Raw genomic sequence first — 55,749 nt, 5'->3', positions numbered from 1 at the left:
GTCGCCCAGCCCCAGTACGCCGAAACGCAGGTTCTCGAGTCGCGGCGCGCGCGGACCAAGCACATGCTCGACGAATGCCCGCGAGTCGTCCGGCGGATCGCCATCACCCTGCGTGCTGATGACGACAAGCAGCAGCGTCTCCGACTTCAAGTCGCGTAGCGGGTAGTCGGCCGCATTGACCAGCCGAACGTCCAGCCCCGTATCGCCGAGCCGCGCCACCACACGCTCGGCCGCGCGGCGCGCATTCCCGGTCTGGCTGCCGTAGACGATGGTCAGCCGTTGAGCTTTCGCCGCGAGGGCCTGCGCTGCCGGCAACGCACCGCCGTCCTGCGATCGAGCCAGCGCCGCCGCATAGCCCGACAGCCACCACAGCGCGTCGCGCCCGAGCCCGTCCGTCAGGCGGTCGAGCAGGTCGGCGCGGCCGTCGGGCAGCGGATGCGGAAGCAGAACGGCGGACATGGCGCGGCGCATAAGGTCGGGACGCACAGCCTCGCGCCGGCGCCTTTCGCGCGGAAAGGACGCGCCGGCATGTGCTCATGCCGAGACGCACCTTCCGATGCCGCGGCCGCGCGCGGACACTGGTGCTCCGCTCCTTCGCACGCCGCCGTGACGCTCCTCACCCCCGCATTCGGCCTCGACGCCGCCGCGCACCGCCATAATCGCCGGGTCCGTTCCGTCGCCGTGCCGCCGATGCCGCTGCCCACCCTGAGCCACCTGGACCGCCTGGAGGCCGAGAGCCTCCACATCCTGCGCGAGGTGGCGGCCGGCTTCCGCAATCCGGTAATGCTGTATTCGGTCGGCAAGGACAGCTCGGTGCTGCTGCACCTGCTGGTCAAGGCCTTCCATCCGGCACGCCCGCCGATCCCGCTGCTGCACGTCGATACGACGTGGAAGTTCCGCGAGATGATCGAGTTCCGCGATCGTCGCGCCGCCGAAACCGGCGTCGAGTTGCGCGTGCACACCAACCCCGACGGTATCGCGCAGGGCATCGGGCCCGTGTCGCATGGCGCGACAGTGCATACCGACGTCATGAAGACGCTGGCGCTCAAGCAGGCGCTGGACAAATACCGTTTCGACGCCGCGATTGGCGGTGCACGCCGCGACGAGGAAAAGTCGCGCGCGAAAGAGCGTGTGTTCTCGTTCCGCAGCCGCCAGCACGCGTGGGATCCGAAGAGCCAGCGCCCCGAGCTGTGGGATCTGTACAACACGCGCATCCGGTCCGGCGAATCGGTGCGCGTGTTTCCGCTGTCGAACTGGACCGAGCTCGACATCTGGCTCTACATCTACCGCGAGAAGATCCCGGTGCCGTCGCTGTATTTCGCGGCCGAGCGGCCCGTGGTCGAACGCGATGGCGCACTGATCATGGTCGACGACGAACGCTTCCCGTTGCTCGACGGTGAACTACCGGCAATGCGACGTGTGCGCTTCCGCACACTCGGCTGCTATCCACTCACCGGCGCGATCGATTCGGATGCCGACACGCTGGAAAAAATCATCGCCGAGATGCTGGTCGCGACGACATCGGAACGGCAGGGCCGTGTGATCGACCAGGATCCGTCGGCGTCGATGGAAAAGAAGAAGCGCGAGGGTTACTTCTGATGACGCGCCTCGACGATGCGGCCGCGACGGTCGCCGCCTATCTCGCCGATCACGAATCGCGCGGCCTGCTGCGTTTCATCACCTGCGGCAGCGTTGACGACGGCAAGAGCACGCTGATCGGCCGCCTGCTGAACGACACGCGCGGGCTGTTCGAAGACCAGCTCGCATCGCTCGCGTCCGACAGCCGTCGCCACGGCACGCAGGGCGAGCGCGTCGACTACGCGCTGCTGCTCGACGGCCTCGAAGCCGAGCGCGAGCAGGGCATCACCATCGACGTGGCCTACCGTTTCTTCAGCACGACCAAACGCAAGTTCATCGTCGCCGACTGCCCGGGCCACGAGCAGTACACGCGCAACATGGCGACCGGTGCATCGACGGCCGATGCAGCCGTCGTGCTGGTCGACGCACGCAAAGGCCTGCTCACGCAGACGCGTCGCCACAGCTACATCGTTTCGCTACTCGGCATCCGCCACGTGCTGCTGGCGGTGAACAAGATGGACTTGGTCGGCTACGACCGCGACACGTTCGAGCGCATCGCGGATGAATACCGCGAACTCGCCGCGTCGCTCGGCATCGCGAACGTCACCGCCGTGCCGCTGTCCGCGCTGGAAGGCGACAACCTGATCGCGCGTTCGCCGAATACCGTTTGGTACCAAGGTCCGTCGCTGCTCGAATTCCTTGAATCGGTTCCGGTCGATGTGCCGGCGAGCGATCTCGGCTTCCGCCTGCCCGTGCAGTGGGTGAATCGCCCCAATCAGGATTTCCGCGGCTTCGCCGGCACCGTCGCCGCGGGCGCCGTGAAGCCCGGCGACGACGTCGTCGCGCTGCCGTCGGGACGTCGATCGAAGGTTGCGCGCATCGTCACGGCCGACGGCGATCTCGATGGCGCCACGCATGGCCAAGCGATCACGCTCACGCTCGCCGACGAGCTCGACATCAGCCGCGGCGACGTCATCGCCGCCGCGCACGACCCGAGCGAAGTTAGCGACCAGTTCGCCGCGCACGTGCTGTGGTTCGACGAACAACCGCTGCTGCCGGGTCGTCCGTACTGGCTGAAGATCGGCACGCGCGAGGTCGGCGCGAGCGTCACCGAGATCAAGCACAAGGTCGACGTCAATACGCAGGAATCGCTGGCCGCCAAGCACCTCGAGATGAACGAGGTCGGTTACTGCAATCTCTATCTCGACACACCCGTGCCGTTCGAGTCGTACGCGGACAGTCGCGAGCTCGGCGCGTTCATCCTGATCGATCGCCAGACGAATGCGACCGTCGCCGCCGGCACGATAGACTTCGCGCTGCGTCGCGCCGCGAACATCCACTGGCAGCACGTGGACGTCGACAAGGCGACGCGTGCGCGACTCAAAGGTCAGGTGCCGCGCTGCGTGTGGTTCACCGGCCTTTCGGGTTCGGGCAAGTCGACGATTGCCAACCTCGTCGAGAAGCGCCTGCTCGCGATGGGCCTGCACACGTACATTCTCGACGGCGACAACGTGCGCCACGGGCTCAACAAGGATCTCGGCTTCACTGCGGAAGATCGCGTCGAGAACATTCGCCGCGTCGCCGAAGTCGCGAAGCTGATGACCGACGCGGGCCTCATCGTGCTGGTGAGTTTCATCTCGCCGTTCCGCTCCGAGCGTCGACTCGCACGCGAGCTGTTCGACGACGGTGAGTTCGTCGAGGTGTTCGTCGACACGCCGCTGGACGTCGCGGAATCGCGCGACGTGAAGGGTCTCTACGCGAAGGCGCGCGCCGGCAAGATCCCCAACTTTACGGGCATCAATTCGCCGTACGAAGCGCCGGAAAACGCCGAGCTGGTGCTGGACACCGTCAACGAGTCGTCGGAAACGCTCGCGGCACGCGTGGTCGACGCGTTGCTGCCCTGAGCCTCAGCGCGCGATGCGATCGCGGGGACCGCGGCCGCGTCCGGTGATGCGCTGGTAGATCGCGATCAGCACGATCGCGCTGACGATGGCGACGACCCAGGCGATCGCGCCGCTGCCGGCCACCATGCCGCCGATCGCGGCGCCGGCGGCACCGATCAGGATGGTCATGATGAAACCCATCGGGTCGGGGCCGGGCTTCAGGAAACGCGCGAGTACACCGATGATCGCGCCGCCGATCAGGTAACCGAAGAAGCCGTGGAACATGGCGTCGCCTCCGTCAGGAGCGTCGATCGTCCATGCGGCCGTGTTGCCGCCGCGTGCAGGAACGCCGGTCGCCGCGGTATCGCGACGACCGGCGTTCAGGCGTCAGCAACAGCCGTGGTTACCGCGGTCTTCGCCGCCGGCGACTGCTGCCACGCCGACGGTCTCGCCGCGCTGCGACGCGAGGTGATGCTGGTGGATCACATGCGACACGCAGGCGGTGACGCGCTTGCCCATCGGGATGTGCAGGAACTCGTTCGGGCCGTGCGCATTGCTGTGCGGGCCGAGCACGCCGGTGATCATGAACTGCGCACCGGGGAATTTCTCGCCGAGCATGCCCATGAAGGGAATGCTGCCGCCTTCGCCCATGTACATCGCTGGCTGGCCGAAGTACGCGCGGCTCGATTCGTCGATCGCGCGCCCCAGCCATTCCGACATCGCCGGCGCGTTCCAGCCCGTGCTCGCCTTCTCGAGTTCGAGCGTCACCTGCGCGCCGTAGGGGGGATTCTCGGTGAGCGCGTTTTCCAGCAGTTCGCCGGCGCGCTTGCCGTCGAGCGTTGGCGGAAGACGCAGCGACAGCTTCACCGCGGTGAACGGACGCAGCACGTTGCCGGCCGACGACAGCGACGGCATGCCATCGACGCCGGTCACCGACAGCGCAGGGCGCCAGGTGCGATTGAGCACGAGTTCGGTCAGGTCGTCCGCCATCGGCGTCATGCCGTCGAGGAACGGGAACTTGTCGAACACCGCGGTATCGAGAACGCGCGCGGCTTCCTTCGCCTGCGCCATGCGCTCGGCCGGAACCTCGACATGCATGCCTTCGATGAGGATGCGGCCGGTGTCTTCGTCCTCGATGCGCGACAGCAGGTCGCGCAGGATGCGGAAGCTCGACGGCACGATGCCCGACGCGTCGCCGGAATGGACGCCTTCGTGCAGCACGCGCACGGTGAGGTTGCCGCCGGCGAGGCCGCGTAGCGACGTCGTGCACCAGAGCTGGTCGTAGTTGCCGCAGCCCGAGTCCAGGCAGACGACCAGCGACGGCATGCCGATGCGCGGAGCGAGGTGGTCGACATAGGCGGGCAGGTCGTAGCTGCCGGATTCCTCGCAGGCCTCGATCAGGACGACGCAGCGCGAATGCGCCAGACCCTGCTCGCGCAACGCCATGATCGCGGTGAGCGAACCGAAGATCGCGTAGCCGTCGTCGGCACCGCCGCGGCCGTACAGGCGGTCGCCCTTGATGACCGGCGTCCACGGGCCGAGGTCGTCGTCCCAGCCCGTCATCTCGGGCTGCTTGTCCATGTGGCCGTAGAGCAGGATCGGATCGTCGTTGCTGCCGCCGTTCGCGGCCGGTACGTCGACATAGATCAGCGGCGTGCGGCCTTCCAAGCGCACCACTTCGAGATGCACGCCTTCGATGGCCTGCGCGCGGGCCCATTGCTCCATCTGGGCGATGGCCTGGTCGATGTAGCCGTTGGCGACCCATTCGGCGTCGAACATGGGCGACTTGCAGGGAATGCGGATGTAGTCGACCAGCTGCGGGACGATCTCGTCGTCCCACTTCTTCGACACGAATTCTTCGACGCGACGGGCGTCCATGGAGGCCTCTGGGGGAGGGAAAAGCGGGTCGGCCATTCTAGCGCCCGGGGTGTCTCGGACTTTTCCTACCCCACGGCACGGAGAATCCTGCACCCCGCGGGGAAGACGGCCGATCGGACGGGACGGGCGCGACCGGGAGACTGTCCTCACCGGCCGACACGGCCACTTACCGACAGGGATCACGTCATGAACCTCGCCCGCCTCCTCAAGACCCTCGCGCTCTCGCTCGCCCTCGCCAGCACCGCTGCCGCCGCGACCCCGGCTCCGGCCGCCCGCGTCCCGGCCGCCGCCCCGGCGCCCGCCGTCGAACGCGTCAACATCAATACCGCCGACGTCGCGACGCTCGACCGCGTGCTGGTCAACGTCGGCCCGGCCAAGGCGCAGGAAATCGTCGCCTACCGCACCACGAATGGCCCGTTCCGCACCATCGACCAGCTCGCGTTGGTGAAGGGCATCGGCCTCAAGACCATCGAGAAGAACCGCGACCGCATCGTGCTCGGCAACGTTCCGGCGCGTCCGGCCACCGCCGCGCGCACGCCGGCGCGCGCCGCCAGCCTGCAGCGCTGACCTGCCACACCGGTCGCAGGGAAGACGGCCGGCAGGCTCGGACGCCTGACACACGGGGATGGACCCCGACAGGGATGTATACCGTCGGCGGGCACGGAGCCCGCCGGCGGTTCCGTGCGTGTGGGCCGCGTCGGCATACTGGCGGAGCCGCACGCACGGACGTCCCATGCCCGCCCGATCCCGCGTCATTCCTTCGTACGAGTACCGCCGCACGCGCTGGCGCAACGGCACCGGCTGGACGCGCGAGATCCATGCCGAGCCGGGCATCGACGGCGCGGACTGGGACTGGCGTCTGTCGATCGCGGAGATCACCGCCGATGGCCCGTTCTCCACGTTTCCGGGTGTCGACCGCGAACTCGTTCTGCTTGCGGGCGCGGGCGTGCGGTTGCGGTTCGACGACGGCGTCGCCGCCGCCGACGTGTTGCCGCCTTACGGCCGCCACCGTTTCGCAGGCGAGGCTGAGGTACGCGGCGAACTGGTCGACGGCCCGACACACGACTTCAACCTGATGTGGCGACGCGAGCGCTTTGCGGCCGAGTTGTGGCGGCGTCCGCTGGTGGGCGCGATGGTGATGTTCGCCGAACCACAGTCGACATGGATCGTGCACCAGCTCGCCGGACACACGCGTTTCGCCGACGGCAGCGGGTTGCCCGATCTCGCAATGGCCGACACCGCGATCCTGCAGGCCGGCGACGCGCGACTGCGCCACGTGCTCGACGGGGCAGGCGAAGCGCTGCTCATCCGCCTCACACCTGCCGACGCGCCGCGCGGCGCGGGTCTGTCCCTCGAAAGCGAGGACTGAGCGCGACGATTACGCCAGCGCGAGTGCGAGCGCCGCGACGAATACCAGCGTCGCAAGCCCCATCACGCTGAAGGCCATCTGCCGTGCGGTGCGCCCACGCGCCCACATCCATATGCCCGACACGCCCAGCAGGATCATGCCGATCGCGAAGCTGGTCTGCAGCACGCGCCAGAACAGCCCGCCACCCACACCCTTGTGCAGACGAAGCAATGCAGCCAGCGGCGACTGCTCGCTGCGCTTGAGCTCGGCCGTCGCGTTGCCGGGCACGTAGTCGAACGTCCACGAATGTCGCGCGTTGCCACCCGTCAGCGACCACTTAGCGGGTTGCTGCACATCACGACCCTGCACGCGACCGCCCTCCGGCTTGCCGCCGCGTGTACCGGTGGCGTCGAGGTGATACGCCGTGCGCAGCCACGCGGCGAGCGCCTTCGGATTCGCACGCACGTCGGCCGGAACTTCCAGGGTCAGCGTGCCGACCTCGTTGGACTTGCCCTGCGGCAACGCGCTGTCGCCCATGCGATTGGCGAGGAACAGCCCCGTGAATCCGAACAGCAGGGCGGCGAGCGCGCCCCATGCACCGACCCACAGATGGATCTGGCGAACCCAGCGATACGTGGTGTTGCGGGATGCGGTGCGCGGCTTGTTGGTCGTCGGAGTCATGAAGTTTGGTCGTGATGAGGAGGCGTCATCCATGCGCCGCGAATGATGAGGAAGCGTGGTGCCGTCAGGTCTCGGCCCAGCGGCGAAGGAGGTTGTGATACACGCCGGTCAATCGCAATAGCGGTTCGCGCTCGGCGCCGCTATCAGTGAGCGCCTGGATCGATGCATCGAGTTCGAACAGCGTGCGGCGCTGGCTGTCGTCGCGCACCAGGCTCTGCACCCAGAAGAACGATGCAAGACGTTCCCCGCGTGTCACCGGCGCAACGCGATGCAGGCTGCTCGACGGATACAGGATCAGGTCGCCCGCCGGAAGCTTCACCTCGTGCTCGCCGTAGGTGTCGCTGACGATCAGCTCGCCGCCGTCGTAATCGTCCGGCTCGTTGAGGAACAGCGTGCACGAGATGTCGCTGCGGATCTGTTGCGCACCGGTCGCAGCGTCGGCCGCCATGATCGCGCCGTCGACATGGAAGCCGTACTCGCCACCACCGCGATAGCGATTGAAGCGCGGCGGAAAGATGCGCGCCGGTAACGCGGCCGCATGGAACAGCGGATTGCGCGACACCGCTTCGACGACGAGCCCGGAAAGGCGCTGCCGTAGCGGCGACGCATCTGGCAGCTGCTCGTTGTGCTTGACCTGCGCGCCCTGCGGACCCACGGTCGCGCGTCCGTCCGTCCATTCGGCATCCGCAAGCTGCCGGCGGATGTCCGCAAGCGTGTCGCCATCGAGAATGCCGGGGACGTGCAGCAGCATCGTCAGAACCTCACATTGAACGTCAGCAGCGCCGAACGCGGCTGGCCCGGCGTGTAGCGATACCCGCTCTTGTTGATCGCCGCAACGTAGTCGCGATCGGTGAGGTTGTAGAGGTTGAGGCGGACGTCGAACGCGTCGTTGAACGCGTAGGTCGCGACGGCGTCGAAGACCCAGTAGTCGCCGACGAACGCCGGCGTGCCGACCGCAGCATCGGTGCCGCGCTTCATTTCGCCGTTGTAGCGCGCGCCGCCGCCGAGCGTCAGGCCGTTGTCGAAGCGGTATGTCGTCCACGCGGTGAACGCGTGGTCGGGCGTGTAGGCGAGCTGCTGCGAACCGTCGGCCGTGACATTGGGGCCGGCGGTGACCTGCGTGTCCATCGTCGTGAAACCAGTCGACACCCACCAGTTCTTGGTGAGCTGTCCGACCGCGCTCAATTCGATGCCGCGGACGCGCTTCTTGCCGTTCTGGTAGTACGCGTTGACTGACGGATCGAGCACGACTTCGTTCTCGATGCGCGTGTCGTAAAGCGCCGCCGTCAGCAGCAGCGCATCGCCCATCAGGTTCCACTTCGTGCCGAGTTCGGCCGTGCGCGCCTTTTGCGGGTCGTAGTTCGGATTGTTCGCGCTGTTGGAGGCACCGCTGAGCTCGAGCGTCGAGCCGCCCGGCGGCTGGTACGACAGCGCGTAGTTCGCGTAGACGCTGGAGTCCGGCGTCGGCTTGTAGAGCGCGCCGATTTTCCAGTTGAGCAGCGTGTCCGACGTCGTGGAGTCGAGATACGGCAGCACGGTGCCGACTGCAGCGCCATTGCAGGGCGGCGCATTCGATGTCGCCGTCACCGTAGCGATGCAGGCGCGAGCGTTGCGGTACTTCGCGTCGTAGCGTAGCGATCTACGCGCAGCCCGCCATTGATCTGCCACTGCGTGCCGAAGCTGACCGTGTCGAACGCGTAAGCGGCGACGGTGTTGACGCGGCCCGAGCTGTCCGCACCGTTGTGCTCGACGATGAGCCCGCTGACGTTGGCGTCCGGGTTGTACAGATTCGCCGCCGGCCACCCAGTGTTCGCACGCGGCGCGATGCCGCGCTGATCCAGCGTTTCGTGGACGAATTCCAGGCCCGTGCTCAGATCGTGGCGCACGAAACCTTCGCCGAAGTGCGTCACCAGGCTGGTCTGGTTGGTGACGATCGAATTGACCTGGTCCTTGAACGTGGGATTGCTGCGCGCCAGCGTCCACGTGGACGGATCGGCGGGGTTCGGCGTCTTGAGATTCGCCGCGGTCGCGGTGAACGACGTCAGCATGTAGTCCTGGGACGTACGGCCCCAGCGCGTGATGTTGCGCAACTGCGCGCCGCTTTCGGTCATGTGCTCGAACCGCAGCGTCGCCATGTCGGCCATTACATGGTCGAAGTCGGACGTGGTGCCGTAGAAGTTCGACGAATCGACCGGCGCGGCGTTCGACAGGAAGGGCCGCGTCGCGTCCGGCGTCGAATAACCCGGCAAGCCGACCGTCGGCACCCAGCCGTCGGGAATGTTGTCCTGCTTCACGTGCAGCACGTCGAGATGCGTGCGCGTCGGGCCATCCAGCCCGAAGCCCAGCGACGCCGCGACGCCCCGTCGGCTGTTGTTGACGCGATCGCGGCCCGGCACGTCGCTGTCCTGCGCCATCAGGTTCACGCGCAGCGCGGAGCCTTCGCCGACGCGGTGATTGATGTCGGCGACTCCGCGCAGCTGGCTGTCCGTGCCGATCGACAACGATGCGCTGTTGGCGTCACGCAGGTTCGCGCCCTTGGTGACGAGATTGATCGAGCCCGTCGGCGAGCTGCGGCCCGTATCGGTCCCGGCTGGCCCCTTCGTCACTTCGATCTGGTCGATGTTGAAGACGTCGCGGCTCACCGCACCGAGGTCGCGCACGCCATCGACGAAGATGTTGCCGGACGTGTCGAAGCCGCGCAGGTAGATCGCGTCGCCCGTGCTCGTATTGCCGTTTTCCCCGGCGTAGAACGTGCCGACGCCCGGGCTATTGCGCAGTGCGTCGGTGAGCGATGTCGCGCCCTGCTCGTTGAACAGGTCGCTGCCGATGACGTTGACCGTCTGCGTGGTGTCGACCAGCGTCTGTGTGAACTTCGCCGAGCTCGACTCGCCGGCGTAGCTCTTGGTGCGCGCGCCGTAGACCTTGACCCGGTCGAGCGTCTGCTTGTCGTCGTCTGCCGGGCTGGCGGCGACTGCCCCGAACGATGCGCCGAGCGCGAGGCCGGCGAGCAGGGTGGCGCCGATGGACCGGCTGCGGTACGCGTCCGCGCGCGGGGCGTGCTTGCGACTCCTGATGTACGTCATGGGATCCGGCTGTCGAAAAGGGGCAGCCGTGGCGCCAAGGCGACCGGCCGTGGCGCTATTGAAACGCAATTAAGAATGATTCGCAATTACAAAATCGACGAATCAGCTCCGCCGGAAGCGGCCGTCCTCAGGAACACGTGCTGTTTTCAGCGGTCGTCGCGAGTCCAGACCACGCCGTCGACAACTTCGACGGGGAACTTGGTCACCGGCAGATACGCCGGGCCGCACAGCGCGCGGCCGCTGCGCAGGTCGAACCGCGCGCCGTGCAGCACGCACTCGACGAGGCCTTCGTCCGCATCGACCGGGCCCGCCGACAGCTCGTAGTCCTCGTGCGTGCACTGGTCGAGCAGGGCGTAGAAGTCGCCCTCGAGGTTCACGACCAGGATCGGAGTGTCACCGTCCCAGACGACGCGGTGTTCCCCCGGAAGGATCTCGCCGGTCGTGCCGACGCGCGCCCAGCCGTCCATGCTCAGGCGCGGGACAAGGCGCGAGCGGGTGCGCGCTTTTCGAGGACCTCGAAACGCAGGTCGTCGCGGCGCGGTTGGCCGAAGCGCTCGTCGCCGTACGGGAACGGCTTCTTGACGCCAGTGCGCCGGTAACCGCGGCGCTCGTAGAACGCGATGAGCTCGGCGCGCACGTCGATCACCGTCATGCACATGGCCGGCAGGTGCCAATGGTTGAAGACGAGGCGTTCCGCGCGCGCGAGCAACTGTTTGCCGACGCCGCCGCCCTGAAGCGTGGGACGCACGGAAAACATGCCGAAATAACCGTTGCCGTCCTCCTGCGCGACGTGCGCACAGGCGACGAGTTCGCGCGTGGCGGCATCGATCGCCAGCAGGATCACGCTGTCAGGCCGCGCGATGCTCGCGCGTACGTCGTCGGCGTCCGTTCGCTGGCCCTCGAGAAGGTCGGCTTCGGTGGTCCAGCCAACGCGGCTGTCGTCGCCGCGATAGGCCGATTCGACGAGCGCGACGATGGCATCGACGTCGCGGGGTGTGGCATTGCGAAAGCGGAGGTCGGTCATCGGATCACGCAAGAAGGCGGCGGACTTTGCGGAGCGCGGCGACGAAGGCATCGACCTCGTCGTGCGTGTTGTAGAACGCGAACGACGCGCGGCACGTCGCCGGGACGCCGAAGTGGTGCATGAGCGGATGCGCGCAGTGATGGCCGGAGCGCACCGCGACACCTTCGAGATCGAGCAGCGTGGCGAGGTCGTGCGCATGCGCGCCTTCCACCAGGAAGCTGATGACCGCGGCTTTCTCGCGTGCCTGGCCGAAAATGCGTAGGCCTTCGACGCTCGACAACGCTTCGGTCGCATGCGCGAGCAATTCCTTTTCGCGCGCTTCAATCGCTGCCATTCCGATGGTCGACAGATAGTCGACCGCAGCGCCCAGCCCGACGAAGCCCGCAATGTTTGGCGTGCCGGCTTCGAAGCGATGCGGCGGATCGTTGTAGACGGTGCCTTCGAACCGCACTTCGCGGATCATCTCGCCGCCGCCGAGGAACGGCGGCATCGATTGCAGGTGCTCGCGCTTGGCCCACAGCGCGCCGGTGCCGGTGGGGCCGACCATTTTGTGGCCGGTGATCGCGTAGAAGTCGCAGCCGATGGATGCGATGTCCAGCGCGCGATGTGGTGCGGCCTGCGAACCGTCGACCACGGTGACGATGCCGCGGCGATGCGCTTCGCGGCAGATCTCACGCACCGGGTTCACCGTGCCGAGCACGTTGGAGACGTGCGTCAGGCCGAGCAGCTTCACGTCCGGAGTAAGCAACGCGTACAGCGCGTCCAGGTCGAGTTCGCCGCGCTCGTCGATCTCCGCGACCTTGATCACCGCACCCGTACGTTGCGCGACGATCTGCCAAGGCACGATATTGGCGTGGTGCTCCATGCGCGTGAGCACGATTGCGTCGCCCGGCTTCAGCCGCGGCAGCGCCCAGCTGTAGGCCACGAGGTTGATCGCGAACGTCGTGCCACTGCACAGCACGAGGTCGTCGGGCCGCACGTTGAGGAATCCGGCGAGGCGGCGGCGCGCGCCCTCGTAGGCATCAGTCGCTTCCGAGCCGAGCGCATGCACGGCGCGGCTGACGTTTGCGTTGTGGCGGCGGTAGAACGTGTCGACCGCGTCGATGACCTGCGCCGGCTTCTGCGAGGTGTTCGCGGAGTCGAGATAGATGAGCGGCTTGCCGTGGACTTCGCGCTGCAGCAGCGGGAAGTCGGCTCGAACGCGGTCCCAATCGGTCACGATCGGAGCGACGGTCGCGTTCATGGCAATTCGATCCGCACCAACGCCGCATCGAGTCGCGCAGCCAGGAGGTCGCGCGTCGGGCCGTCGTCCAGCACCGCGAGCGTCTCGCGGCAGAACGCGGCGGTCAGCAGTGCGCGAGCTTCCGCGACGGGAATGCCGCGCGAGCGCAGGTAGAACAGCGACGTCGGGTCGAGCTGGCCGACGGTCGCACCATGCGCGGCCTGCACTTCGTCGGCATGGATGACGAGCACGGGCTGAGAATCGATCTCGGCGGCGTCCGACAGCAGCAGGTTCTTGTTCGACAGCGACGCCTGCGTGCCATCCGCGCCTTCGCGGATGAGAATGCCGCCATGGAATGCGGCGCGCGAGCGACCGGCCGCGAGACCGCGCCAGATCAGCTCGCAACGGCTGTCGCGACCCACATGGTCAAGGCCCAGGCGCGTGTCCAGATGGCGACGACCGCCGCCGAGCAGCACGCCGTTCGCGTTCGCGCAGGCGCGTTCGCCCTGCAGCGCGATGTTGAGTTCGTGACGCGACAGGCCCGCCCCGAGTTCGAGATCGAGACGGCGATAGCTCGCATCGCGCGCGAGCACGGCGTCGGTACGCGCGAACAGCTGCGCGCTTTCGCTCTCGTCCTGCAGGCGCGCGTGCACGAGTTGCGCATTGGGCTTCAGGTGCGCGTGTGCGACGGATGTCGCGAGGTTTGAATGGGGTGCGGCGGCGATTGCCTGCTCGACGACTTGGAGCCTCGCGCCTTCGCGCAGGTCGAACAGATGACGCAGATGCGATGCGACATCGGCACCGATCGGTGCGCCGATCGACACGACATGCAACGGCCGCGCGGCGTGCACACCGGGTTCGACGCGCACGATCGCACCATCGATCGCAAGCGCCGCATTGAGACGCGCGAACGGTTCATCCGCGCGGTCGAAACGTCGACCGAGGATGTTGCATTCGCGCGCATCACCGCGCCCGAGGACCGCTGACAGCGGCTCGACGGTGACGCCGTCGCCCAGCGGCGCAATGTCGCTCAGCTCGGCAGCGAATCGACCGTTGACGAAGACGATGCGTGGCGACGGTATGCCCGCGACCCACGCAGCATCGAACGCGAGGGACTCGTTCGCCGCGGCGAACGTCCGGCGTTCCAGCGGACGCAGGCTGGTGTACTTCCACGCTTCGGTGCGCGGGCCGGGAAGGCCATCGCGACGTAGCGAATCGAGTGCGTCACGGCGCGCATCGCCGAGGCCGCCGGCTTCGCGCAGCGGCAGCGTGTCGAATGCAGCGGTGAGGGAATCGAGCAGGGCGCTCATGTCAGGCAGCGGCCTCGGGCGTGATGCGGTCCTTGACCCACGAGTAGCCGTGCTGCTCGAGTTCGAGCGCGAGTTCCGGCCCGCCGGTCTCGACGATGCGGCCGTCGGCGAGCACATGCACGACGTCGGGGCGGATGTAGTCGAGCAGGCGCTGGTAATGAGTGATCACGAGGAACGCGCGATCGGGCGAACGCTGCGCGTTGACGCCATCGGCAACGGCCTTCAGCGCATCGATATCGAGGCCCGAGTCGGTCTCGTCGAGGATGGCGAGCTTGGGCTCGAGCAGCGCGAGCTGGAAGATCTCGTTGCGCTTCTTCTCGCCGCCGGAAAAGCCTTCGTTGACGCCGCGATGCAGCAGTTCGTCCTTCAGGTGCAGCACGGCGAGCTTCTCGCGCACGCGCTTGAGGAACTGCATGGAATCGAGTTCGTCTTCGCCACGCGCCTTGCGCTGCGCATTGAGTGCTGCGCGCAGGAAGTAGGTGTTGTTCACGCCCGGGATTTCGACGGGGTACTGGAACGCGAGGAACACGCCCGCAGCGGCACGCTCTTCGGGTTCGAGCGCGAGCAGATCACGGCCATCGAACTCGATCGTGCCGTCGACCACCTCGTAGCCTTCGCGACCGGCGAGCACGTTGCCGAGCGTGGACTTGCCCGCGCCGTTCGGGCCCATGATCGCGTGGACCTGGCCGGCCGCGACGTCGAGCGTGAGGCCCTTGAGGATGTCCTTGCCGGCGACGCGGACGTGGAGGTTTTCGATCTTCAGCATCGTTTCGTTTCGCTTCTCAATGATCTGCGTGGCCATCCATGGCGCGACGTTCGTCGCTTCGGGTTGCCCCGGCCCGGGCGTCCTGCCCGAGCGCGCGTGACGCAGCGAATGCCTTCCGGCCGTCGCTAAACGCGGGCTATCACCCGACCGAACCTTCAAGGCTCACTTCGAGCAGCTTCTTCGCCTCGACGGCGAACTCCATCGGCAGCTCCTTGAACACCGACTTGCAGAAGCCGTCGACGATCATCGACACCGCGTCTTCTTCGGAAATGCCGCGCGACCGGCAATAGAACATCTGGTCGTCGCTGATCTTCGAGGTCGTCGCTTCGTGCTCGACCTTCGCACCCGGGTGCCGAACCTCGATGTACGGGAACGTGTGCGCGCCGCACTTCTTGCCGATCAGCAGCGAGTCGCACTGTGTGTAGTTGCGCGCGTCGTCCGCGGTGCGCTCGACGCGCACCAGCCCGCGATACGTGTTCTGCCCGCGGCCCGCACTGATGCCCTTGCTGATGATCTTGCTCTTGGTGCGCTTGCCGACGTGGATCATCTTGGTGCCGGTGTCGGCCTGCTGCCGGTGGTGCGTGAGCGCGACCGAATAGAACTCGCCGACCGAGTCGTCGCCGAGCAGCACGCAGCTCGGATATTTCCAGGTGATCGCCGAGCCGGTTTCGACCTGCGTCCAACTGATCTTCGACTTCGCGCCGCGGCATTCGCCGCGCTTGGTCACGAAGTTGTAGATGCCGCCGACGCCGTTCTCGTCGCCCGGATACCAGTTCTGCACCGTGCTGTACTTGATCTCGGCACCTTCGAGCGCAACGAGTTCGACGACGGCCGCATGCAGCTGGTTCTCGTCGCGCATCGGCGCGGTGCAGCCTTCGAGATAGCTCACGTAAGCGCCGTCTTCGCAGACGATCAGCGTGCGTTCGAACTGGCCGGTCTCGCTGGCGTTGATGCGGAAGTAGGTCGACAGCTCCATCGGGCAACGCACGCCCTTCGGAATGAACACGAAGCTGCCGTCGGAGAACACGGCGGAGTTGAGGGCGGCGAAATAGTTGTCGCCGACCGGCACGACGCTTCCGAGGTACTGGCGTACCAGCTCCGGGTATTCGCGGATGGCTTCGGACATCGAGCAGAAGATCACGCCCTTCTCCGCGAGTTCCTTGCGGAACGTGGTGCCGACGGACACCGAGTCGAACACGGCATCGACGGCGACGCCCGCCAGCTTCGCGCGCTCGTGCAGCGGCACGCCGAGCTTGTCGTACGTATCGAGCAGCTCCTGCGGCACTTCATCGAGCGACTTGTACTTCGGGCCCTTCGGCGCGGAGTAATAGCTCAGCGCCTGGAAATCGATGGGCGCGATGTCGAGCTTCGCCCAGTGCGGCTCGGTCATCGTCAGCCAGTGGCGGTACGCAGACAGGCGCCACTCGGTCATCCACTCCGGCTCGTCCTTCTTGGCCGAAATGGCGCGAACGATGTCCTCGCTCAGGCCGGCCGGGAACGTATCCGACTCGATGTCGGTGACGAAGCCGGCTTCGTAGCGTCGGCCGAGCTGCTGGTGGATCTCGGCGTTGGCGATGTGTTCGTTCATACGTTGCCTCAGGCGCTCGCCAGCCGCACGGCGATGCGGCGAGTGGCGCGTGGATCGGGTTCCGGATCGAGCAGGTCCTGCAGCGTCACCGCGCGCAGCGACTGCGTGATCACATCGTTGATTCGGCGCCAGCCTCGGCGCGTGCCGCAGGACGATTCGATGCCGCAATGCCCTTCGTGCACGCTGCATTCGGTGACCGAGAGCGGGCCTTCCATCGCCTCGATCACCTCGATGAGCGCGACGTCGCGGGCCGGGCGGCCCAGGCGATAGCCGCCATGCGCGCCGCGGAAGCCTTCGACCAGCGCAGCCTGCGCGAGCGGCTTGAGCACCTTGCTGACCGTGGTCGCTTCCAGGCCCGCGCGGTCGGCGATCTCGGTCGCGCTCAGCACCTCGCCACGGGCAGCGGCGAGGACCGTGAGCACGACGGTCGCGTAGTCGGTGAGCTTGGTGACCCGGAGCATGCGCGGGAGCCTCGTCCAGGCGGTTTCGAATCGGGACCGGAATTGTACGATTTGACGCCGGCCCGCGCCAATGCAGGCGTCTGGCCGGTTCATTCGCAAGATGACGTGGTGACCGCGACGCCCGGGCACGGCAGAATGCGGCATCCCTTCATCCGGTCCACCGCATGCCCAGCAAGGTCGTCGCCCGCCGCTCCGCCATCCACGGAACCGGCGTGTTCGCCATCGCGCCGATCGCCAAGGGCGAACGGATCATCGAATACCGCGGCCAGCGCCGCACGCACGACGACGTCGACAACAGCGACGATGGTTCGGCCGACTCGGGCCACACCTTCCTGTTCACGCTCAACGACGAGTACGTGATCGACGGCGCCCGCCGCGGCAACGTGGCGCGCTGGATCAACCACAGCTGCTCGCCGAACTGCGATTCGATCATCGAGGAAGCTGACGGCGACGATCGCACCAAGGATCGTGTCTTCATCGAAGCCAAGAAGGCGATCAAGGCGGGCGAGGAGCTGACGTACAACTACGGCATCACCCTCGGCGAGGCGCACACGCCGCGCATGAAGAAGATCTGGGCCTGCCTCTGCGGCTCGAAGAACTGCACCGGCACGATGCTGCAGCCCAAGCGCAAGCCGAAGGTGGAAGCGAAGCCGAAGGCCAAGCCGGCGCCGAAGGGCCGCTCGAAGGCCGCGTCGAAGCAGGGCACGCGTGGCACGACCGCCCGAAGCGGCCGAGGCACCGGCACCCGCAAGCGCGCCTAACGCACCGGCCTGTCGTATCAGGCCAGCCGCGCTCCATGACCTATGACATTCGGCCGCCTCCGGGCGGCCGACTAGTCTGCGGGCACCTCGGGCCCGCCGCGCCGCCACGGGATCTCCGCATGTCCGCCTTGCCTCGCGCCACGCTCGCGCTCGCTGTCCTTGCTTCGCTGCCGTCCATCGCGTTCGCCGCGGATGCAGTGAAGGTCGACGGCCACATCGATCCGTCCGAGTGGGCCGACGCGCGCCACATCACCGACTTCCGCCAGACGCAGCCGTTGTCGCGCGAGCCCGCGTCGCTGCCAACGGAAGCCTGGTTCAAGGCGACGCCCGAAGGCCTCGCGATCGCGTTCCACAACACGCAGCCCGCCAACGTGCCGCGTCGCCGCGACCGTGCGCAGCGCGACAAGGGCGGGCCGTTCGATCGCATCAACCTCTACGTCGATTTCGATGGCGACGGCCGCGCGGGCTACAACTTCACCATCCTGCTGTCGGACAGCATCATCGACGCGGTCATCACCAGCGAAAACCAGTTCAGCACCGACTGGGACGGCAACTGGAAGCACGCCGTCAGCGAGGGCGCGGAAGGCTGGTCGGCGGAGATGCTGATCCCCTGGTACACCGCACCGATGCGCGATGCGCAGGGCGACACGCGCAAGCTCGGCATCGTGCTCGACCGTGTGATCGGCTCCACCGGCGAACGCGTGACGTGGCCCGCGGTGAGCTTCACCGAGCCGCGCTTCCTGTCGGTGTTCGAGAAGGTCGACGTGCCGAAGTACAGCGAATCGCTGCTCGCGATTACGCCGTACGTGGTGGGCGTGTACGACAACGTCGCGCACAAGGCGGACTTCGACACCGGTGCGGACATCTTCTGGAAACCCAGCGGCAAGTTCCAGCTGTCGGCCACGCTCAACCCGGATTTCGTGGCAGGTCGAAAGCGATCAGCTGGTCGTCAATTTCAGCGCGATCGAAACGTTCTTCAGCGACAAGCGACCGTTCTTCACCGAGAACCAGAGCTTCTTCGACGTCCCGTTCGGTTCGCTCAATACCTCGAACCGGCTGCTGTACACGCGGCGCGTCGGCGGCACGCGCGATGACGGGCTCGGCGCTGGCGATGTAACCGCCGCGGTCAAGGTCAACGGCAGTGCGGCGGGCTTCAACTACGGCGTGTTCGCGGCGACGGAAGCGGATGAGGTCGGTCGTGACTTCTACGCGGTGCGCGCAACGAAAGATCTGCAGACGCAGGGCTTCGGCGCGATGGTCACGCGCGTCGACCGCCCTTACCTCGATCGCACCGCCAACGTCGGCGAGTTCGACCATCGCTGGACGCCGTCGGATTCGCTGTCGGTGCGCACGACCGTCGTGGGCTCGGACATCGACCAGGCCGGGCAGTCGATCCGCGACACCGGCGCGCAGATGAAGTTCGACCAGGACCTCGGCGCGGGCTGGCGCCAGCAGCTCTACCTGCTGCATCTCGGCGATCACCTGCAGCTCAACGACTTTGGTTACCTCGAGCGCAACAATTTCAACTACGGGCGCTACGAGATCTCGCGGCGCTTCACGGATATCCCGAAGGAATCGAACTACGCCAGCCATCTGTGGCGCGGTGCGGTGTCGCATCGGGCCAACGATCACGGCGTCAAGATCGCCGACGCCTGGTCGTTCGCGCGCAGCAGCGACATGCGCGACGGCGGCAACGAGTACTTCGAAGTCGCCGGTTACACGCCGGGCTACGACGATCTGGTGACACGCGGCCACGGCGTCGTGCGCATGCCGTCGAAGCTTTACGGGTTTTACGAGCGCGGCATTCCGCGTCGCGGGCCGTGGGGTTTCTACTGGAACGCGAACTACTACGGCCAGAGCATCGGCGGTTGGGACCACGGGTCGATGTCGGTCGATGTCGAGCCGACGTACTACCTGAGCGACAACGCGAACATCGGGCTCGCGATGCAGCTCAGCCATGATCCCGGCATGTTGCTTTGGCGGCCCGATGCGACGGGTGTGCCTTCGCTGTCGACGTATCGCGTCGACCAGATATTCCTGTCGGCCGGCGTCACGTGGCTGGTCGACAACCGCCAGGAATTGCGCGTTCGACTCGAGGCGATCGGCCTGGATGCACGCGCGCCGCAGACCTACAAACTCGCCAGCGACGGCACGCCGTTGCGAGTTACGACCCGGCACCAGCCGTTCGGCCTCAGCAACCTCGGTTTCCAGGTGCGCTATCGCTACGAGCTCGCGCCGCTGTCGAACCTCTACATCGCCTACGTACGCGGCGGCAGCCTGTTCGACGAGCCGACCATGGGCGACGTCGACGCCGCCGGACGCCTGCAGGATGCGTTCGACCTGCGCGACAGCGAGCAGTTGCTGGTGAAGCTCGCCTACCGCTTCGACATCTGATCGACGATTTCGCGCCACGCGGCGGGCGTGACAATCAACAGGCCGTGATCGCGCGACATTCGCTTCGCCATGCGCAAGAGTTCGGTATCGCGCGTCAGCAGTGCATCGGCATGCGCGGCGACTGCGATTTCAAGAAACGTCTGATCGTCTGGGTCGCGGCACTTCGGTAGTGCGATCGATGGCGTTTCGATGCGCGTGGCGAGGCGGCGTGCCATCGACATGTGCGACTGCGCATCGCCTTCGTCGAGACGAACCGCTTCGTAGCGAAGCACGCGTTCGAGTTCGGCGAATGAGCGGTCGTCGGCGACGACACGCAATCGATCCGCACTGACGTCGTCCGCGAAGCCGGACAGCGCGGGGTCGGCGAAAACCAGCAGGTCAAGCCATGCGTTCGTGTCGAGCACGAACGTCGGCATCTTCGGCATCGTATCGATCAGGGTGCCGCGTCGTGCACGTTCGCGGCGAGGATCCGCCACGGGCCGCCCTGCGTGCGCTGCAGCGTGTAGGTGACCTGCACGTGGCGATCGCCGCCGTCGTCGGCCTTGCCGCGCACGTCGACCGGGACCGTGACATGTCCGCCGGCATCCACCGCCGGCGCGCCGACACCGACGTTGAACGTCGTGCCGCGCGCGAGTTGCAGCACCGCGGAATCGTTCGGCGTGGTCGACCACAGGCCCTGCGCGCGCGCCGGTGCGTTGGCGCCGAGCGCGGCCATGTACTGGTTGATGACGGCTGCCGCGGCGTTGGCGTCGGCGCTGCCGGCGGGCGCTGGCGCGGGCGATGGCGCGTTCGGGTCGGGAGCGGGCGTCGCTACCGGTGGCGTGCTGGCGTCGGTGGCTGCGGTGGCGTCGACCGGTGCAGGAAGCGCGTCGGTGTCAGTCGTCGGATCCGCGGGCGCTGCGGGCGGTGTCGCCACCGCGGCAGCAGCTGCGGCGACGGCCTCCGCGCTCGGCGGCGGAGGTGGTTGCGTTGGCATCCCCGTGACCGCGCTGCCAGGTGACGCTTCCGGCGTCGGAAGCGTGCCCGATGGAGTGTCGTCGTCCGTGGCCGCCGGGACCGTCGTGCCATTGCTCGACGCGGCATCGTGCCCGCACGCCGCCAGCGTCACGGAAAGAAGCAATGCGCACGCGATGCGCATCGTCGGGCGATCACTCGCCGAGTTGGACCACCACCTGCCCATCTTGGATCTTCGTCCCTTCGACGCGGCGCGCACCGAGGCGGCCGATCAGCGAATCGTCGAACTGGTAGACGGGTTCCTTCTGCGCCCAGTCCGACAGCCAGTCGTTGAGCGCGCCGCGCAGCGTGTCGCCCATGCGACCACCGAGCGAGGCGACATCGACGCTCTCGATGCGCGGCTCGAACAGATGCAGGCCGCGCGTCGCCGGATCGTAGCGCAGCGAACTCGTCAGCGTGAACGAACCGTTCGGTGTGCGGCTCGCGTGACCGAGCGCGCCCGCCGCGACGTCGAAATCGACGCGCAGGCGACGATCGCCCGGCGGGATCGACAGCCGCGGATTCATCAGTGTCAGCGTGACCAGCCCGCCGAGCTTGTCGTAGTCGCGCGGGAATTTGCGGACGAGCTTCTGCTGGATCTCCTGCTGCGAGAACTTCAGCGTCTCCGACCCGATCAGCGCGCCCACCGTCGAGCACGCCGTGGTCAGGAACAGCGCGGCGGACGCTGCGAAGGCGAGGGCGGGCAGGGCACGGCGCATCGGCGGACTCCACGGAGGACCGATGAACCTTCCGACGTGCTGGGTGAACGCCGGGTCGGTGAACCGTTGCGTTTGTCGGACGCGCCAGAACGTGGGCTGTCGGCGGCTCGCTTTTTCACGCCGCCATGGCGCGCGACGCCCTATCCGGAAGCGTCCGAACCGGAACCGCCGCCATGCGCCCGTCCATTGCTGTCCTCGCTCTCTCCACTCTTTTCTCGATCGTCCCGCTGGCCGCATTCGCGCAGCCTGCGCATCTGCAGGGGCGTTTCGCGCCCGTGCGTGCGCCCGAAGCCGACGTACGGCCGCCCAGCGGCGAAGCGCGTGCAACGATCGACGACAACAACAACGTGCGCGTCGACATGGTCGTCTCCGGGCTGACCGAGCGCGCGACGTCGGTGACGTTGCACACCGGCACGTCAGGCGAAAGCACCGGGCAGGTCGCGCGGCTGGATGTCACCGCGGACGGTGACGAGGCACGCATCATCGGTGGAACGGCGTCGGTTACACCGTCTATCGCACAGCAGATCCGCGACGGCGCCGGCTACCTCGTGCTGCGTACCAACGAGCATCCCGATGGCTTCATGCGCGCCGAGTTGTCTGTGCAGCCACGGACGCTGGGCTCCGCCACCAGCGGGCCCTGATGTCGACGCCGCGTAAACGCGCGCTGAGCGGTTAACGCTCGGCCCGCCCAGTTCAGGATGCATTGAGAGCCCCGACCCGAGGATGCGACTGCGCCATCCCGGCGTGGGAGCTCCTTGATGAAGCACGTCACCGCCACCGTCCTCGCGCTTGCCTTGACCGCCACCGCGGGCGCGGCGTCGGCGCAGCAGTACTCCTCTTATCCGTCGTCGTACCCGTCGAACGTTCCCGCGTCGCAGGGCGGCTACTACGACTACGCGCGGGTCATCCGCACGAACCCGATCTACGACTCGCGCGGTAGCTACGCGGCGAGCACCGGCGGCCAGCGCTGCACGGAGAGCCGCACCTATTCCGACGGTTACGGCAACGATCCGTACGACGGCGGCTACGACCGCAACGGCGATGGCTATGCGGACGGCGGCTACAACGATCCGTACAACGGCCAGTACACCGACCGCTACGGTCGACCGGTTCGCCAGCCCACGCAGGGCGGCAGCACCGCTGCGACCGTGATCGGCGGCATCGTTGGTGCGGTGGTCGGCAGCCAGGTCGGCGGAGGCAGCGCGCGTTACGCGACGTCCGCGATCGGCTCGATGGTCGGCGGCATGGCCGGCAAGCAGATCTACGACAACTCGCATCGCGTGCAGCAACCGCCGCGCGTCGGTCGCGTGGTGACCTGTGACCCGATGCAGGCTGGCGCGTACGAAAGCGGTCGCAACGTGCAGGGTTACGACGTCACGTACGAATACGGCGGACGTCAGTACACGACGCGCACCGCGTACGACCCGGGCAGCCGCATCCGCGTCCGCGTCGACGTGCGCCCCGAGTAATCGTTCGGGCATTGCGATGTATCGAAGGGCCGGCGAAATGCCGGCCCTTTTTTGCACCCCCGTCAGTCTTCCTCGACCTTCGGCCGGTAGCTCTCCGCGAGCTTCTGCTGCACGTTCGACGGCACCGGCTCGTAGTGGCTGAAGTCCATCGAGTAACGCCCGCGCCCCGCGGTGATCGACTTCAACTCCGCCGCGAAACCTTCGAGTTCCGACAGCGGCACCTGCGCCTTGACGATGACTTCGCCGCGCGTGCTGTCGGTGCCGAGGATGCGCGCACGCTTGCCGGCGAGATTGCCGCTGACGTCACCCATATTCGCTTCCGGTGCCACGACTTCCAGGTCGACGATCGGTTCCAGCACCTGCGGCCGCGCCTTGAGCACGGCATCGACGAACGCACGCTTGCCGGCGGTGACGAATGCGACCTCCTTGCTGTCGACCGCGTGGTGCTTGCCGTCGTACACGACGACGCGCACATCCTGCAGCGGATAGCCGGCGAGCGCACCCGCAGCGAGCGCCTGTCGCACGCCTTTCTCGACCGCCGGGATGAATTGCCCCGGGATCGTGCCGCCTTTCACTTCGTCGGCGAACTCGAATCCGCCGCCGCGATCGAGCGGCTCGATGCGCAGGAAGACTTCGCCGAACTGGCCTGCGCCGCCGGTCTGCTTCTTGTGCCGGTGATGACCCTCGGCTTTGGCCGAAACGGTTTCGCGATACGCGATGCGCGGCGGCCGCGATGCCACTTCGACGCCGTAGCGTTCCTTCAGCCGATCGATGTTCACCCGCAGGTGCAGATCGGAAAGACCGCGCACGATGGTTTCGTTCGTCTCCGCCGTGTGCTCGACCTGGAAGCAGGGATCTTCCTCGGCGAGCTTGTGCAGCGCGGTCGCGAGCTTCTGTTCGTGGCCTTTGCTCGATGCTTCGACGGCGAGGCCGAACATCGGCTTCGGAAACGCGAGCGGCGCGAGATGGATCTGGTCCTCGTCATGGCTGTCGTGCAGCACGGCGTCGAAATGCAGTTCTTCGACTTTCGCCACGGCCGCGATGTCGCCGGGAATCGCCTGGTCGACTTCGATGTGTTCCTTGCCGCGCAGCTTGAGCAGGTGGCCGACGCGGAATGGTTTCTTGCCGTCGTCGACGAACAGCTGCGTGTCCTTCTTCACCGTGCCCTGGTAGACGCGGAACACGCCGAGCTTGCCGACGAAGGGATCGTTGACGATCTTGAAGACGTCGGCGATGACGTGCGCATTCGCGTCCGGCTTGGCGTCGATCGCCTGCGCGTCGGCGCCGCTGCCTTTGACGAACACCGGCGGATTGGCTTCACCCGGATGCGGGAACAAGCGTTCGGCGACGTCGAGCAGTTCGCGCACGCCGACGCCGCTTCGCGCCGAGCAGAACACCACCGGCACGAGATGGCCGTCGCGCAGGCATTGCTCGAACGCATCGTGCAGTTCGTCGCCCGACAGCCCGTCCTCGCCGAGGTCGAGGTAGTGCTCCATCACTGATTCGTTGATCTCGACGACCTGGTCGATGATCTTCTGGTGCCAGTCGGCGACGGGGCCGAGATCGCTGTCGCCCGTTGCTGCAGCGAAGCAATCGACGACCGACGTTCCGCCGTTCGCAGGCAGGTTCAGTGGCAGGCATTCGTTGCCGAACGTTTCGCGCAGCGCGTCGAGTACGGCGCCGCAGTCGCTGCCGTGATCGATCTTGTTGACGACGATCGCGCGACACAGCCCGCGTGTTTTCGCATGCTCCATCATGCGACGGGCGCCGTATTCGACGCCCGCATCGCATGCCACCACGATCGCGACGGTTTCAACCGCCGCGAGCGCGGAAACGGCGGGTCCGCGGAAGTCGGGGTACCCCGGCGTGTCGATGAGATTGACGTGGATGCCGGCGTGGTCGGTGCTGGCGATGCCGACATCGAGCGAATGGCCGCGCTGTTTCTCGACCGGATCGAAGTCGGACACGGTGCTGCCGCGCTCGATGCTGCCTGCCGCCTGGATCGCGCCGCCGGCATGCAGCAGGGCTTCGAAAAGCGTTGTCTTGCCGGCGCCGGGGTGGCCTGCGAGGGCCACGTTGCGGATCTGTTCTGTGCTGTAAGCCATGACCGGAAGCTCCTGTGGGGGGAGGGGAGCGGCCGTCCGGGCGAGGGCGTCGATGTCGGCGTCATGTCCGGCCGCAACGCGGGCCGCGGAGCGGTCCGGCGATGCGCCGTCATGGCTGTCCGCGCAGCACGCCACAGCGATGCTGGGCGGGCCGTCATGGCGGGGCTGGGTCCACGATAGCGCGACGATCCCGGGCCGTCGCGTTGCGCTGCAACAGCCCGCGCTACGGCCGCTCACGACGACTTAGCACGAGCCACGTACCGTGCGCGTTCCCTGTTCAGGAGTCGAACCGATGGCCATCACCCGTCACGCTACCGCTCGCTGGGAAGGCGATCTCAAGTCCGGCACCGGCCGCTTGGACACGCCCCAGAGCGGCGTCTTCAGCGACACCCGCTACGGCTTCAACACGCGCTTCGGCGATGAGAAGGGCGCCAATCCGGAAGAACTGATCGCGGCTGCGCATGCGGGCTGCTTCGCGATGGCGCTGTCGGCCAAGCTGACCGAAGCCGGTCATCCGCCGAGCTTCATCGACGCGCGAGCCGACGTCGAACTGTCGATGGACGGCGGGCCGCACATCTCGCAGATCAAGCTCACGGTGCGCGGCGAAGCGCCCGGCCTGTCACCCGACGAGTTCCGTCGTAACGCGGAGGACGCGAAGGCGAACTGCCCGATCTCGAAAGCGCTGGCGTCGGTGCCGATCTCGCTGGACGTGCAGTCCTGACGCATGTCGCAGGCGCGCCCGATGCTGGTGGCGATCGACCATCTCGCATGGCTGGTCGAGTGCGCGGCGCTGACCTACACGGGTGAGCTGAAGACGGACCTGGCGCGCATGTGCGATGCGATCCGCGCGGGTGACGACGGTTACAACGTCGCGGCGGTGCGCGAATCGCTGCCCGAACTAGACGCCGCGCTCGAGGCCTACCGCGCCAGCGACTATCTCGATGGCGCGAGTCGGCTGTCGCGCATCAGCCGCGCGTGGTGGGAAGCATTGTGGATCGAGGAGCGCGGCGCACCGCGCTGAGCCTCACCAGTCGAGCTTGCCGGTCACCACTGTGCGGACGTGCCCGCCGGACCAGACGTCGCCTGCGTCGTCCACGTGCAACTGCAGCCGCGCATCGAAACCGACCTCGCGGCCCTGGCTCACGACGTAGCGACCGTCGCGGCCGGGCAGTCGATCGTTCTGTGCGAGCCATGCCGCGAGCGTCGCGTTGGCAGCACCCGACGCCGCGTCTTCGAACTGCGCGGTGGCACCCACAAAGGCGCGCACGACGAGGTCGTAGTCCGCACTGTCATCGGCGCGCGCGAACGCGCAGACACCCATGCTTTCCGTGCGCGTGGCGAGTTGCGAGATCGCACCCCATGCGGGCTCGAGCTTGCGCAACGCGGCTTCGCTTTCGAGCTCGACCAGCCACCAACGTCGACCGCCATCCATCAGTGCGGGCGGCAATGCGCCGAGACGCATGCCGGCAATCGCGCGGACGATACGTGCGTCGTTCGCCTGCACCTGTTCGACCAGCCGCGCACGCGGTGTACGCACTGCGATCGTGCGCGCTGCACCTTCGCCGTCCACACGCAACGGCAGCAATCCCGCAATGCCTTCCTGCACGAGCAGGCCGTCGCGCGGCGTCGCGAGTCCCGAATCGAGCACCACGCTCGCTGTACCCACGCTCGGATGCCCCGCGAACGGCACTTCGCGTCGCGGGCTGAAGATGCGGATGCGGTAGCTCGCCTCGCGCGACGTCGGCGGGAAGACGAACGTCGTTTCCGGAAGACGCGTCCAGCGCGCGATGGCCTGCATGGTGTCGTCGTCGAGTCCGTCCGCATCGGGAATGACCGCGAGCGGATTGCCGGCGCCGGGGCGGTCGGCGAACACGTCGAGCTGCACGTAGTGTTTTTTCATGGCGCCCGGAATACCGCTCACCACGTGACGGTGCCGCGCACCACGGCCTGCACGCGACCGCCGATCCAGACTTCGCCGTCGTAGTCCACCTGTACGTCGACGCGACCATCGCGGCCGACTTCGCGGCCCTGGCTGGCGACGTAGCGGCCGCCGCGTGCGATGCGTCCGGCTTCGGAAAGTGCTTCGCCTATCGCCGCGTTCGCGCTGCCGGTGACCGGATCTTCCGGAATGCCGTCGGCCGGGCAGAACGCACGAACGACGACGTCGTAGTCCGAACCTGCGTCCGCTTTCGCGAAGACGGCGAGGCCGACTGCGGCATCTGCCGTGAGTGCGGTGATTGCCGCGAGGTCGGGAACGAGATCGCGCACCGCGGCCTCGTCCCGAAGCTCGACCAGCCACCAGCTCGGCCCGTTGTGCCAGAGCGCGGCGGGCAGCGTGCCGCGTTCGACGCCGTGCAGCGCGGCGGTCAGGCGAGCCTCCGAGTCGGCAGGCGGGGTAACGCGTCGCGCCTTCGGCGCACGCACGCGGATCGCGCGATCCGTCGACACGTCGACGGGCAGGCGACCCGCGGCGCAGTCCTGCACCAGCGACGTCGCGTCGGGCGCCACGAGTTCGCTTTCGACCGCCGCCCAGGCCGCACCAACGCTCGGATGCCCCGCGAACGGCAGCTCCTGCCGAGGCGTGAAAATGCGGACCCGATAGTCCGCACCATCCCCGGGCGGAAGCAGGAAGATCGTCTCGGACAGGTTGGTCCAGTTGGCGAAGGCCTGCATCGCCGCGGTATCGAGGCCGTCGGCATCGACCACGACGGCGAGGGGATTGCCGGCGCCGGGGCGGTCGGCGAAGACATCGAGCTGGAGGAAGCGGCGCTGCGTCATGGTTTTCGACGGCGGACGTGGGGACCGCATTGTGGCGGGCCGCGCGGCGCCCGTCATCGCATAAAATCGCGCGTTCTCATGAGTACGCGTCATTCGCCCCGGACGGCGGCGCGTGCTCCCATCCTCGCCCCGCGGCTTGTGCCGCACGGCTCCTCCAGGAAACCTCGTGACCGCTTCGACGCGCTGGGTCGTACTCAAGTTCGGTGGCACATCCGTGTCGCGCCGGACCCGTTGGGACACCATCGGACGACTCGCGGCCAAACGTGCGCAGGACGAGAACGCACGCGTGCTGGTGGTGGTGTCCGCGCTGTCGGGCGTCACCAACGAGTTGCAGGCGATCGCGAACGCAGGGGCAGGTGGGGCGACGCATGCGAAGGTCGCGGCGGTGGTCACGCGTCATCGCGAGTTCTGCTCAGAACTCGGTCTCGATGCGGACGCCGTGCTCGGCGAGCGGCTTGCTGCGTTGCAGGCACTCGCGGTCGATACCCGGGCAAACGAACGCCAGCTCGACTGGCAGGCCGAAGTGCTGGGGCAGGGCGAACTGCTGTCGTCGACGCTCGGCGTCGCGTACCTGAAGTCCCAGGGTCTCGATATCGGCTGGTGCGATGCGCGTGAGTGGCTCAACGCCGTCTCGCTGCCGAACCAGAGCGATTGGGCGGGACGACTGTCTGTGAATTGCCATCACCGCACCGACCGCGACATTGCCGAGCGTTTCACCACGCAGCCGACGTCCATCGTGCTGACGCAGGGCTTCATCGCGCGTCACGGTGACGGTGGCACGGCCATCCTTGGCCGCGGCGGTTCCGATACGTCCGCTGCGTACTTCGGCGCGCTGCTCGGTGCCGCGCGCGTCGAAATCTGGACCGACGTGCCCGGCATGTTCAGCGCGAATCCGCGCGAAGTGCCGGACGCGCGCTTGCTCGCGCGCCTCGACTACGCCGAAGCACAGGAAATCGCGACGACCGGCGCAAAGGTGCTGCATCCGCGCTCGATCGGTCCGTGCCGCGACGCAAACGTGCCGATGGCGATCCTCGACACCGAACGTTCGGATCTTCCCGGCACGCGCATCGACGCGACCGCGGCGACGGTGCCCGGCGTCAAGGCGATCAGCCGACGCAACGGCATCGTGCTGGTGTCGATGGAATCGGTCGGCATGTGGCAGCAGGTCGGCTTCCTCGCCGACGTGTTCGAGCGTTTCAAGAAGCACGGTCTGTCGATCGACCTGATCGGTTCGTCGGAAACCAATGTCACCGTGTCGCTGGATCCGAGCGAAAACCTCGTCACCACGAACGTGCTTAGCGCGTTGAGCGAGGACCTTGCCGAGGTCTGTCGCGTCAAGGTGATCGCGCCTTGCGCGGCGATCACGCTGGTGGGTCGCGGCATGCGTTCGCTGCTGCACAAGCTGTCGGATGTATGGGCGACGTTCGGCCGCGAGCGCGTGCATCTCATTTCGCAGTCGTCGAACGATCTCAACCTGACGTTCGTCGTAGACGAAGCCGACGCCGAAGGCCTGCTGCCGACGCTGCATGCCGAACTCGTGCGCGGCGGCGCGATGCCCGTGCTCGACGAGAGCGTGTTCGGCCCGGCATGGCGCGATGTCGTGCACGGTCGCCCGCAACGCGCGACGCCGTGGTGGATCACGCGTCGCGACGCGCTGCTTGCACGCGCCGACGGCGACACACCTCGCTATGTCTACCACCTGCCGACCGTGCGCGAACGTGCGCGCTCGTTGCTCGACGGCGGGCCGGTCGACTGCGGGTTCTACGCACTGAAGGCGAATGCGCATCCCGAAATCCTTCGCGCGCTCGAAGTGGTGGGTTTCGGCTTCGAATGCGTGTCGATGGCGGAAGTCGAGCACGTGCGCGCGACGCTGCCGGGGCTCGATCCGTCGCGCATCCTGTTCACGCCCAGCTTCGCGCCACGTCGCGAATACGAAGCCGCGTTCGCCGCCGGCATCAACGTCACGCTCGACAACGTCGAGATGCTGCAGCGCTGGCCGGACGTGGTGCGCGGTCGCAATGCGTGGCTGCGGCTCGATCTTGGTCACGGCGACGGCCACCACGAGAAGGTGCGCACGGGCGGCGCCGAAGCGAAGTTCGGACTGCCGATTGCGCGCTTCGATGCCTTCATGAGCGAGGCGCGCAAGCTAGGCCTGCGCGTCACAGGTCTGCATGCGCACCTCGGCAGCGGCATCGACGACCCGGCGCACTGGCGCGAGGTCTACGGCACGCTCGCCGCGCTCGCCGATTCGAGCGAAACGGTGGACACCATCGACATCGGTGGCGGCTTTCCCGTTCCTTACACGCCGGATGCGCGGCCGTTCGATCTCGACACCTGGCGCCAAGGCGTGCGCGACATCAAGGCGGCGTATCCCCGTTGTCGCCTCGCGATCGAGCCGGGCCGCTTCCTCGTCGCCGAAGCCGGCGCGCTGCTGCTGCACGTCACGCAGGTGATCGAGAAGGATGGCATCCGTCGCATCGGTCTCGACGCCGGCATGAATGCGCTCGCACGCCCGGCGATGTACGACGCCTACCACGGCATCCACAACCTCACCCGCATCGACGACGCGTCGCTCGACACATTCGACGTTGTCGGGCCGATCTGCGAAAGCGGTGACGTGCTCGGTCGCGGTCGTCGCATGCCGGCTGCCACCGGCGAGGGCGATGTCGTGCTGATCGCCGACGCCGGTGCCTACGGCATGGCGATGGCGAACACCTACAACCTGCGGCCGCTGCCGGCCGAGGACATTCTCGATGACTGATTGGCGCTTCTCGCGCGACGCGATTCAGGCGTTCCGTTTCGTCCGCTGCGACTTCGATGCGTCGACGGGCGTGGCGTCGCTGGTGTACGCCTTCGACGACAGCCCTGAGCTGGTCGAGACCGTCACCATTCCTGGTGCGCCGTTCACGCTGGAGTCGGCGCGTGCCGATGCCGTGCAGCGCGCGGTGCAGTTGCTGCACCTCATTGCGGGTGTCAGCTATTACAAGGCCGCGGTGCCGAAACAGATCCGCATCGAGAGCTACGACATTGATGCCGAGATGGCCGCGCTGCTGACCGAGGTCTACGAGAACGGACTCGGCGAATTCGCGTATCGCAACGGTTTGCGCCTGCGTGGCACGATCCGTTTCCCGGCGAATGCAACGTCGTCGACTAATGCGCCGGCGCTTGGCCTGCGCGAACACGCGCTGACCGCGATCGGCGGCGGCAAGGACTCGCTGGTCAGCATCGAATCGCTTCGCATGGCAGGCGTCGCACAGACCGTAACGTGGATCGGCGGCTCGCAGCTCATCGCCGCCTGCGCGGAGCGCACGGGCCTGCCGACGCTCAACGTCGGCCGCCAGCTTGCGCCGCAGCTGTTCGAGTACAACCGCAGCGGCGCGTGGAACGGGCACATTCCGGTGACCGCGGTGAACTCCGCGATCCTTGCGCTCGCGGCCTTGGTGCTGGGCATCGACCAAGTCGTGTTCTCGAACGAACGTTCGGCCAGCTATGGCTCGATGATCGAAGGCACGGGCGAGGTCAACCACCAGTGGTCGAAGGGCTGGCAGTTCGAGCGTGATTTCGCCGCGCACCTGCGGTCGCATGTCGCCGCCGACCTTCGCTACTACTCGCTGCTTCGCCCGCTGAGCGAACTCGCGGTCGCGCGCCAGTTCGCGAAGAGCGATCGCTACGACCAGCACTTCTCCAGCTGCAACCGCAATTTCCACATCCTCGGTGAACGCCCCGCGCAGCGTTGGTGCGGCATCTGTCCGAAGTGCCACTTCGTATTCCTGGCGCTCGCGCCCTTCATGAGCAAGCCGCGGCTGGTTGGCATCTTCGGTCGCAACCTGCTCGACGAGCCGTCGCAGACGGGCGGCTTCGATGCGCTGCTCGAATATCGCGATCACAAACCGTTCGAATGCGTGGGCGAAGGTCAGGAATCGCGTGGCGCGATGGCCGCGCTCGCGCAGCGCCCGGAATGGCGCGAGGACGCGATCGTCGAGCGCTTTGCGCGCGAGATCCTTCCGCAACTCGATGGCGTGCCGGCCGTCGAGTCGCTGCTGAACATCGACGGCGAGCACGGCATTCCCGACGCGCTCTGGGCCCGCCTGCGTGCGCATTTCGCAGCTTGACGGGCGCCGCGTTGCGCTCTGGGGCTGGGGCCGCGAAGGCCGCGCTGCGTATCGCGCGATTCGTTCGCGGCTGCCGTCGCTGCCGCTGACGCTGTTCTGCTCCGCCGACGAGGCGATCGATGCTTCGTCGCTGCACGACGCGAATCTTGTGATGGCCACGCACGTCGACGGCACGTCGCTCGCTGCGTTCGATGTCATCGTCAAATCGCCCGGCATCAGTCCTTACGGAGACGCCGCTAAGGCCGCACGCGAAGCCGGTGCATCACTGATCGGCGGCACATCGCTGTGGTTCGGCGAACACGCGGGTGCCGATGACGTCGTCGCGAACACCGTCTGCATCACGGGCACGAAAGGCAAGAGCACGACGACTTCGCTCCTCGCACATCTGCTCCGGAGCGCGGGTCACCGCACCGCGCTCGTCGGCAACATCGGGCTGCCGTTGCTCGAAGTTCTCGACCCCGAGCCCGCACCGGAGTTCTGGGCGGTCGAGCTGTCGAGCTACCAGACGGGCGACGTGGCGGCGAGTGGCGCGCGCCCGGAAGTCGCGATCGTCCTCAACCTGTTCCCCGAGCACCTCGACTGGCACGGCTCGCACGAGCGCTACATCGCCGACAAGCTGCGGCTGGTGACCGACGCGCGCCCGCGCATCGCGGTGCTCAACGCGGCGGACCCCATTCTTTCGAAACTGGAGCTCCCGGCGGACATCGACGTCCGCTGGTTCGGCCGCGAACGGGGCTGGCACCTGCGTGACGACATCCTTCATCGCGGCGATGAAGCGGTGATGGACACACGCGGCCTTCCGCTGCCGGGCCGTCACAACCGCGGCAACCTCGCGGCGGTGCTGACGGCCATCGAGGCACTCGGCATCGATGCGGCGCCGCTCGCGCAAGCCGCATTCGGTTTCCGCCCGCTGCCGAACCGCCTGCAGACGCTCGGCGAGCGTGACGGCATCACCTACGTCAACGATTCGATCAGCACGACGCCGCACGCGACGCTGGCGGCACTCGAATGTTTCGCAGATCGTGACGTTGCCGTGCTGGTTGGCGGGCATGATCGTGGCCTCGACTGGTCGGACTTCGCGGCATCGATGAATACGCACGCTCCGAAGGCGATCGTGACGTCGGGTGCGAACGGTCCGCGCATCCATTCATTGCTTGAACCCGTCGCAAAGCAAGATGGTTTCGACCTGCGCGCCGCGACCGACCTGTCGGATGCGATGGCGCAGGCACGCGACGCGCTCAAGTGCGTGGACGCAAAATCGCCGGTGATTCTGCTCTCCCCAGGCGCGCCGAGCTTCGGCGTTTGGCGCGACTACGTCGACCGTGGCCGCGACTTCGCGCGCAAGGCGGGCTTCGACCCGGACACGATCAGCGCGATTCCGGGGCTCGGCATCGCCTGACGCGTCCTCACGCGGACGCGTTAACCTCGCGCCTCCCGACCCGGAGGCTCCGATGACCACCTTCCGCCGATTCCGAATCGCTTCGACCGCGGTCCTACTGCTCGCCGCTGTGCAGGCGCACGCCGCGATGCGCACCCGCAACGTCGACTGGACCGTGGGCACCGACAAGTTCCAGGGCGTGCTCGTCTATGACGACGCGGGCGGCAAGAGCCGTCCGGGCCTGGTGATGGTGCCGAACTGGATGGGCATCAACGCGTCGGCCGTAGAGAAGGCCAAGAAGGTGGCCGGCCGCGACTACGTCGTGCTGGTCGCGGACGTTTACGGTCGCGACGTGCGGCCGAAGGATCAGAAGGCGGCGGGCGCCGCGGCAGGCGCGCTGAAAGGCGATCGCCCCAAGCTGCGCGCGCGCATGCAGAAGGCCATCGACGTGCTGCGTGCTCAAGCCGGCAGTGCACCGCTGGATGCGCGCCACATCGGCGCGTTCGGCTTCTGTTTCGGCGGCACGTCGGTGCTTGAACTCGTGCGCGCAGGCGTCGCGCTGGACGGCGCAGTCACGCTGCACGCGGGCCTCGACGCCACGATGCCAGCGGCGCCGGGTGTCGCGAAGACACCGCTGCTCGTGCTCAACGGCGCCGCCGACAAGGGCGCACCGCGCGAGTTAGTCGCCACGTTCCAGTCGGAGATGACCACTGCCGGCGCCGACTGGCAGTTCGTCGATTTCGGCGGTGCAGTGCATTGCTTCGCGGAGCCGGACGCCGGCAATGACCCGAACAGCAATTGCCGTTACGACGCGAAGCAGGCGCCGCGTGCGTACCGGATGATGGCCGACTTCTTCCGCGAGCGATTCGCCGCGGCGTCCGCCGTCAAGCCTCGCGGCTGACGGCGTAGCGCGCGAGCCCGCGCAGCGCGTCGGTGTACGCGTTCGCGGGCAGGGCGCCGAGGGCGGCTTCGGCTCTCGCGGCATATTCATTCGCGCGATCGCGGCTGTAGTCGAGCCCGCCGGTCGCGCGGATCGCCGCGATGACTTCGTCGAGCGCCTCGACATCGCCATTCGACACGATGTCGCGAAGTCGCTCGGACGTTTTCGCATCGCTGTGCCTGATCGCGTGGATCAGTGGCAGGGTCGCCTTGCCTTCGGCGAGATCGTCACCGAGGTTCTTGCCGAGCACGTCAGCATCGGCCGCGTAGTCCAGCACGTCATCGGCGATCTGGAATGCGTAGCCGAGGTCGAGCCCGAACGCTTCGAGCGCGTCGCACTGCTCGATGGGTGCGTTCGCCAGCAAGCCGCCGAGACGCGTCGCCGCGGCGAACAGCACCGCCGTCTTGCGCTCGATCACGCGCAGGTAGGCGGCCTCGTCGGTATCGGGGTTGCGAATGTGCATCAGCTGCAACACCTCGCCCTCGGCAATTCGATTGGTGGTGTCGGCAAGGATCTGCATGACCTCCATCCGCTGCAGCTCGACCATCAGCTGGAAGCTGCGCGAATACAGAAAGTCGCCGACCAGAACGCTCGCGGCATTGCCCCAAACCGCGTTTGCCGTGCGGCGGCCGCGGCGCATGTCGGACTCGTCGACGACGTCGTCGTGCAGCAGCGTAGCGGTGTGGATGAACTCGACCACCGCGGCGAGCTGGTGCGCGTTGGCGTCGATCGCGCGCTCGCCGCCGGCCGCGCCCGTCGCGAGGAGCAGAAGCATTGGCCGCAGGCGCTTGCCGCCGGCGCCGATGATGTATTCGGCGACCTGGTTGATCAGCACGACGTCCGAGGCGAGACGGTCCCGGATCAGGTGGTCGACCGCGGCCATCGGGGCCTTGGCGAGCGCCTGGATGTCGGACAGGGACGGGGACGGCATTCGACGCGTCTCGCTCGGTGGGAAAGCGGCCGGCGATTATAGGCGGGCCCCGTCGTCGCCCGGACATTTCCGACGCGTCATCGGGGTGTCGGCCGACCGACACCGGCCGGCGGGTATACTTCAATGCCGGTCGTCACCACGACCCGGAAAGGACAGGACACATGGCACGCGGCGTCAACAAGGTCATTCTCGTCGGCAATCTCGGCAACGATCCCGAGGTCAAGTACACGCAGGGCGGCATGGCGATCACCTCGATCAGCCTCGCCACGACCAGCGTGCGCAAGGACCGCGAGGGCAACCAGCAGGAAAAGACCGAGTGGCACCGCGTCAAGCTGTTCGGCAAGCTCGGTGAGATCGCCGGCGAGTACCTGAAGAAGGGTCGCCAGGTCTACATCGAAGGGCGGCTTGAGTACTCGACATCGGGCGAGGGCGATGCCAAGAAGTACTACACCGACATCATCGCCGACGAGATGCAGATGCTCGGCGGCGGAGGCGGCGAAGGAACTAGTGCCAGCGGCGGCCGTGGCGAGTTCCGCAGCGGCGGCGATCGTCCGCAGCGCGCCCCGCAGTCCACGCCGGCTCCGCGTCGCGAAGCACCGGCCGCGCGCAACAACGATTTCGGCAGCGACTTCGCGGACGACGACATTCCGTTCTGATCGCTGCAATGTCCCCATCAGGAGCATCCCGCTTGACCACGTGGCTAGTGACCGGCGGGGCCGGCTTCATCGGTGGCAACTTCGTGCTGGACGCCGTCGAGCGAGGCGTCCGCATCGTCAATCTCGATGCGCTTACCTACGCCGGCAACCTCGACACGCTTTCGTCGCTCGACGGTAATCCGAACCACTTGTTCGTGCAGGGCGATATCGGCGACGCGGGGCTGGTTGAGCGCCTGCTGGCCGAACACCAGCCGGATGCGGTAGTGAACTTCGCTGCGGAAAGCCACGTCGATCGCTCGATCGACGGGCCGGCCGCGTTCGTGCAGACGAACGTCGTCGGCACGCTGAGCCTGCTGGAAAAGACGCGCGATTACTGGAAGTCGCTCGATGCGTCGCTTCGCGATGCATTCCGCTTCCTGCACGTCTCGACGGACGAGGTCTACGGCTCGCTCGGCGAAACCGGCAAGTTTACCGAGACCACCCCATACGCGCCGAATTCGCCCTACTCGGCGTCGAAGGCGGCGTCCGATCACCTGGTGCGTGCGTTCCACCACACATACGGCCTGCCGGTTCTGACGACGAACTGCTCGAACAACTACGGGCCGTTCCAGTTCCCCGAAAAGCTCATTCCGTTGATCATCGCGCGCGCGCTTCGCGGCGAGCCGCTGCCCGTATATGGCGATGGCCGCAACGTCCGCGATTGGCTTTTCGTCGGCGATCACTGCTCGGCGATCAGTCGCGTGCTGGAGGCGGGCCGCGTCGGCGAGACGTACAACGTCGGCGGCAACGCCGAGCGCGAGAACATCGAGGTCGTGCGCACGATCTGCAGGCTGCTCGATGCGAAGCGCCCGCTGGCCAATGGCCGTGCGCGGGAATCGCTGATCACGTTCGTCACCGACCGCCCGGGTCATGATCGGCGTTATGCGATCGATGCATCGAAGATCGAGAACGAACTCGGCTGGTCGCCAACCGCTACCTTCGAACAGGGCATCGAACTAACCGTCGACTGGTATCTGGAACATCAGCCTTGGGTCGAGCGCGTGCTGGACGGCAGCTACCGACTCGAACGGATCGGGCAAGCATGAGCACGACCGGTCGCAAGGGCATCATCCTCGCCGGCGGTTCGGGCACCCGGCTGTATCCGATCACGCAAGCCATCAGCAAGCAGCTGCTGCCGGTGTACGACAAGCCGATGATCTATTACCCGCTGAGCGTGCTGATGCTCGCGGGTATCCGGGATGTGTTGGTCATCAACACGCCGCACGAGCAGGCGTTGTTCAAGACGCTGCTGGGCGATGGCTCACAGTGGGGCATGCGGATCGAATACGCCGTGCAGCCGAGTCCGGATGGTCTTGCGCAGGCGTTTCTGATCGGTGAGGAATTCCTGGCCGGCGCACCGAGCTGCCTCGTGCTCGGCGACAACATCTTCCACGGGCCAGGGCTCACCGGGATGCTGCACGAGGCCGACGCGCGCATCGACGGGGCGACGGTCTTCGGATACTGGGTCAACGATCCGGAGCGTTATGGCGTCGCCGAGTTCGATGCCGACGGCCGCGTGGTGGACATTGAAGAAAAGCCCGCGCAGCCCCGCTCGAACTATGCAGTGACCGGCCTCTATTTCTATGACGGCCGCGCGAGCAAGGTCGCCTCCAAGCTGAAGCCTTCGCCGCGGGGTGAACTCGAAATCACCGATCTCAACCGCGCGTATCTCGAGGAAGGTTCGTTGCATCTGCAGCGGTTGGGTCGAGGCTACGCCTGGCTCGACACCGGTACGCACCAGTCACTGCTGGAAGCGTCGAACTACATCGAGACCATCGAAGCGCGTCAGGGTCTTCGCGTGTGCTGCCCGGAAGAAATTGCGTGGGGGAACGGTTGGATCACCAATGAAGACCTGATCCGTCTCGCGCAGCCCCTCCGGAAAAACGGGTACGGGATCTATTTGCTTAGTTTGATCGACCGTGGGCGCATCCCTTGAAGCTGATTGAAACTCGCCTGCCGGGTTGTGTAGTGGTTGAACCCACTGTCTTAAGCGACGACCGCGGATTTTTCTACGAATCGTTCAACTTCGATCGTGCAGCGCTACCGGGTATGTCCGGCTGCTTTCGCCAAGGCAACATCTCGTCCTCCCGACGCGGCGTACTGCGGGGTTTGCACTACCAGTGGCCCAATCCGCAAGGAAAGTACGTCACGGTCCTCCAAGGAGAAGCTTGGGACGTCGCGGTCGATATACGTCGCGGCTCGCCGACGTTTGGCGAGTGGACTGCGGTGCTGCTTAGTGGCGAGAACAAGCGTCACATGTGGATACCGGAAGGTTTCGCGCACGGTTTTGTCGTGACGGGCGAAACTGCGTTGTTCTCGTATCTTTGCACGGCCACTTACGACCCGACCGCTGATGCATCCATTCGCTGGGACGATCCCAAGCTTGCCATCGATTGGCCGGTGTCGGCTCCGTCTCTGTCTCCGAAAGACGCCAACGCATCGCTGCTCGCCAACATTCCTGCGGATAGGCTGCCGGCATTCGACGCATGACGACGCTCGTCATTGGCGCCAACGGCCAAGTTGGCCAAGCGCTTCTGAGTCATGCGCCGCGCGATGGGTCTTGGGTCGCGTCTTCGCGAAATGGGGACACCGTCGGGGATGTGCGAACGCACGCGCTCGATGTCACTGACGCCGTGGCGGTGGCGTCGCTGATTTGCGAACTGCGACCTGAGGTCGTGATCAATGCGTCGGCGTTCACGGCAGTTGACCGCGCCGAAACAGAGCGCGATGCCGCGTTTGCAGTGAACGCGCAGGCACCGCTCGTGATGGCGCACGCCTGTCACGAGGTCGGCGCGTTCCTCGTGCACTATTCGACTGATTACGTTTTCGATGGCAGCGGTAGCGAACCGTATCGCGAGATCGACGTCGTAGCGCCTCTCGGCGTATATGGACAGAGCAAGCTTGCGGGCGAGCGCTCGATATTGGGCAACGCGGCGAGTTCGCTGGTCATCCGTACGGCTTGGGTCTATTCGCCGCACGGCCACAATTTTCTTCGCACGATGCTGCGCCTTGCCGCGGAACGCCCGGAGCTGCGGGTGGTAAATGATCAGGTCGGTGCGCCGACGACCGCCGATTTCATCGCCCGCACTACTCTTGAGCTGCTTGCGCGCGATCGCCGTCCGACGGGGCTGTTGAATGTGGTATGCGCCGGCACGACGAGCTGGCATGGGTTCGCATCCGCGATCGTTGACGGCGCCTTCGAACGCGGGATGCTCGCGCGTCGTCCGGCTGTTATCGGTATCTCCACGTCTGAGTTTCCAACTCCGGCGAAGCGCCCGGCGTATTCCGTGCTGTCGACCGGCAAGCTTCGCGCAACAGGCATCGCAACGCCGGATTGGCGCGATGAGCTGGCGCGCACCCTGGATGCGATGACGGGACGGAGCGGCGCGAACCCCTGATAATGGCGGCGGGGAGCAGGCCGGGGGTGGCCTGCCGCATCAGCCGAAGGGGACCGCATGAAATCGTTGAAAACCGTGACCGTCGCCATCGCGATGGCGTTCGCATGGGCCGGCCAGGCGCAAGCCGTCGATGTCGATTCGTTCATTCGTCGCGACAAGTTTGAAGCCATCAAGATCTCGCCGAAGGGTGACTACTTCGCAGCGACAGTTCCGATGGAGGATCGAACGGCGCTTGTCGTGCTCCGGCGTAGTGACAACAAGCTCACCGGCAGCTTCGACCTTGGACGTAACACTGCCATCGCGGACTTCGACTGGGTCAACGACGAGCGTCTGTTCATCTCAGCAGCCGAAAAGTTTGGCGCTCTTGATCGCCCTTCGGCAACTGGTGAGCTTTATGGGATGAACGCCGACGGCTCGCACATGGAGCTGCTCGTCGGGTTCCGTGCACGAGGCGAGATGGGTACGCACATCAAGAAGAAGCAGGCGGAAGATGTCGCTGCCTTCCCGATCGATATGCTGCAAGGCGACGACAAGTTCGCGATCGTCGAGGTTGTCCCGTTCGCCGCCGATCCGTTCGTCCGGGCCGAGCGCATCGACGTCTATACGGGGCAGCGCCAGCGTGTCGCCATGGCGCCGATACGCAAAGCGAGTTTCGTGACTGACAACGACGGCGTCGTTCGGTTCGCGGACGGCGAAGAAACCAACCTCGTCGGGAAGCTGTACTACCGCAGCGGCGACGGCGCCGCGTGGGAACTCGTCAATGATGAGTCCGTGTCCGGGCACCGCGAACATGCGATTGGGTTCTCCGTCGACAACCAGACGGCGTATCTCGAGGTCGACGACAAGTCGCACCCCGCCCGCCTCGTATCGCTCGACCTGAAGACGCACGAACGCAAGGACCTGTTCGGCGACAAATCGGCCGATCCGGCAGACGTCATCTATCGGCACGGCACGCAGCAGCCGGTCGGCGTCATCTTCGACGACGGCAAAGGGCGCACGCAGTTCTTTGATCCGACGGGCGCCGAGGCGCGCCTGCAGAAGAGCCTTGAGGCCGCGTTTGCCGGCAGCCGCGTCTTCGTGACGTCAGAAACGACGGACGGTGCAACGGCACTGGTGCGTGTCTCCAGCGATCAGAACCCGGGCGACTACTACTTGTTCGATACGGTGGCGAAGAAGGCGCAATTGCTGCTCAGCCGCCGTGACTGGATGGATCCGGCCACCGTTCACGCGGCGGAACCCATCGTGTTCAAAGCGCGCGACGGGCTCGAAATCCACGGATATCTGACGCGTCCTTCGGGCGCAGCCGGACGTCGCGTGCCGATGGTGGTGTTGCCGCACGGCGGCCCGTTTGGCATTTCCGACACGTGGGACTACAACTGGGAGCGTGACCTGCTCGCCAGCGCGGGTTACGCCGTTCTCCAGGTCAACTTCCGTGGTTCCGGCGGTTATGGGCGTGGCTTCCAGGAGGCGGGCGGCCTCCAGTGGGGCAAGGCGATGCAGGACGACCTTACGGACGCAACGCGCTGGGCGATTGCGCAAGGTGTAGCGGATGCATCGAAGATCTGCCTGTACGGCGCAAGCTACGGCGGCTATGCCTCATTGATGGGCGTCGCCAAGGAGCCGAACCTCTATCGTTGCGCGGCCGGCTACGTTGGTGTCTACGACCTTCCGACCCTCTACACGAACGGCGACACCAACGACACGCGCAGCGGCCGCAACTACATCGAACAGTGGATCGGCGCGAAGGGCGAGCTGCCGGATTCCTCATCGCCGACCAAGGTCGCGCGACGGATCAAGGTCCCCGTATTCCTTGCCGCGGGTGGTGAGGATCAGCGTGCACCGATCCAGCACAGCAAGATGATGGAGCAGGCGTTGCGTCAGGCGGGTGTTCCGGTGGAGACGCTCTACTACGACACGGAAGGCCACGGCTTCTACAAGATCGAGCACCAGCGCGAGTTCTATACGCGCCTGCTGGCGTTCCTCGCGAAGAACATCGGTGGTGAGGTCGCGACGACGTCGACGGGTAGTGCGGCGACTGCGAAGTAACAGCGAGACGTCATTTGCAGGAACGAGAAGGGCGCCCGAGGGCGCCCTTCTTTTTGCGTCGACGAAGCGGCGAAACGTCAATGCACGCCGTGCATCCACTTGCGCAGCAGTGGCGACAGGGCAAACGCTGCGATCGCGCAGCCGACGCCGATCCACATCATCATCCAGAACAGGTGCGCGTACTTCGCGCCGGCTTCGACCATGTTGATCGTCGCGCCTTCCGCGATGTCGAGCGATGCGAGCTTGCCGAACAGCGCGGCGAGTGTTTCGGAAAACGCGGTCGCGAGGAACCAAGTACCCATCATCAGGCTGACGACGCTGCGAACGGACAGCTGTGTCACCGCGGACAGACCCACGGGTGCGAGGCACATCTCGCCGACTTCGAGCACAAAGTAGGCGAGCACCAGCCACCACACGCTCGCCATCGCGCCGGTCGCTCCGGCGTGTTGCGCGGCCCATGCGAGCGGAATGAAGCTGAGGCCGCCGAACAGCAGACCGAGCGCGGACTTGGTCGGTTTGGACGGGTCCAGGCCGCGACGTCCGAGGTAGGCCCATAGCGCACCGAATGTCGGCGCAAGCAGCACGATGAACATCGCGCCGAGGTAGGTCAGTGAGCCGGCGGTCTGCGGCAGCACGAGCGCGTCGCGGACGAGGAACACCAGCATCGCGAGCACCGACAGGCCGAACAACGCGCGCGGTGCCGTCGACTGCGGATTGCGGTCCGACAGCGATGCGGAGACCACAAACGCGAGCGGCGCGAGCAGCAGCGAGATGATCGACCACGGAACCGAGCGCATGAACTGCGCGAACGTCACCGCAGGCGCACCGGCGGCCTGCACGTCGGGCAGCTGCTGCACGAGCGACGGGACGATGTCCTTCGTCAGCATGCGGTCCGTAAACGTCACCCACGAGCCGTAGGTCTGCTCGTACAGGGTGAAGAACACCAGGCACATCGCGATCAGCAGGATCAGTGCGTACATCTGCTGGCGCTGCACCGGCGTGCATCGCGTCGCGGTGAACCAGAAGAACCACACGAGCACGCCGACCATCACGAGGATCATCAGGCCGAGCGCGAGCGAGATGCCGCCGGGCAGGCGGAACACGCCATTCGCGACGGCGTACATCAGTCCTGCAACAGGAACGAGGCCGAGGATCGCACCGACATAGATCGCGAGCTCACGCGGAAGCCCGAACACGCGTTCGCGCAGCAGTTCGGGCCGCGGCGGTTCCGCATGGCCTTCCAGATATTTCTGGCCCCACAGGAACTGTCCGAGGCCGAGGGCCATGCCGATGCCGGCGGCGCCGAAGCCGTATTTCCAGCCCAGCGTCTGGCCGAGATAACCGCAGACGATCGACGCGAACAGCGCGCCAAGGTTGATGCCGGCGTAGAACAGCGAGAAGCCCGAATCGCGACGCGGATCGTCTTCCGCGTACAGGCGTCCCACGATCGTCGAGATGTTCGGCTTGAGGAAGCCGACGCCCATGATGATCAGCGCGAGCGAGAGATAGAACGCGCGCAACGCGGATTCGTCGCGCACGACGCTGCCGGCGATGACATGCGCATCGTGGCCTTCGATCGTCATGCCGAGATGGCCGAGCACCAGCAGGATGCCGCCGAAGATCACGGCCTTGCGCGTGCCGAGGTAGCGGTCGGCGAGCATGCCGCCGAACACCGGGATGCAGTAGACGAGGCCGCCGTACGCGCCGAGCACGTCGTAGCCGGCGGCGTCCTTGAACAGGTGGTGCTTGAGCAGGAACAGCAGGAGCAGCGCCTTCATTCCGTAGAACGAGAAGCGCTCCCACATCTCGGTGAAGAAGCAGACGTAGACGCCCTTGGGATGGCCGAACAGGTCGCGACGGGGATCCGCGGCGAGCGCGGCGACATTCGAGGCTTGCGTCACGCACCACTCCGGCGTGCAAAAGGTGCCCGAGTATAGCCACGGGCCTGCGCGCAGCCGGGCGGGGTACGCGTGTCGTTCAGCGGCCTGCTCGCGTCGCGGCGCCGTGTTGCAGTGCACGACGCCGCGGCCCCGTCGCGATGCCCACGCAGGCCGCCACGCGGACGTCGCGACGGATACGCAGCCGAACGGTGCGCACGCAGCACGCGTTCGCTTTGCCACCACCGGCCGTACGCCTACCATCGGCGACCTTGTCCGATCGTGGAGTTCCGATGCCTCGTCCCGCCCTGTTGCCCCTGATGGTCGCCGCCGTGCTGCCCTTCGCCGCGGGCGCCGCGCCACACGGCCTGCAACCTAAGGAACTGGCCACGCTCGACCGCTTTTCATCCCCGGCGCTGACGCCGGACGGCAAGACGCTCGTGTACGCGCGACGCGTCGTCGACTTCGACGCCAACAAGGCGTCGAGCGCGCTGTGGACGCAGGGCACCGCCGGCTCGTCGCCGAAGGCGTCCAAGCGCATCACGCCCGAAGGTTGGAACGTCAACTCGCCCGAAGTTTCGAAGGACGGCAAGCGCGTTTACTTCCTGAGCTCGAAGGGCGGGTCGTCGCAGCTCTACTACGTGCCGGTCGGTGGCGGCACGCCGGTGCAGGTCACTGCGCTTCCAATGGACGTGAATGCGTTCGCGCTGTCGCCGCAGGGCGATCGCGTTGCGGTGTCGATGGAATCGTTCGCCGACTGCGCGGCCGACCTCGCCTGCAACGCCAAGCACGCGCCGAAGACCGAGACGCCGAAGACGAGTGGTGTCGAGTTCGACCACATGTTCATCCGACACTGGGATGCGTGGAACGAAGGCAAGCTCAATCGCCTGTTCGTGGTCGACCTGCCGGGCGCAGGAAAAACCGCCGCGACCGCGAAGCTCGTCAGCGGAAACGTGGTCGCCGACGTTCCGTCGCGCCCATTCGGTGATTCGACCGAATTCGGCTGGTCGCCGGACGGCAAGTCCGTCGTGTTCAGCGCGCGCAATTCCGACCGCGACGAACCGACGTCCACCAACTTCGATCTCTACCTCGCACCCGCCGACGGCGTGGGCGAGACGCGCAACCTCACCGCGGCTAACAAGGCGTGGGACACGGGCGGCGTGTTCAGCGCCGACGGCAAGACGTTGTACTACCGCGCGATGAAGCGCCCGGGCTTCGAGGCCGACCGCTTCGCGCTGATGGCGATGGACCTCGCGTCGGGCGCGACGCGCGAGATCGACCCGAAGTGGGATCGCTCGGCCGATGGCATCACGCTGTCGAGTGACGGCAAGACGATCTACACCACCGCCGAGGACATGGGCGAGCATCCGCTGTGGGCGGTCGACATCGCATCGGGCGGCGTGACCAAGCTCGTCGGCGACGGCACGGTGTCTTCGTTCGACGTCGAGAACGACGTACTCGCATTCACCCGCAACTCGATGAAGTCGGGCGACCAGTTGTTCGCGGGGGGCCTCAACGGCGCGGGCGTGCACGCGCTCGGTCCTTCGGCGGGCGACATGCTTGGCGACGTGCGCTTCGGCGACTTCGAGCAGTTCAGCTTCAAGGGCTGGAACAACGACACCGTGCACGGCTACGTCGTGAAGCCGTGGAACTACCAGGAAGGCAAGACGTATCCCGTCGCGTTCCTGATCCACGGCGGCCCGCAGGGCAGCTTCGGCAACGGCTGGAGCTACCGCTGGAATCCGCAGACGTATGCGGGTCAGGGCTACGCGGTCGTCATGATCGACTTCCACGGCTCGACCGGTTACGGCCAAGCATTCACCGACGCGATCAGCCAGCACTGGGGTGATCGCCCGCTGGAAGACCTGCAGAAGGGTTGGGCGGCCGCGCAGAAGCAGTACAACTTCCTCGACGGCAACAAGGCCTGCGCACTCGGCGCGAGCTACGGCGGCTACATGGTCTATTGGATCGCCGGCAACTGGAACCAGCCGTGGAAGTGTCTGGTCGACCATGACGGGGTGTTCGACAACCGCATGATGGGTTACAGCACCGAAGAGCTGTGGTTCAGCCGCTGGGAGAACGGCGGCACGCCGTGGGAACACCCGGATCTGTACGAAAAGTACAACCCGGTGAACTACGTCAAGAACTGGCGCGTGCCGATGCTCGTCGTGCACAGCCAGCAGGACTTCCGCATCCCGGTGGAGCAGGGCATCGCGGCGTTCAGCGCGCTGCAGCAGAAGGGCATCGAGTCGAAGTTCCTGTATTTCCCGGACGAGAACCACTGGGTACTCAAGCCGCAGAACAGCGTGAAGTGGCACGAGACGGTGAACGACTGGCTGCGTCAGCACATCGGCCAGTAAGCGGGTCCAACCGCGGACCACGACGCCCGGCATCGCAAGGTGCCGGGCGTTTTCGTTGTGGCAGCGCGTTGACGGGCCGTAGCCGCGCCGTCGCGCAGGCTGCTTGCATGAACGACACGCAGAAGTGGCCCGACCGCCTGTGGATCGTCCGGCACGGCGAGTCGGCGGGAAACGTCGCGCGTGATCGCGCGCGTGCCACGGACGCGCTCACGTACGACTACGGCACGCGCGATGCCGACGTTCCGCTGTCGCCGCTTGGCGAACGGCAGGCCGATGCGCTCGGGCGATGGTTCGCTGCGTTGCCCGAACACGAACGTCCCGATGTGTTCCTGTGCTCGCCGTATGTGCGCACGCGGCAGACGCTGGCGCGCGTGCTCGAGCAGTGCGACATCAACTGCGACCGCATCCGTCTCGACGAACGACTGCGCGAGCGCGAGTTCGGCATCTTCGACGGGCTCACACGACTCGGTGTCCGCGATCGCTATCCCGATCAGGCGCATGCACTCGAAATGATCGGCAAGTTCTATCACCGCCCGCCCGGCGGCGAGAGCTGGTGCGACGTGATCCTGCGGCTGCGCAGCGTCGTGGACACGATCACGAGGGAGTACCGCTGCGACCGCGTGCTGATCGTCGCGCATCAGGTCACCGTGTTGTGCTTCCGCTACCTGCTCGAACGCATGACTGAAGCGCAGGTGCTGGAGATCGATCGGCAGAAGGATGTCGCGAATTGCTCGGTCACCGGTTACGAGTTCGATCCCGTGCGTAGCAAGTCCGGCAAGCTCGTACTTGAGCGTTACAACTTCGTCGCGCCCATCGTCGAGGCGGGCGAGCACGTCACCACCGAACCCGATGTGCCGGCGGGGCCGAAGTGAGGTCGCCGCGCGTCACCGCGATCTCGCCTGCGTGGCTGAAGCGGCATCCGCTGCCGCAGCCGTCGCACGAGGGCGACAAGGATGCGCGCGGTCGCATCCTTGTGATTGCCGGCGCGGGCGAGATGCCGGGGGCGGCGCTGCTGTCGGCGGTTGCTGCATTGCGTGCGGGTGCGGGGAAGTTGCAGGTCGCGACGTGTGCGAGTGCGGCCCCGCTTGTCGCCGCCGCGGTGCCCGAGGCGCGCGTCGTGTCGCTGCCGGAAACGAAGTCCGGCGCATTGGCGACCGCAGCGCGCGGTCGTATCGACGAGATGTCGCAGCATGCCGACGCGATCGTGGTCGGTCCCGGATTGCTGGAGGCCGACGCGACGTCGCGGATGCTCGCTGCATGGCTTGCTGCGCTTCCCGAAGTGCCTGTGGTGATCGACGCCGCGGCGCTGTGCGCATTCGACCGCGGCGCCGATGCGATCTCGACCAGTCGCGCGTTGCGCATTCTGACGCCGCATGCCGGGGAAGCTGCACGCCTGCTCGGTTGCGAGCGCGAGGTCGTCGAGGCGAATCCGCTGAAGCTCGGCGTCGAGATGGCGAAACGCTTTCGCGCCGTCTGCGTGATGAAGGGCGCGACGAGTTACATCATCGATGGTGTCGCGCTGGATGATGGCCGCGGCGATGCGATCGTGTCGAACCGCTACGGAAACGTCGGCCTCGCGACGTCGGGTTCCGGCGACACGCTGTCGGGGATCATCGGCGGGTTGGCGGCACGTGGCGTCGATCCGTTCCATGCCACGGCGTGGGGCGTGTATCTGCATGCAGCCGCGGGCGATGTGCTGGCGCGAGAGCAGGGTGGGCCGATGGGATTCCTAGCGCGCGAACTGCTCGATGCGATTCCGCAAGTCATGCAGGCGAGGTCGGTGCAGCCGTCGCGACGCAAACCGACGCGCTGACTCGCTACTTGTGTGCGCTGTGCCGCGTGCTGGCCGGCGGCTTTGTCGTCAGAGTCGGCAGCGCGTTGATGTCGATCAGCACAGACGTGTGGTGATGCGCAGTGATCGCATGGAACAGCGTGCCCTCGATCCGCACGTGCTTGCCGATGTACGGGCGCAGGTCGAGGTCGGCGAAGGTGAGGGTGACTTCGCGTTGACCCTTTTCAGCCACGTCGTCGCCGTCCGGGCTTGTCGTCGTGCACATCGGCGCGTCGAGACGCAATAGGACCTGCCGCTCCCTGGAGTCGGTGAGCGGATCTTCGCCGTAGTTCGGCGGACCGTAGAACGTGCGCGTGGACAAAGTGCCGGACAGCGCGACGACGCTAGGCTCATAACGCAGGCATTCGGCCCGCGCCGCGACAGGCGACAGCGCTAGCAGCAGCGCGAACGTTCTCGTCAGCAGCATCGCGACCTGCCTCGCCCGTAACGCGCATGCAGACGCTCCCGAAAGAACGTCGCCTCGTCCATCGGCGCGATATCGGGGTGCGAACGCCGCATGTGCTGCACGTACACGTCGTAATCGGGAATGCCGATCACCAGACGCGCCGTCTGCGCGAGATGGCGCCACGCGCCCGACAGTGCACTGCGTGCAGCGTCAACCGACGGCGACATAGTCCGTCTCCCGTGCAGTGGGGCGCACGTCGCGACGCGCAGCCAGCATCGCGCGCACGCCGAAGAACGTGGTCGACAGCAGCACGCCGACGAACAGCACGCAGAGGCCGGCGTCGAGCATGTTGTTGAACGCGACGCGGTGCATGTCGGCCAGCGATTTGGCCGGCGCGATGATTTCGCCGCGCGCCGCGGCGTCGGAGAACTTCCGCGCCGCCGCCATAAAGCCGATCTTCGGATCCGGATGCAGCAGCTTCTCGCCACCCGCAGTGAGCGTGCAGACGAGCAGCCACAGCGTCGCAATGCCGGGAATCCACAGGAAGCGCTCGCGCTTCATGCGCACCATCACCACGCAGCAGAACACCAGCGCGATCCCGGCCAGCATCTGGTTGGCGATACCGAACAAGGGCCACAGCGTGTTGATGCCGCCGAGCGGATCGACCACGCCCTGGTAGAGGAACCAGCCCCAGCCCGCGACGGCGAGCGCCGTGCACAGCAGGTTGCCGACCCAGCTCTCCGTGTTGCGCAGCGGCGCGTAGGCGAGGCCGGCGATCTCCTGGAACATGAAGCGCGCCACACGCGTGCCGGCGTCGATCGTGGTCAGGATGAATAGCGCCTCGAAGAGGATCGCGTAGTGGTACCAGAACGCCATCATGCGTTCGCCGCCACCGAGCTGCGCGAGGATCTGCGCCATGCCGACTGCGAGCGTCGGTGCACCGCCGGTGCGCGACAGCACGGTTTCCTCGCCGATCGATTTCGCGGCCGCAGCCAGCGTCTCAGGTGTGATCGCGAAACCCCATGCGTTGATCGCGGTCGACGCGGAATCCAGCGTCGTGCCGAGTGCAGCCGCGGGCGCATTCATCGCGAAATACAGGCCGGGCTGCAGCACACACGCCGCGACCAGCGCCATCACCGCGACGAACGCTTCCATCAGCATCGCGCCGTAGCCGATCAGCGGAATGTCGCGTTCGTTGCCGAGCATCTTCGGTGTCGTGCCCGAGCTGATCAGCGCGTGGAAGCCCGACACCGAGCCGCAGGCGATGGTGATGAACAGGAACGGGAACAGCGTGCCGGTGAACACGGGGCCGGTGCCGTCGACGAAACGCGTCACCGCCGGCATGTGCAGGTCGGGCATCGCGAACAGGATCGCGAGCGCGAGGCCGACGATCGTGCCGATCTTGAGGAAGGTCGACAGGTAGTCGCGCGGCGCGAGCAGCAGCCACACCGGCAGTACCGAGGCGATGAAGCCGTACCCGATGAGCAGCCACGCGAGCGTCGTGCCCTGCAGGCGGAACAGCGCGCTCCACTGGGGATCGGCCGCGACGCGCCCGCCGATCGCGATCGACGCGAGCAATAGCACCAGCCCGATGATCGACACCTCGAGGATGCGACCGGGCCGCACCCAGCGCAGGTAGACGCCCATCAGCAACGCGATCGGAATCGTCATCGCAACCGTGAACGTGCCCCACGGGCTCTGCGCGAGCGCCTTGACGACGACCAAGGCCAGCACCGCGAGCAGGATCAACATGATCGCGGCGATGCCGAGCATCGAGATCGCGCCGGCCGCGTTGCCCATCTCGCTGCGGATCATTTCGCCCAGCGAACGGCCGTCGCGGCGCGTCGAAAAGAACAGCACCAGCATGTCCTGCACCGCGCCGGCGAACACCACGCCGAACAGGATCCACAGCGTGCCCGGCAGGTAGCCCATCTGCGCGGCGAGCACCGGGCCGACGAGGGGGCCCGCACCCGCGATCGCCGCGAAGTGGTGGCCGAACAGCACGCTGCGCTCAGTCGGCACGTAGTCGAGGCCGTCGTTGCGGCGATGCGCCGGTGTCAGCCGCGACGGATCGACGCCGATCGCCTTCGCGACGTAGCGCGCATAGAACCGGTAGGCGATGAAAAAGATGCTGGCCGATGCCGCGACCAGCCACATCGCGCTCACCGTCTCGCCGCGATGCAGCGCGAGCACCGAAAGTGCCGCAACCGCGAGCAGGCCGAGTGCCGCCCAGAAAAGTCCCGCCAGTCCCCGCATCGCGCACCTCCCGTGAGGCGGCGAGCGTCTCGCGCGGCGGCGCTTGGGTCAATGTGCGATGCGGTAACCGAGTGCGCGAAACGCGCGACGCGGCGGTCGGCTAGAGCCAGCGCGCCTTCTTGAACTTGCCGTACAGCGCGAGCACCACCAGCGCCATGAACCCGATCAGCACGTAGTAACTCCAGCGCCCGTGTAGCTCCGGCATGTGCTCGAAGTTCATGCCGTACCAGCTCGCGACCAGCGTCGGCGCCGCCAGCAGCGACGCCCAGGCGCCGAGCCGCTTCACGATCTCGCCCTGCTGCACGGTCACGAGCGACAGGTTCACGCCGACCGCCGCCGTCAGCATCTCGCGCAGCGTTTCGGTGGACGACTGGATGCGGATCGCGTGGTCCAGCACGTCGCGCAGGTAGGGCTGGATCGTCTCGTCGACCAGCCCGCCGGGCTCGCGCGTGAGATGGCTGACGATGTCCTGCAGCGGCTCGGCCGCCATGCGCAGTTCGGTGAGGTCGCGCTTGAGCCAGTACAGGCGCTGCACCGTTTCCTTGCGGAAATCCTCGGCGAAGATGTCTTTCTCGAGCTCGCCGAGCAGCCGCCCGTATTCATCGACGATCGGCATGAAGTTGTCGACGATCAGGTCGAGCACGGCGTACAGCGCCGCGCCGGGGCCGTGCACCAGCAGCGCACGTTCGCGCTCCATGCGTGCACGCGCGGTGGCGTAGCTGGACGACGCGCCGTGGCGCACCGTCACGATGTAGCGCGGGCCGACGAAGATGTGCGTCTCGCCGAAACGGATCGCGCCATCGGTGGTCTGCGCCGTGTGCACGGCGATGAACATCGAGTCGCCGTAGGTCTCGAATTTCGGGCGCTGGTGCGCGTTCTGCGCATCCTCCACTGCGAGCGGATGCAGGCCGAACTCCTCCTGCAGCTTCTCCAGCACGCTCGCCGCCGGCTCGTACAGGCCGACCCAGACCCAGCTGCCGTCGTCGACGGCCAGCACGTCGCTGATCTGCTCGATGCCGATGTCGCGACGCTCGCCCTCGCGCGTGTAGGCGGCGCAGTTGATGACGCACTGGGCGTAGGCGGCTTCGATCATGCGCCGATGCTAGCGGCCGGCGGGTGGCGCGTGTTGCGAAGGCTGGCCCAGAGGCCGACGTGGATCGGCATCAACAGCGCGATCCAGCGCGCGTTGTCCTGCGGGCCGGACTCCAGCCACAGCGAGAACATCGCCAGCAGCGCGAGACCCGCGAGCACCGGCAGCACGCGCTGCAGCAGCGGACCCGACGCGCGGCCGCGCAGCACGCGCCACGCACCCGGCAAGCCCAGCCACGCGAGCGGATTCAGCAGCAGCAAGTTGCGGTTGGCCCAGGCGAACTCGTGCACGGTTCCGAGCCACAGGAACAGCATCAGCGCGCCGACCACGCCGGCGAGCGTCCAGAACACCAGTGCGAACGCGGCGACGGGGCGCGGACGATGCGTTCCGGCGGTACCCAGCAGGGCGCCGAGGATCAACCCGACCGCCAGCCACGGCCACGGCGAGCGCGCCACGTCCGCGGGCTCCGGGAAGATGCGATGCGGCAGCACGCGCGTTTCGCTGTCGACCAGTGGATGGCCGTCGATCTCGACCTCGCGCAGCGACGCGGCGAGGCGCATCGGCACGAACGCCTCTTCCCACAGCGATAGTGGACGGTCCGACCGCGGCCCGAGGCCGACGTCGAAACCCGTCCACATCCACGTGGCGGGCGACGCCAAACGCGTGGCCTCGCTGCGATACGTGGTGCCATGCGAGCGCCCGGACAGCTGGCGATGCAGCTCGCCGCCGAGCACGCGGTCGATGACGTCGCGCACGCGCGTGGCGCAGTTGTCGCGGAAGTAGTCGTAGTCGTACGTCGCGTTCTCGGGCAACGCGTTCGTCGCCAGCGCGGCGGCGAGCTGCGTGGCCTGCGCATCGGTCAGGTGCAGCCACTGGATGGACACGCCGCGGCCTTCCTCGCGATACATGACCATGTCCCGCTCAAAGGGCAGGGCGGCGAGCTGGTAACGCATCTTCCCGTGCACGAAGTTGCCGACGAAGCCGGGCTCGGACGGGTCGAAGAAGCCGAAGTTGTAGGACGTCGCGGCGCCGGTGGCGGGGTCGACGACGACGATTGCGTCGTGGCCGAAACGCTCCCAGAACACCTCGCCCGGCTGCATGGTGGCGACGCCGACGCGAGGCGCGGCCGACACCACGAACGGCGTCAGCAGCATCAACAGCACGAGCAGCGCGCGGACGAGGCCGCTTGCGCTGCGATCAGGCCTCGCCATGCACGCCCACGTGGAAGGCGTGCACGCGGCGGGCGTCGGCGCCGGCCACGCGAAACACGAAGCGGTCGAGCGTGAGTTCCTCGCCGGCTTCGGGCAGGTGGCCGATGGCGGCGGTGACCAGGCCGCCGATGGTGTCGTATTCGTCGTCGTCGAAATCCGCACCAAACCGCTCGTTGAAATCGGCGATCGGCGTCAGCGCATCGACTACGAACTGGCCGTCCGTCTGCGCGGCAATGAGCGCGTTCGGATCGGCGGCTTCGTCGTGCTCATCGTCGATCTCGCCGACGATCTGCTCCAGCACGTCCTCGATGGTGATCAGGCCGGCGACGCCGCCGTGCTCGTCGATGACGATGGCCATGTGGTTGCGCGACTGGCGGAACTCGCGCAGCAGCACGTCCAGCGGCTTGGACTCGGGGATCAGTAGCGCGGGGCGCAGCAGCTCGTGGATGGTCGCAGGGCCGTGGTCGGCGACCACGCCGCGCAGCAGGTCCTTGGCGAGCAGCACGCCGAGCACTTCGTCGCGATCCTCGCCATGCACCGGGAAGCGCGAATGGCCGGACTCGACCACCATGTGCATGAGGTCGAGAAAGCGCGTGTCGGCCGGCAGCGAAACCATCTGCGAGCGCGGGATCATCACGTCGCCCACTGTCATGTCCGACACCGCGATCGCGCCTTCCATCATGCGCAGCGTGTCGGCCTCGATCAGGCCGTCGTTCTGGGCGTCGCGCAGCAGTTCGACGAGATCCTCGCGGTTGGAGGGCTCGCCTGAGAGAACGGAGCTGATCCGTTCGAACCAGGAGCGGCGGTCGCCGCCGCGTTCGTGGTGGTGGGTACTACTGTCGTCCTCGGACATGTCTTCGCATCAGTGCGCCGCTCGGGGCGGCGGCGCCAGTCTAGCGTTCAGACCGGCAATCGTCGTGACGGAAATGTGCTTGACAGGCGAGCAGGAGGGGCGGCAGTGTCAGTCGTCGGCGCCGTCGGCCGCCGCGTGTACATATATGAGTCGACGAACGACAAGGAGTTGATGTGATGCGCAACTTGAGCGACATGGAACTGGATATGGTGAGCGGCGGGCAGGGCGACGAACTCGTACTGCCACCTTATGGGGACCCGCCGTACGCAACGCCGGGTACGCCACAGCCGGGGACCGATCCGGGTGGCCATCGCAACGCGAACTAGGGTCCCATCTACAGCTACCGCGAATGTCGGTTAGCGGTAGTTGCAATCCTTCCGACTGCAGAAAAAGGAAAATCTGAAATGCGTGAACTCGATATCGCTGAAGTGTCCGTTGTCGCTGGTGGTGACGGCGAGCCGCAGCCCCACACGACGTATAACAACACATACTTGGCGGACGGCCCGTTCGATGGCGGTACGACCGGCAGCGGTGGCACGATCCAGCCGGGGACGGACCCCGCAGGCCATCGAAACCAGAATTGACGAGTAGGGAAGCCCGCCGTTCGGCGGGTTTCCTTTTTGGGGTCCTAGTCTTGCGCCGGTGGCATGGCGGCGCGCGGCTGCCACGTCATGCGCGCTGATGAGACTGCGCGCGCTGCTAGTACGGGTCTGCGATGCCCAGCCCGGCGAGGATGGTGCTCTCGCGGGATTCCATGGCCTCGGCCTGGTCGTCTTCGACGTGATCCCAGCCCAGCAGGTGCAGCACGCCGTGGACGGTGAGGTGGGCGTAGTGGTCAGCGGGCTTCTTGCCCTGTTCGGCCGCCTCGCGGGCGACCACGTCCGCGCAGATCACCAGGTCGCCGAGATCGGGCAGCTCGACGTCGTCGGGCAGGCCTTCCGGGCGCTCGGCGGGGAAGCTCAACACGTTGGTCGCGTAGTCCTTGCCGCGGTAGGTGCGGTTGAGCTCGCGTCCCTCGTCGGGCGCGACTATGCGGATGCCGACCGATGCGGGCGCGTCGCGATCGTGCAGTGCCGCCGCCACCCACTTCGCGAAGCTCGCCGACGACGGCACGCCCTTGCGCCCCGTCGCGTAGCTGACGCTGACTTCCGGTTCCACCGACATCGCGTTCTCCGCGCGTCAGCTCCGGCCGGCGGCCGCGTCGGCTGCCGCGTCGCGCGCATCGTAGGCGGTCACGATGCGGGCCACCAGCGGATGACGCACCACGTCGCGCGCCTCGAAGAAGGTGAAGCTGATGCCTTCGACGCCACGCAGCACTTCGATCGCGTCTTTGAGCCCGGACTTCTGGTGCTTGGGCAGATCGATCTGCGTCATGTCGCCCGTCACCACCGCGGTGCTGCCGAAGCCGATGCGTGTCAGGAACATCTTCATCTGTTCGACGGTGGTGTTCTGCGCCTCGTCGAGGATCACGTACGCATCGTTGAGCGTGCGGCCGCGCATGTAGGCCAGCGGCGCGATCTCGATGACGTTGCGTTCGAGCAGCTTGGCCACCTTCTCGACGCCGAGCATCTCGTACAGCGCGTCGTAAAGCGGGCGCAGGTACGGGTCGACCTTCTGCGTGAGATCGCCCGGCAGGAAGCCGAGCTTCTCGCCGGCTTCGACCGCAGGCCGCACGAGGATGATGCGCTGCACGCGCGTCGAGTTGAGCGCTTCAACGGCGCTCGCCACGGCGAGGAACGTCTTGCCGGTACCGGCGGGGCCGATGCCGAAGTTGATGTCGTTCATCGCGATGGCGTGCAGGTAGCGCGCCTGGTTTTCGCCGCGCGCACGCAGGTTGCCGCGCTTCACGCGAATGACGACTTCCTGCGGCTCGACATCGTCCGCCATGCGCTGCTGCATGCCGGCATCGGACAGCCGCAAGTGGATCGCGTGCTCGCTCAGCGTTTCGGTCTGTGTGTCCTCCCACAACTCGTGGATGAGGCGGTCCGCCTGCTGCGCGGCAGCGGGGGTGCCGGTCACGCGGAACACGTTGCCGCGGTTGGCGACCTGTACGCCCAGCCGCAGTTCGACCAGGCGCATGTGCGCGTCGAACGGACCGGACAGGTTGGCGAGGCGCTCGGGATCGGGCGGGTCGAGGACGAAGTCGCGATGGATCAGGTCAGCCATGCGGAAAGGGCTCGTGGAGTCGGGCGAACGATGCACGGACGGGCGAAAGCGGCGCGTGATCTTAGAGCAGGCGGTCGGTGGCGCGTCGCCACGGCGGGTCGCGCGGCGTTACGTGCACACCGCGGGCGACAGTCAGCGACGCGGCAAGTGCGAAGCGC

55 protein-coding genes and 1 pseudogene (2 of these 56 cut by a window edge) are annotated in these 55,749 nt (G+C 66.7%); 25 read left to right on the top strand and 31 right to left on the bottom strand.

Annotated features, from left to right (window positions below; translation table 11 throughout):
* Positions 1-471: the 5' portion of an assimilatory sulfite reductase (NADPH) flavoprotein subunit gene (locus ACVWWW_RS11795; protein ID WP_051235263.1), read on the bottom strand. 1,308 nt of this gene lie to the left of the window's left edge; only the first 471 of its 1,779 coding nucleotides appear in the window; it begins with the start codon at positions 469-471; the stop codon falls past the left edge of the window.
* A gap of 219 nt (positions 472-690) precedes the next feature.
* Here ACVWWW_RS11795 and cysD point away from each other — a divergent pair, with 219 nt between their 5' ends.
* Positions 691-1,599: a sulfate adenylyltransferase subunit CysD gene (cysD, locus tag ACVWWW_RS11790; RefSeq protein ID WP_027083378.1), complete on the top strand. Its 909-nt coding sequence runs from the start codon at positions 691-693 to the stop codon at positions 1,597-1,599.
* Positions 1,599-3,482, top strand: coding sequence for a sulfate adenylyltransferase subunit CysN (gene cysN / locus ACVWWW_RS11785; RefSeq protein ID WP_036142071.1), 1,884 nt, complete (start codon positions 1,599-1,601; stop codon positions 3,480-3,482). Before cysD ends, cysN begins: the two co-directional genes overlap by 1 nt.
* Before the next feature lie 3 nt (positions 3,483-3,485).
* Here cysN and ACVWWW_RS11780 read toward each other — a convergent pair whose 3' ends face one another.
* Entirely contained in the window at positions 3,486-3,746 is a 261-nt protein-coding gene (locus ACVWWW_RS11780; protein WP_027083380.1) for a hypothetical protein, read from the bottom strand.
* 102 nt (positions 3,747-3,848) lie between these two features.
* The gene (locus tag ACVWWW_RS11775; protein ID WP_027083381.1) at positions 3,849-5,339 is read right to left on the bottom strand and encodes a M20 family metallopeptidase; all 1,491 of its coding nucleotides are present in this window, start codon (positions 5,337-5,339) and stop codon (positions 3,849-3,851) included.
* A gap of 186 nt (positions 5,340-5,525) precedes the next feature.
* Between ACVWWW_RS11775 and ACVWWW_RS11770 the strand changes: the two genes are divergently transcribed.
* Complete coding sequence (locus tag ACVWWW_RS11770) at positions 5,526-5,906, top strand: ComEA family DNA-binding protein (RefSeq protein ID WP_027083382.1); 381 nt, start codon at positions 5,526-5,528, stop codon at positions 5,904-5,906.
* A 166-nt stretch (positions 5,907-6,072) separates the two neighbouring features.
* On the top strand, positions 6,073-6,708 hold the full coding sequence (locus ACVWWW_RS11765; protein WP_051235265.1) for a HutD family protein: 636 nt from the start codon (positions 6,073-6,075) through the stop codon (positions 6,706-6,708).
* A gap of 9 nt (positions 6,709-6,717) precedes the next feature.
* Here the strand turns inward: ACVWWW_RS11765 and ACVWWW_RS11760 are convergent, their stop codons facing one another.
* From ACVWWW_RS11760 to ACVWWW_RS11710, 11 genes are all read right to left on the bottom strand, one after another.
* Entirely contained in the window at positions 6,718-7,368 is a 651-nt protein-coding gene (locus ACVWWW_RS11760; RefSeq protein WP_051235267.1) for a PepSY-associated TM helix domain-containing protein, read from the bottom strand.
* Positions 7,369-7,432: 64 nt separating this feature from the next.
* Positions 7,433-8,119, bottom strand: a complete 687-nt coding sequence (locus ACVWWW_RS11755; RefSeq protein ID WP_027083383.1) for a Fe2+-dependent dioxygenase — start codon at positions 8,117-8,119, stop codon at positions 7,433-7,435.
* A 2-nt stretch (positions 8,120-8,121) separates the two neighbouring features.
* Positions 8,122-8,955: a TonB-dependent receptor domain-containing protein gene (locus ACVWWW_RS11750; RefSeq protein WP_456998703.1), complete on the bottom strand. Its 834-nt coding sequence runs from the start codon at positions 8,953-8,955 to the stop codon at positions 8,122-8,124.
* Positions 8,952-10,451, bottom strand: a complete 1,500-nt coding sequence (locus ACVWWW_RS11745) for a TonB-dependent receptor domain-containing protein (protein ID WP_456998702.1) — start codon at positions 10,449-10,451, stop codon at positions 8,952-8,954. Before ACVWWW_RS11745 ends, ACVWWW_RS11750 begins: the two co-directional genes overlap by 4 nt.
* Positions 10,452-10,597: 146 nt before the next feature.
* Entirely contained in the window at positions 10,598-10,918 is a 321-nt protein-coding gene (locus ACVWWW_RS11740; RefSeq protein WP_027083385.1) for a non-heme iron oxygenase ferredoxin subunit, read from the bottom strand.
* A 2-nt stretch (positions 10,919-10,920) separates the two neighbouring features.
* On the bottom strand, positions 10,921-11,475 hold the full coding sequence (locus tag ACVWWW_RS11735) for a GNAT family N-acetyltransferase (protein ID WP_027083386.1): 555 nt from the start codon (positions 11,473-11,475) through the stop codon (positions 10,921-10,923).
* 4 nt (positions 11,476-11,479) lie between these two features.
* Positions 11,480-12,718 carry a cysteine desulfurase gene (locus ACVWWW_RS11730; RefSeq protein WP_027083387.1) on the bottom strand — a complete coding sequence of 413 codons (1,239 nt, stop codon included), beginning with the start codon at positions 12,716-12,718 and terminating at the stop codon, positions 11,480-11,482.
* Positions 12,715-14,007, bottom strand: coding sequence for a Fe-S cluster assembly protein SufD (gene sufD / locus ACVWWW_RS11725; protein ID WP_027083388.1), 1,293 nt, complete (start codon positions 14,005-14,007; stop codon positions 12,715-12,717). Before sufD ends, ACVWWW_RS11730 begins: the two co-directional genes overlap by 4 nt.
* A 1-nt stretch (position 14,008) precedes the next feature.
* Positions 14,009-14,773 (bottom strand): Fe-S cluster assembly ATPase SufC, encoded by a 765-nt coding sequence (sufC, locus tag ACVWWW_RS11720; protein WP_027083389.1) that lies wholly within the window; start codon positions 14,771-14,773, stop codon positions 14,009-14,011.
* Positions 14,774-14,912: 139 nt separating this feature from the next.
* On the bottom strand, positions 14,913-16,361 hold the full coding sequence (sufB, locus tag ACVWWW_RS11715; RefSeq protein ID WP_027083390.1) for a Fe-S cluster assembly protein SufB: 1,449 nt from the start codon (positions 16,359-16,361) through the stop codon (positions 14,913-14,915).
* An 8-nt stretch (positions 16,362-16,369) separates the two neighbouring features.
* Positions 16,370-16,822, bottom strand: coding sequence for an SUF system Fe-S cluster assembly regulator (locus ACVWWW_RS11710; RefSeq protein ID WP_027083391.1), 453 nt, complete (start codon positions 16,820-16,822; stop codon positions 16,370-16,372).
* Between the two features lie 164 nt (positions 16,823-16,986).
* Here ACVWWW_RS11710 and ACVWWW_RS11705 point away from each other — a divergent pair.
* Both ACVWWW_RS11705 and ACVWWW_RS11700 read left to right on the top strand, forming a co-directional pair.
* Positions 16,987-17,451: pseudogene (locus ACVWWW_RS11705) on the top strand (SET domain-containing protein); the annotation flags it as partial.
* 987 nt (positions 17,452-18,438) lie between these two features.
* Positions 18,439-19,977 (top strand): DUF5916 domain-containing protein, encoded by a 1,539-nt coding sequence (locus ACVWWW_RS11700; protein ID WP_456998701.1) that lies wholly within the window; start codon positions 18,439-18,441, stop codon positions 19,975-19,977.
* Here ACVWWW_RS11700 and ACVWWW_RS11695 read toward each other — a convergent pair.
* The 3 genes from ACVWWW_RS11695 to ACVWWW_RS11685 all read right to left on the bottom strand — a co-directional run bounded on the left by ACVWWW_RS11695 (position 19,959) and on the right by ACVWWW_RS11685 (position 21,689).
* Positions 19,959-20,402 (bottom strand): putative toxin-antitoxin system toxin component, PIN family, encoded by a 444-nt coding sequence (locus tag ACVWWW_RS11695; protein ID WP_036142803.1) that lies wholly within the window; start codon positions 20,400-20,402, stop codon positions 19,959-19,961. The two genes, ACVWWW_RS11700 and ACVWWW_RS11695, sit on opposite strands and share 19 nt — an antisense overlap.
* A gap of 8 nt (positions 20,403-20,410) precedes the next feature.
* Positions 20,411-20,893 (bottom strand): hypothetical protein, encoded by a 483-nt coding sequence (locus ACVWWW_RS11690; RefSeq protein ID WP_155914352.1) that lies wholly within the window; start codon positions 20,891-20,893, stop codon positions 20,411-20,413.
* A gap of 232 nt (positions 20,894-21,125) precedes the next feature.
* Positions 21,126-21,689 (bottom strand): DUF1439 domain-containing protein, encoded by a 564-nt coding sequence (locus ACVWWW_RS11685; RefSeq protein WP_051235271.1) that lies wholly within the window; start codon positions 21,687-21,689, stop codon positions 21,126-21,128.
* A 173-nt stretch (positions 21,690-21,862) separates the two neighbouring features.
* On the opposite strand from ACVWWW_RS11685, the gene ACVWWW_RS11680 reads away from it, so the two are divergent.
* Entirely contained in the window at positions 21,863-22,330 is a 468-nt protein-coding gene (locus ACVWWW_RS11680) for a CHRD domain-containing protein (RefSeq protein ID WP_027083395.1), read from the top strand.
* A 117-nt stretch (positions 22,331-22,447) separates the two neighbouring features.
* A complete protein-coding gene (locus ACVWWW_RS11675) occupies positions 22,448-23,158 on the top strand; it encodes a glycine zipper 2TM domain-containing protein (RefSeq protein WP_027083396.1) in 711 nt (236 codons plus the stop codon).
* Between the two features lie 62 nt (positions 23,159-23,220).
* On the opposite strand, the gene fusA is transcribed toward ACVWWW_RS11675, so the two are convergent.
* Positions 23,221-25,263: an elongation factor G gene (fusA, locus tag ACVWWW_RS11670; protein ID WP_027083397.1), complete on the bottom strand. Its 2,043-nt coding sequence runs from the start codon at positions 25,261-25,263 to the stop codon at positions 23,221-23,223.
* 292 nt (positions 25,264-25,555) lie between these two features.
* Between fusA and ACVWWW_RS11665 the strand changes: the two genes are divergently transcribed.
* Positions 25,556-25,984 (top strand): OsmC family protein, encoded by a 429-nt coding sequence (locus ACVWWW_RS11665; protein WP_027083398.1) that lies wholly within the window; start codon positions 25,556-25,558, stop codon positions 25,982-25,984.
* 3 nt (positions 25,985-25,987) lie between these two features.
* The gene (locus tag ACVWWW_RS11660; RefSeq protein ID WP_027083399.1) at positions 25,988-26,284 is read left to right on the top strand and encodes a hypothetical protein; all 297 of its coding nucleotides are present in this window, start codon (positions 25,988-25,990) and stop codon (positions 26,282-26,284) included.
* A 3-nt stretch (positions 26,285-26,287) separates the two neighbouring features.
* On the opposite strand, the gene ACVWWW_RS11655 is transcribed toward ACVWWW_RS11660, so the two are convergent.
* Both ACVWWW_RS11655 and ACVWWW_RS11650 read right to left on the bottom strand, forming a co-directional pair.
* Complete coding sequence (locus ACVWWW_RS11655) at positions 26,288-27,163, bottom strand: PhzF family phenazine biosynthesis protein (RefSeq protein ID WP_036142075.1); 876 nt, start codon at positions 27,161-27,163, stop codon at positions 26,288-26,290.
* 17 nt (positions 27,164-27,180) lie between these two features.
* Positions 27,181-28,041: a PhzF family phenazine biosynthesis protein gene (locus ACVWWW_RS11650; RefSeq protein WP_027083401.1), complete on the bottom strand. Its 861-nt coding sequence runs from the start codon at positions 28,039-28,041 to the stop codon at positions 27,181-27,183.
* Between the two features lie 166 nt (positions 28,042-28,207).
* Between ACVWWW_RS11650 and ACVWWW_RS11645 the strand changes: the two genes are divergently transcribed.
* The 4 genes from ACVWWW_RS11645 to ACVWWW_RS11630 are packed head-to-tail and all read left to right on the top strand — an operon-like array spanning position 28,208 to position 34,432.
* Positions 28,208-30,802, top strand: coding sequence for a bifunctional aspartate kinase/diaminopimelate decarboxylase (locus ACVWWW_RS11645; protein WP_027083402.1), 2,595 nt, complete (start codon positions 28,208-28,210; stop codon positions 30,800-30,802).
* The gene (murL, locus tag ACVWWW_RS11640) at positions 30,795-32,153 is read left to right on the top strand and encodes a UDP-N-acetyl-alpha-D-muramoyl-L-alanyl-L-glutamate epimerase (RefSeq protein WP_036142078.1); all 1,359 of its coding nucleotides are present in this window, start codon (positions 30,795-30,797) and stop codon (positions 32,151-32,153) included. Before ACVWWW_RS11645 ends, murL begins: the two co-directional genes overlap by 8 nt.
* Positions 32,134-33,552 (top strand): UDP-N-acetylmuramoyl-L-alanine--D-glutamate ligase, encoded by a 1,419-nt coding sequence (gene murD / locus ACVWWW_RS11635; RefSeq protein WP_027083404.1) that lies wholly within the window; start codon positions 32,134-32,136, stop codon positions 33,550-33,552. Before murL ends, murD begins: the two co-directional genes overlap by 20 nt.
* 52 nt (positions 33,553-33,604) lie before the next feature.
* Positions 33,605-34,432 carry a dienelactone hydrolase family protein gene (locus ACVWWW_RS11630; RefSeq protein WP_027083405.1) on the top strand — a complete coding sequence of 276 codons (828 nt, stop codon included), beginning with the start codon at positions 33,605-33,607 and terminating at the stop codon, positions 34,430-34,432.
* Here the strand turns inward: ACVWWW_RS11630 and ACVWWW_RS11625 are convergent.
* The gene (locus ACVWWW_RS11625; RefSeq protein ID WP_027083406.1) at positions 34,416-35,402 is read right to left on the bottom strand and encodes a polyprenyl synthetase family protein; all 987 of its coding nucleotides are present in this window, start codon (positions 35,400-35,402) and stop codon (positions 34,416-34,418) included. The genes ACVWWW_RS11630 and ACVWWW_RS11625 overlap by 17 nt on opposite strands.
* Positions 35,403-35,563: 161 nt before the next feature.
* On the opposite strand from ACVWWW_RS11625, the gene ssb reads away from it, so the two are divergent.
* The 6 genes from ssb to ACVWWW_RS11595 are packed head-to-tail and all read left to right on the top strand — an operon-like array spanning position 35,564 to position 41,541.
* Positions 35,564-36,058, top strand: coding sequence for a single-stranded DNA-binding protein (gene ssb, locus ACVWWW_RS11620; RefSeq protein ID WP_027083407.1), 495 nt, complete (start codon positions 35,564-35,566; stop codon positions 36,056-36,058).
* 32 nt (positions 36,059-36,090) lie between these two features.
* On the top strand, positions 36,091-37,143 hold the full coding sequence (rfbB, locus tag ACVWWW_RS11615; protein ID WP_027083408.1) for a dTDP-glucose 4,6-dehydratase: 1,053 nt from the start codon (positions 36,091-36,093) through the stop codon (positions 37,141-37,143).
* A complete protein-coding gene (rfbA, locus tag ACVWWW_RS11610) occupies positions 37,140-38,033 on the top strand; it encodes a glucose-1-phosphate thymidylyltransferase RfbA (protein ID WP_027083409.1) in 894 nt (297 codons plus the stop codon). Before rfbB ends, rfbA begins: the two co-directional genes overlap by 4 nt.
* The gene (gene rfbC, locus ACVWWW_RS11605; protein WP_036142081.1) at positions 38,030-38,587 is read left to right on the top strand and encodes a dTDP-4-dehydrorhamnose 3,5-epimerase; all 558 of its coding nucleotides are present in this window, start codon (positions 38,030-38,032) and stop codon (positions 38,585-38,587) included. The genes rfbA and rfbC overlap by 4 nt, the downstream gene beginning before the upstream one ends.
* Positions 38,584-39,495, top strand: a complete 912-nt coding sequence (gene rfbD / locus ACVWWW_RS11600) for a dTDP-4-dehydrorhamnose reductase (RefSeq protein WP_027083411.1) — start codon at positions 38,584-38,586, stop codon at positions 39,493-39,495. The genes rfbC and rfbD overlap by 4 nt, the downstream gene beginning before the upstream one ends.
* A gap of 57 nt (positions 39,496-39,552) precedes the next feature.
* Complete coding sequence (locus tag ACVWWW_RS11595) at positions 39,553-41,541, top strand: alpha/beta hydrolase family protein (RefSeq protein ID WP_081672151.1); 1,989 nt, start codon at positions 39,553-39,555, stop codon at positions 41,539-41,541.
* Positions 41,542-41,618: 77 nt separating this feature from the next.
* On the opposite strand, the gene ACVWWW_RS11590 is transcribed toward ACVWWW_RS11595, so the two are convergent.
* Positions 41,619-43,442 (bottom strand): oligopeptide:H+ symporter, encoded by a 1,824-nt coding sequence (locus ACVWWW_RS11590; protein ID WP_027083413.1) that lies wholly within the window; start codon positions 43,440-43,442, stop codon positions 41,619-41,621.
* A gap of 269 nt (positions 43,443-43,711) precedes the next feature.
* Between ACVWWW_RS11590 and ACVWWW_RS11585 the strand changes: the two genes are divergently transcribed.
* The 3 genes from ACVWWW_RS11585 to ACVWWW_RS11575 all read left to right on the top strand — a co-directional run bounded on the left by ACVWWW_RS11585 (position 43,712) and on the right by ACVWWW_RS11575 (position 47,591).
* Complete coding sequence (locus tag ACVWWW_RS11585) at positions 43,712-45,778, top strand: alpha/beta hydrolase family protein (RefSeq protein WP_036142084.1); 2,067 nt, start codon at positions 43,712-43,714, stop codon at positions 45,776-45,778.
* A gap of 107 nt (positions 45,779-45,885) precedes the next feature.
* Positions 45,886-46,650, top strand: a complete 765-nt coding sequence (locus ACVWWW_RS11580; protein ID WP_027083415.1) for a histidine phosphatase family protein — start codon at positions 45,886-45,888, stop codon at positions 46,648-46,650.
* Entirely contained in the window at positions 46,647-47,591 is a 945-nt protein-coding gene (locus tag ACVWWW_RS11575; protein WP_036142087.1) for an NAD(P)H-hydrate dehydratase, read from the top strand. The genes ACVWWW_RS11580 and ACVWWW_RS11575 overlap by 4 nt, the downstream gene beginning before the upstream one ends.
* Before the next feature lie 4 nt (positions 47,592-47,595).
* Here ACVWWW_RS11575 and ACVWWW_RS11570 read toward each other — a convergent pair whose 3' ends face one another.
* The 6 genes from ACVWWW_RS11570 to ACVWWW_RS11545 all read right to left on the bottom strand — a co-directional run bounded on the left by ACVWWW_RS11570 (position 47,596) and on the right by ACVWWW_RS11545 (position 53,425).
* Positions 47,596-48,036, bottom strand: a complete 441-nt coding sequence (locus tag ACVWWW_RS11570) for a DUF4431 domain-containing protein (RefSeq protein ID WP_027083417.1) — start codon at positions 48,034-48,036, stop codon at positions 47,596-47,598.
* On the bottom strand, positions 48,027-48,242 hold the full coding sequence (locus tag ACVWWW_RS11565) for a YbdD/YjiX family protein (RefSeq protein WP_027083418.1): 216 nt from the start codon (positions 48,240-48,242) through the stop codon (positions 48,027-48,029). Before ACVWWW_RS11565 ends, ACVWWW_RS11570 begins: the two co-directional genes overlap by 10 nt.
* Positions 48,226-50,271 carry a carbon starvation CstA family protein gene (locus ACVWWW_RS11560; protein ID WP_027083419.1) on the bottom strand — a complete coding sequence of 682 codons (2,046 nt, stop codon included), beginning with the start codon at positions 50,269-50,271 and terminating at the stop codon, positions 48,226-48,228. The genes ACVWWW_RS11565 and ACVWWW_RS11560 overlap by 17 nt, the downstream gene beginning before the upstream one ends.
* Before the next feature lie 100 nt (positions 50,272-50,371).
* Positions 50,372-51,364, bottom strand: a complete 993-nt coding sequence (gene corA / locus ACVWWW_RS11555) for a magnesium/cobalt transporter CorA (RefSeq protein WP_027083420.1) — start codon at positions 51,362-51,364, stop codon at positions 50,372-50,374.
* Complete coding sequence (locus tag ACVWWW_RS11550) at positions 51,361-52,572, bottom strand: lipoprotein N-acyltransferase Lnb domain-containing protein (RefSeq protein WP_051235273.1); 1,212 nt, start codon at positions 52,570-52,572, stop codon at positions 51,361-51,363. Before ACVWWW_RS11550 ends, corA begins: the two co-directional genes overlap by 4 nt.
* Positions 52,559-53,425 carry a transporter associated domain-containing protein gene (locus tag ACVWWW_RS11545; RefSeq protein WP_027083421.1) on the bottom strand — a complete coding sequence of 289 codons (867 nt, stop codon included), beginning with the start codon at positions 53,423-53,425 and terminating at the stop codon, positions 52,559-52,561. The genes ACVWWW_RS11550 and ACVWWW_RS11545 overlap by 14 nt, the downstream gene beginning before the upstream one ends.
* A gap of 176 nt (positions 53,426-53,601) precedes the next feature.
* On the opposite strand from ACVWWW_RS11545, the gene ACVWWW_RS11540 reads away from it, so the two are divergent.
* The gene (locus ACVWWW_RS11540) at positions 53,602-53,751 is read left to right on the top strand and encodes a hypothetical protein (protein ID WP_155914353.1); all 150 of its coding nucleotides are present in this window, start codon (positions 53,602-53,604) and stop codon (positions 53,749-53,751) included.
* Positions 53,752-53,829: 78 nt separating this feature from the next.
* Complete coding sequence (locus ACVWWW_RS11535) at positions 53,830-54,009, top strand: hypothetical protein (protein WP_027083422.1); 180 nt, start codon at positions 53,830-53,832, stop codon at positions 54,007-54,009.
* 115 nt (positions 54,010-54,124) lie between these two features.
* Here the strand turns inward: ACVWWW_RS11535 and ybeY are convergent, their stop codons facing one another.
* From ybeY to ACVWWW_RS11520, 3 genes are all read right to left on the bottom strand, one after another.
* The gene (ybeY, locus tag ACVWWW_RS11530) at positions 54,125-54,589 is read right to left on the bottom strand and encodes an rRNA maturation RNase YbeY (RefSeq protein WP_027083423.1); all 465 of its coding nucleotides are present in this window, start codon (positions 54,587-54,589) and stop codon (positions 54,125-54,127) included.
* Between the two features lie 15 nt (positions 54,590-54,604).
* Complete coding sequence (locus ACVWWW_RS11525) at positions 54,605-55,591, bottom strand: PhoH family protein (protein WP_027083424.1); 987 nt, start codon at positions 55,589-55,591, stop codon at positions 54,605-54,607.
* Positions 55,592-55,723: 132 nt separating this feature from the next.
* A protein-coding gene (locus ACVWWW_RS11520; RefSeq protein ID WP_155914354.1) for a phosphatase PAP2 family protein crosses the window boundary here: on the bottom strand, positions 55,724-55,749 show its 3' end. The gene runs 592 nt beyond the window's last position; 26 of the gene's 618 nt are visible here — the last part of the coding sequence; its start codon lies off the right edge, out of view — the gene reads right to left on this strand; its stop codon occupies positions 55,724-55,726.

The organism is Lysobacter sp. HA18 (assembly GCF_054057595.1).
The sequence above is the reverse complement of the archived record's forward strand: the minus strand, read 5'-3'. Positions and strand labels throughout refer to the sequence as shown.

Coding starts and splice junctions, on each gene's coding strand:
- cysD (WP_027083378.1), top strand. CDS start 691: ATGCCGCTGCCCACCCTGAGCCACCTGGACCGCCTGGAGGCCGAGAGC.
- cysN (WP_036142071.1), top strand. CDS start 1,599: ATGACGCGCCTCGACGATGCGGCCGCGACGGTCGCCGCCTATCTCGCC.
- ACVWWW_RS11780 (WP_027083380.1), bottom strand. CDS start 3,746: ATGTTCCACGGCTTCTTCGGTTACCTGATCGGCGGCGCGATCATCGGT.
- ACVWWW_RS11775 (WP_027083381.1), bottom strand. CDS start 5,339: ATGGACGCCCGTCGCGTCGAAGAATTCGTGTCGAAGAAGTGGGACGAC.
- ACVWWW_RS11770 (WP_027083382.1), top strand. CDS start 5,526: ATGAACCTCGCCCGCCTCCTCAAGACCCTCGCGCTCTCGCTCGCCCTC.
- ACVWWW_RS11765 (WP_051235265.1), top strand. CDS start 6,073: ATGCCCGCCCGATCCCGCGTCATTCCTTCGTACGAGTACCGCCGCACG.
- ACVWWW_RS11760 (WP_051235267.1), bottom strand. CDS start 7,368: ATGACTCCGACGACCAACAAGCCGCGCACCGCATCCCGCAACACCACG.
- ACVWWW_RS11755 (WP_027083383.1), bottom strand. CDS start 8,119: ATGCTGCTGCACGTCCCCGGCATTCTCGATGGCGACACGCTTGCGGAC.
- ACVWWW_RS11745 (WP_456998702.1), bottom strand. CDS start 10,451: ATGACGTACATCAGGAGTCGCAAGCACGCCCCGCGCGCGGACGCGTAC.
- ACVWWW_RS11740 (WP_027083385.1), bottom strand. CDS start 10,918: ATGGACGGCTGGGCGCGCGTCGGCACGACCGGCGAGATCCTTCCGGGG.
- ACVWWW_RS11735 (WP_027083386.1), bottom strand. CDS start 11,475: ATGACCGACCTCCGCTTTCGCAATGCCACACCCCGCGACGTCGATGCC.
- ACVWWW_RS11730 (WP_027083387.1), bottom strand. CDS start 12,718: ATGAACGCGACCGTCGCTCCGATCGTGACCGATTGGGACCGCGTTCGA.
- sufD (WP_027083388.1), bottom strand. CDS start 14,007: ATGAGCGCCCTGCTCGATTCCCTCACCGCTGCATTCGACACGCTGCCG.
- sufC (WP_027083389.1), bottom strand. CDS start 14,773: ATGCTGAAGATCGAAAACCTCCACGTCCGCGTCGCCGGCAAGGACATC.
- sufB (WP_027083390.1), bottom strand. CDS start 16,361: ATGAACGAACACATCGCCAACGCCGAGATCCACCAGCAGCTCGGCCGA.
- ACVWWW_RS11710 (WP_027083391.1), bottom strand. CDS start 16,822: ATGCTCCGGGTCACCAAGCTCACCGACTACGCGACCGTCGTGCTCACG.
- ACVWWW_RS11695 (WP_036142803.1), bottom strand. CDS start 20,402: ATGCCGAAGATGCCGACGTTCGTGCTCGACACGAACGCATGGCTTGAC.
- ACVWWW_RS11685 (WP_051235271.1), bottom strand. CDS start 21,689: ATGCGCCGTGCCCTGCCCGCCCTCGCCTTCGCAGCGTCCGCCGCGCTG.
- ACVWWW_RS11680 (WP_027083395.1), top strand. CDS start 21,863: ATGCGCCCGTCCATTGCTGTCCTCGCTCTCTCCACTCTTTTCTCGATC.
- ACVWWW_RS11675 (WP_027083396.1), top strand. CDS start 22,448: ATGAAGCACGTCACCGCCACCGTCCTCGCGCTTGCCTTGACCGCCACC.
- fusA (WP_027083397.1), bottom strand. CDS start 25,263: ATGGCTTACAGCACAGAACAGATCCGCAACGTGGCCCTCGCAGGCCAC.
- ACVWWW_RS11665 (WP_027083398.1), top strand. CDS start 25,556: ATGGCCATCACCCGTCACGCTACCGCTCGCTGGGAAGGCGATCTCAAG.
- ACVWWW_RS11660 (WP_027083399.1), top strand. CDS start 25,988: ATGTCGCAGGCGCGCCCGATGCTGGTGGCGATCGACCATCTCGCATGG.
- ACVWWW_RS11655 (WP_036142075.1), bottom strand. CDS start 27,163: ATGAAAAAACACTACGTGCAGCTCGACGTGTTCGCCGACCGCCCCGGC.
- ACVWWW_RS11650 (WP_027083401.1), bottom strand. CDS start 28,041: ATGACGCAGCGCCGCTTCCTCCAGCTCGATGTCTTCGCCGACCGCCCC.
- murL (WP_036142078.1), top strand. CDS start 30,795: ATGACTGATTGGCGCTTCTCGCGCGACGCGATTCAGGCGTTCCGTTTC.
- ACVWWW_RS11630 (WP_027083405.1), top strand. CDS start 33,605: ATGACCACCTTCCGCCGATTCCGAATCGCTTCGACCGCGGTCCTACTG.
- ACVWWW_RS11625 (WP_027083406.1), bottom strand. CDS start 35,402: ATGCCGTCCCCGTCCCTGTCCGACATCCAGGCGCTCGCCAAGGCCCCG.
- ssb (WP_027083407.1), top strand. CDS start 35,564: ATGGCACGCGGCGTCAACAAGGTCATTCTCGTCGGCAATCTCGGCAAC.
- rfbA (WP_027083409.1), top strand. CDS start 37,140: ATGAGCACGACCGGTCGCAAGGGCATCATCCTCGCCGGCGGTTCGGGC.
- rfbD (WP_027083411.1), top strand. CDS start 38,584: ATGACGACGCTCGTCATTGGCGCCAACGGCCAAGTTGGCCAAGCGCTT.
- ACVWWW_RS11595 (WP_081672151.1), top strand. CDS start 39,553: ATGAAATCGTTGAAAACCGTGACCGTCGCCATCGCGATGGCGTTCGCA.
- ACVWWW_RS11585 (WP_036142084.1), top strand. CDS start 43,712: ATGCCTCGTCCCGCCCTGTTGCCCCTGATGGTCGCCGCCGTGCTGCCC.
- ACVWWW_RS11580 (WP_027083415.1), top strand. CDS start 45,886: ATGAACGACACGCAGAAGTGGCCCGACCGCCTGTGGATCGTCCGGCAC.
- ACVWWW_RS11570 (WP_027083417.1), bottom strand. CDS start 48,036: ATGCTGCTGACGAGAACGTTCGCGCTGCTGCTAGCGCTGTCGCCTGTC.
- ACVWWW_RS11565 (WP_027083418.1), bottom strand. CDS start 48,242: ATGTCGCCGTCGGTTGACGCTGCACGCAGTGCACTGTCGGGCGCGTGG.
- ACVWWW_RS11560 (WP_027083419.1), bottom strand. CDS start 50,271: ATGCGGGGACTGGCGGGACTTTTCTGGGCGGCACTCGGCCTGCTCGCG.
- corA (WP_027083420.1), bottom strand. CDS start 51,364: ATGATCGAAGCCGCCTACGCCCAGTGCGTCATCAACTGCGCCGCCTAC.
- ACVWWW_RS11550 (WP_051235273.1), bottom strand. CDS start 52,572: ATGGCGAGGCCTGATCGCAGCGCAAGCGGCCTCGTCCGCGCGCTGCTC.
- ACVWWW_RS11545 (WP_027083421.1), bottom strand. CDS start 53,425: ATGTCCGAGGACGACAGTAGTACCCACCACCACGAACGCGGCGGCGAC.
- ACVWWW_RS11540 (WP_155914353.1), top strand. CDS start 53,602: ATGCGCAACTTGAGCGACATGGAACTGGATATGGTGAGCGGCGGGCAG.
- ACVWWW_RS11535 (WP_027083422.1), top strand. CDS start 53,830: ATGCGTGAACTCGATATCGCTGAAGTGTCCGTTGTCGCTGGTGGTGAC.
- ybeY (WP_027083423.1), bottom strand. CDS start 54,589: ATGTCGGTGGAACCGGAAGTCAGCGTCAGCTACGCGACGGGGCGCAAG.
- ACVWWW_RS11525 (WP_027083424.1), bottom strand. CDS start 55,591: ATGGCTGACCTGATCCATCGCGACTTCGTCCTCGACCCGCCCGATCCC.